Source organism: Amycolatopsis decaplanina DSM 44594 (assembly GCF_000342005.1).
In the GTDB taxonomy this organism is placed as follows: domain Bacteria; phylum Actinomycetota; class Actinomycetes; order Mycobacteriales; family Pseudonocardiaceae; genus Amycolatopsis; species Amycolatopsis decaplanina.
In genome coordinates this window covers 57,672-115,342 of the sequence record NZ_AOHO01000068.1, presented here as the reverse complement: position 1 = coordinate 115,342, position 57,671 = coordinate 57,672, and the positions used below count along the sequence as shown (strand labels likewise).

General features: G+C 65.8%; 52 protein-coding genes (2 of these 52 cut by a window edge). 35 read left to right on the top strand and 17 right to left on the bottom strand.

The features are described 5' to 3' along the window. From H074_RS25865 to folE, 20 genes are all read left to right on the top strand, one after another. Nucleotides 1-34 carry the 3' portion of a MerR family transcriptional regulator gene (locus tag H074_RS25865; RefSeq protein WP_007033022.1) on the top strand. The gene continues 857 nt to the left of window position 1, outside the view, so the window shows 34 of its 891 coding nt (coding positions 858-891); its start codon lies off the left edge, out of view; it ends in the stop codon at nt 32-34. A 96-nt stretch (nt 35-130) separates the two neighbouring features. Beyond that, nucleotides 131-1,144, top strand: a complete 1,014-nt coding sequence (locus H074_RS25860) for a Rieske (2Fe-2S) protein (protein ID WP_007033021.1) — start codon at nt 131-133, stop codon at nt 1,142-1,144. Nucleotides 1,145-1,246: 102 nt separating this feature from the next. Continuing rightward, nucleotides 1,247-2,476 carry an NAD(P)/FAD-dependent oxidoreductase gene (locus H074_RS25855; protein WP_007033020.1) on the top strand — a complete coding sequence of 410 codons (1,230 nt, stop codon included), beginning with the start codon at nt 1,247-1,249 and terminating at the stop codon, nt 2,474-2,476. A gap of 163 nt (nt 2,477-2,639) precedes the next feature. Further along, nucleotides 2,640-3,695, top strand: a complete 1,056-nt coding sequence (locus tag H074_RS25850; protein WP_007033019.1) for an AraC family transcriptional regulator — start codon at nt 2,640-2,642, stop codon at nt 3,693-3,695. 797 nt (nt 3,696-4,492) lie between these two features. Then, on the top strand, nt 4,493-4,771 hold the full coding sequence (locus H074_RS25845) for a hypothetical protein (protein WP_007033018.1): 279 nt from the start codon (nt 4,493-4,495) through the stop codon (nt 4,769-4,771). Nucleotides 4,772-4,792: 21 nt separating this feature from the next. Further along, nucleotides 4,793-5,116 carry a hypothetical protein gene (locus H074_RS41135; protein ID WP_152521503.1) on the top strand — a complete coding sequence of 108 codons (324 nt, stop codon included), beginning with the start codon at nt 4,793-4,795 and terminating at the stop codon, nt 5,114-5,116. A gap of 295 nt (nt 5,117-5,411) precedes the next feature. Further along, entirely contained in the window at nt 5,412-5,639 is a 228-nt protein-coding gene (locus H074_RS25830; RefSeq protein ID WP_007033016.1) for a hypothetical protein, read from the top strand. Nucleotides 5,640-6,517: 878 nt separating this feature from the next. After that, nucleotides 6,518-8,959 (top strand): DEAD/DEAH box helicase, encoded by a 2,442-nt coding sequence (locus H074_RS25825; RefSeq protein ID WP_235096883.1) that lies wholly within the window; start codon nt 6,518-6,520, stop codon nt 8,957-8,959. Between the two features lie 286 nt (nt 8,960-9,245). Further along, a complete protein-coding gene (locus tag H074_RS25820) occupies nt 9,246-9,683 on the top strand; it encodes a tryptophan 2,3-dioxygenase family protein (RefSeq protein WP_007033014.1) in 438 nt (145 codons plus the stop codon). Nucleotides 9,684-9,712: 29 nt separating this feature from the next. Further along, nucleotides 9,713-10,243 (top strand): aromatic-L-amino-acid decarboxylase, encoded by a 531-nt coding sequence (locus tag H074_RS25815; RefSeq protein ID WP_007033013.1) that lies wholly within the window; start codon nt 9,713-9,715, stop codon nt 10,241-10,243. After that, on the top strand, nt 10,176-10,691 hold the full coding sequence (locus tag H074_RS42380; protein WP_152521501.1) for a pyridoxal-dependent decarboxylase: 516 nt from the start codon (nt 10,176-10,178) through the stop codon (nt 10,689-10,691). The genes H074_RS25815 and H074_RS42380 overlap by 68 nt, the downstream gene beginning before the upstream one ends. Continuing rightward, entirely contained in the window at nt 10,579-11,139 is a 561-nt protein-coding gene (locus H074_RS42120; protein WP_007033011.1) for a pyridoxal-dependent decarboxylase, read from the top strand. Before H074_RS42380 ends, H074_RS42120 begins: the two co-directional genes overlap by 113 nt. A 541-nt stretch (nt 11,140-11,680) precedes the next feature. Next, nucleotides 11,681-12,486, top strand: a protein-coding gene (locus H074_RS40010; protein ID WP_420805397.1) for an IS5 family transposase whose coding sequence is annotated in 2 segments (ribosomal slippage) — nt 11,681-12,026 and nt 12,026-12,486 — 807 coding nt in all. Because the reading frame shifts where the segments join, the coding sequence is not laid out codon by codon here. Between the two features lie 841 nt (nt 12,487-13,327). Then, nucleotides 13,328-14,584 carry a class I SAM-dependent methyltransferase gene (locus H074_RS39505; RefSeq protein WP_152521500.1) on the top strand — a complete coding sequence of 419 codons (1,257 nt, stop codon included), beginning with the start codon at nt 13,328-13,330 and terminating at the stop codon, nt 14,582-14,584. A gap of 8 nt (nt 14,585-14,592) precedes the next feature. Then, nucleotides 14,593-14,907, top strand: coding sequence for a hypothetical protein (locus H074_RS25785; RefSeq protein ID WP_152521499.1), 315 nt, complete (start codon nt 14,593-14,595; stop codon nt 14,905-14,907). Between the two features lie 777 nt (nt 14,908-15,684). Beyond that, nucleotides 15,685-16,089 (top strand): preQ(1) synthase, encoded by a 405-nt coding sequence (gene queF, locus H074_RS25780; protein ID WP_039923411.1) that lies wholly within the window; start codon nt 15,685-15,687, stop codon nt 16,087-16,089. Beyond that, nucleotides 16,086-16,793: a 7-cyano-7-deazaguanine synthase QueC gene (gene queC, locus H074_RS25775; RefSeq protein WP_007033005.1), complete on the top strand. Its 708-nt coding sequence runs from the start codon at nt 16,086-16,088 to the stop codon at nt 16,791-16,793. The genes queF and queC overlap by 4 nt, the downstream gene beginning before the upstream one ends. Nucleotides 16,794-16,804: 11 nt before the next feature. Beyond that, a complete protein-coding gene (locus H074_RS25770; protein WP_200865819.1) occupies nt 16,805-17,254 on the top strand; it encodes a 6-pyruvoyl trahydropterin synthase family protein in 450 nt (149 codons plus the stop codon). Continuing rightward, nucleotides 17,251-17,976 (top strand): 7-carboxy-7-deazaguanine synthase QueE, encoded by a 726-nt coding sequence (locus H074_RS25765; protein WP_039923408.1) that lies wholly within the window; start codon nt 17,251-17,253, stop codon nt 17,974-17,976. Before H074_RS25770 ends, H074_RS25765 begins: the two co-directional genes overlap by 4 nt. A gap of 86 nt (nt 17,977-18,062) precedes the next feature. Continuing rightward, on the top strand, nt 18,063-18,653 hold the full coding sequence (gene folE / locus H074_RS25760; protein ID WP_200865818.1) for a GTP cyclohydrolase I: 591 nt from the start codon (nt 18,063-18,065) through the stop codon (nt 18,651-18,653). A 38-nt stretch (nt 18,654-18,691) separates the two neighbouring features. On the opposite strand, the gene H074_RS25755 is transcribed toward folE, so the two are convergent. Beyond that, nucleotides 18,692-19,576 (bottom strand): helix-turn-helix transcriptional regulator, encoded by an 885-nt coding sequence (locus H074_RS25755; RefSeq protein ID WP_235096882.1) that lies wholly within the window; start codon nt 19,574-19,576, stop codon nt 18,692-18,694. Nucleotides 19,577-19,678: 102 nt separating this feature from the next. Here H074_RS25755 and H074_RS25750 point away from each other — a divergent pair, with 102 nt between their 5' ends. Both H074_RS25750 and H074_RS25745 read left to right on the top strand, forming a co-directional pair. Beyond that, nucleotides 19,679-20,377, top strand: a complete 699-nt coding sequence (locus H074_RS25750; protein WP_007033000.1) for an SDR family NAD(P)-dependent oxidoreductase — start codon at nt 19,679-19,681, stop codon at nt 20,375-20,377. A 165-nt stretch (nt 20,378-20,542) separates the two neighbouring features. Further along, the gene (locus H074_RS25745) at nt 20,543-21,973 is read left to right on the top strand and encodes a DHA2 family efflux MFS transporter permease subunit (RefSeq protein WP_007032999.1); all 1,431 of its coding nucleotides are present in this window, start codon (nt 20,543-20,545) and stop codon (nt 21,971-21,973) included. Here H074_RS25745 and H074_RS25740 read toward each other — a convergent pair. The 8 genes from H074_RS25740 to H074_RS25705 form a co-directional block, all read right to left on the bottom strand. Next, nucleotides 21,957-23,075, bottom strand: coding sequence for a cytochrome P450 (locus tag H074_RS25740; protein WP_007032998.1), 1,119 nt, complete (start codon nt 23,073-23,075; stop codon nt 21,957-21,959). The two genes, H074_RS25745 and H074_RS25740, sit on opposite strands and share 17 nt — an antisense overlap. Further along, entirely contained in the window at nt 23,075-23,383 is a 309-nt protein-coding gene (locus tag H074_RS25735; protein WP_007032997.1) for a MoaF-related domain-containing protein, read from the bottom strand. Before H074_RS25735 ends, H074_RS25740 begins: the two co-directional genes overlap by 1 nt. Before the next feature lie 173 nt (nt 23,384-23,556). After that, a complete protein-coding gene (locus H074_RS25730) occupies nt 23,557-25,092 on the bottom strand; it encodes an FAD-binding oxidoreductase (protein ID WP_007032996.1) in 1,536 nt (511 codons plus the stop codon). Next, nucleotides 25,089-25,424: a MoaF-related domain-containing protein gene (locus H074_RS25725; protein ID WP_007032995.1), complete on the bottom strand. Its 336-nt coding sequence runs from the start codon at nt 25,422-25,424 to the stop codon at nt 25,089-25,091. The genes H074_RS25730 and H074_RS25725 overlap by 4 nt, the downstream gene beginning before the upstream one ends. Further along, nucleotides 25,424-27,085 (bottom strand): aromatic amino acid ammonia-lyase, encoded by a 1,662-nt coding sequence (locus tag H074_RS25720; RefSeq protein WP_051072011.1) that lies wholly within the window; start codon nt 27,083-27,085, stop codon nt 25,424-25,426. The genes H074_RS25725 and H074_RS25720 overlap by 1 nt, the downstream gene beginning before the upstream one ends. Before the next feature lie 59 nt (nt 27,086-27,144). Beyond that, nucleotides 27,145-28,323: a cytochrome P450 gene (locus H074_RS25715; protein WP_007032993.1), complete on the bottom strand. Its 1,179-nt coding sequence runs from the start codon at nt 28,321-28,323 to the stop codon at nt 27,145-27,147. Next, a complete protein-coding gene (locus H074_RS25710) occupies nt 28,320-29,024 on the bottom strand; it encodes an O-methyltransferase (RefSeq protein WP_007032992.1) in 705 nt (234 codons plus the stop codon). The genes H074_RS25715 and H074_RS25710 overlap by 4 nt, the downstream gene beginning before the upstream one ends. A 15-nt stretch (nt 29,025-29,039) precedes the next feature. After that, nucleotides 29,040-30,008, bottom strand: coding sequence for an aldo/keto reductase (locus H074_RS25705; protein WP_039923406.1), 969 nt, complete (start codon nt 30,006-30,008; stop codon nt 29,040-29,042). Nucleotides 30,009-30,151: 143 nt separating this feature from the next. Between H074_RS25705 and H074_RS25700 the strand changes: the two genes are divergently transcribed. Further along, complete coding sequence (locus H074_RS25700) at nt 30,152-31,294, top strand: cytochrome P450 family protein (protein ID WP_063705448.1); 1,143 nt, start codon at nt 30,152-30,154, stop codon at nt 31,292-31,294. 22 nt (nt 31,295-31,316) lie between these two features. On the opposite strand, the gene H074_RS25695 is transcribed toward H074_RS25700, so the two are convergent. Then, on the bottom strand, nt 31,317-32,018 hold the full coding sequence (locus H074_RS25695) for a response regulator transcription factor (RefSeq protein WP_007032989.1): 702 nt from the start codon (nt 32,016-32,018) through the stop codon (nt 31,317-31,319). Between the two features lie 81 nt (nt 32,019-32,099). Next, a complete protein-coding gene (locus tag H074_RS25690; RefSeq protein ID WP_007032988.1) occupies nt 32,100-33,311 on the bottom strand; it encodes a cytochrome P450 family protein in 1,212 nt (403 codons plus the stop codon). A 513-nt stretch (nt 33,312-33,824) separates the two neighbouring features. Between H074_RS25690 and H074_RS25685 the strand changes: the two genes are divergently transcribed. Continuing rightward, entirely contained in the window at nt 33,825-34,598 is a 774-nt protein-coding gene (locus H074_RS25685; RefSeq protein ID WP_152521498.1) for a helix-turn-helix domain-containing protein, read from the top strand. A 77-nt stretch (nt 34,599-34,675) separates the two neighbouring features. On the opposite strand, the gene H074_RS25680 is transcribed toward H074_RS25685, so the two are convergent. Continuing rightward, complete coding sequence (locus H074_RS25680) at nt 34,676-37,555, bottom strand: AfsR/SARP family transcriptional regulator (RefSeq protein WP_152521497.1); 2,880 nt, start codon at nt 37,553-37,555, stop codon at nt 34,676-34,678. Nucleotides 37,556-37,764: 209 nt separating this feature from the next. On the opposite strand from H074_RS25680, the gene H074_RS25675 reads away from it, so the two are divergent. Next, nucleotides 37,765-38,028, top strand: coding sequence for a hypothetical protein (locus H074_RS25675; RefSeq protein ID WP_039923473.1), 264 nt, complete (start codon nt 37,765-37,767; stop codon nt 38,026-38,028). Nucleotides 38,029-38,260: 232 nt separating this feature from the next. Further along, nucleotides 38,261-39,133, top strand: a complete 873-nt coding sequence (locus tag H074_RS25670; protein WP_007032984.1) for a lipoprotein — start codon at nt 38,261-38,263, stop codon at nt 39,131-39,133. A 281-nt stretch (nt 39,134-39,414) separates the two neighbouring features. Here the strand turns inward: H074_RS25670 and H074_RS25665 are convergent, their stop codons facing one another. Beyond that, a complete protein-coding gene (locus tag H074_RS25665; protein WP_007032983.1) occupies nt 39,415-40,107 on the bottom strand; it encodes a hypothetical protein in 693 nt (230 codons plus the stop codon). Between the two features lie 608 nt (nt 40,108-40,715). Here H074_RS25665 and H074_RS25660 point away from each other — a divergent pair. Continuing rightward, nucleotides 40,716-41,744 carry an arabinose dehydrogenase gene (locus tag H074_RS25660; RefSeq protein WP_007032982.1) on the top strand — a complete coding sequence of 343 codons (1,029 nt, stop codon included), beginning with the start codon at nt 40,716-40,718 and terminating at the stop codon, nt 41,742-41,744. A gap of 59 nt (nt 41,745-41,803) precedes the next feature. Here H074_RS25660 and H074_RS25655 read toward each other — a convergent pair whose 3' ends face one another. Then, nucleotides 41,804-41,995, bottom strand: a complete 192-nt coding sequence (locus tag H074_RS25655) for a hypothetical protein (RefSeq protein ID WP_235096880.1) — start codon at nt 41,993-41,995, stop codon at nt 41,804-41,806. A 517-nt stretch (nt 41,996-42,512) separates the two neighbouring features. Between H074_RS25655 and H074_RS25650 the strand changes: the two genes are divergently transcribed. The 6 genes from H074_RS25650 to H074_RS25625 all read left to right on the top strand — a co-directional run bounded on the left by H074_RS25650 (nt 42,513) and on the right by H074_RS25625 (nt 48,598). After that, nucleotides 42,513-43,289 carry a GntR family transcriptional regulator gene (locus tag H074_RS25650; RefSeq protein WP_007032980.1) on the top strand — a complete coding sequence of 259 codons (777 nt, stop codon included), beginning with the start codon at nt 42,513-42,515 and terminating at the stop codon, nt 43,287-43,289. A 223-nt stretch (nt 43,290-43,512) separates the two neighbouring features. Continuing rightward, a complete protein-coding gene (locus tag H074_RS25645) occupies nt 43,513-44,139 on the top strand; it encodes a helix-turn-helix transcriptional regulator (RefSeq protein WP_007032979.1) in 627 nt (208 codons plus the stop codon). 48 nt (nt 44,140-44,187) lie between these two features. After that, a complete protein-coding gene (locus tag H074_RS25640; RefSeq protein WP_007032978.1) occupies nt 44,188-45,453 on the top strand; it encodes an ABC transporter substrate-binding protein in 1,266 nt (421 codons plus the stop codon). Nucleotides 45,454-45,499: 46 nt separating this feature from the next. Then, nucleotides 45,500-46,357 carry a carbohydrate ABC transporter permease gene (locus tag H074_RS25635; protein WP_051072014.1) on the top strand — a complete coding sequence of 286 codons (858 nt, stop codon included), beginning with the start codon at nt 45,500-45,502 and terminating at the stop codon, nt 46,355-46,357. Next, nucleotides 46,357-47,199, top strand: a complete 843-nt coding sequence (locus H074_RS25630) for a carbohydrate ABC transporter permease (RefSeq protein ID WP_007032976.1) — start codon at nt 46,357-46,359, stop codon at nt 47,197-47,199. The genes H074_RS25635 and H074_RS25630 overlap by 1 nt, the downstream gene beginning before the upstream one ends. 10 nt (nt 47,200-47,209) lie before the next feature. After that, nucleotides 47,210-48,598, top strand: coding sequence for a GH1 family beta-glucosidase (locus H074_RS25625; RefSeq protein ID WP_007032975.1), 1,389 nt, complete (start codon nt 47,210-47,212; stop codon nt 48,596-48,598). Here H074_RS25625 and H074_RS25620 read toward each other — a convergent pair. The 3 genes from H074_RS25620 to H074_RS25610 all read right to left on the bottom strand — a co-directional run bounded on the left by H074_RS25620 (nt 48,570) and on the right by H074_RS25610 (nt 56,129). Continuing rightward, nucleotides 48,570-52,241 carry an ATP-binding protein gene (locus tag H074_RS25620; protein ID WP_039923471.1) on the bottom strand — a complete coding sequence of 1,224 codons (3,672 nt, stop codon included), beginning with the start codon at nt 52,239-52,241 and terminating at the stop codon, nt 48,570-48,572. The genes H074_RS25625 and H074_RS25620 overlap by 29 nt on opposite strands. Continuing rightward, the gene (locus tag H074_RS25615; protein WP_007032973.1) at nt 52,238-55,348 is read right to left on the bottom strand and encodes an ATP-binding protein; all 3,111 of its coding nucleotides are present in this window, start codon (nt 55,346-55,348) and stop codon (nt 52,238-52,240) included. The genes H074_RS25620 and H074_RS25615 overlap by 4 nt, the downstream gene beginning before the upstream one ends. 304 nt (nt 55,349-55,652) lie before the next feature. Then, entirely contained in the window at nt 55,653-56,129 is a 477-nt protein-coding gene (locus H074_RS25610; RefSeq protein WP_235096879.1) for a hypothetical protein, read from the bottom strand. An 898-nt stretch (nt 56,130-57,027) separates the two neighbouring features. Here H074_RS25610 and H074_RS25605 point away from each other — a divergent pair. Both H074_RS25605 and H074_RS25600 read left to right on the top strand, forming a co-directional pair. Continuing rightward, nucleotides 57,028-57,366 (top strand): hypothetical protein, encoded by a 339-nt coding sequence (locus tag H074_RS25605; RefSeq protein WP_235096878.1) that lies wholly within the window; start codon nt 57,028-57,030, stop codon nt 57,364-57,366. Nucleotides 57,367-57,548: 182 nt separating this feature from the next. Beyond that, a protein-coding gene (locus H074_RS25600) for a helix-turn-helix domain-containing protein (protein WP_007032970.1) crosses the window boundary here: on the top strand, nt 57,549-57,671 show its 5' portion. The gene runs 1,158 nt beyond the window's last position; the window shows 123 of its 1,281 coding nt (coding positions 1-123); the start codon lies at nt 57,549-57,551; the stop codon falls past the right edge of the window.

The window sequence follows — 57,671 nt, the reverse complement described above, 5'->3', positions numbered from 1 at the left end:
GCTGGACCTCGCCGCCGAACGGCTGAAGACCTGACTCGACCGGCGGAACGTTGCGTAACCGCTCCAGGTGCCACAGGATGAAGGAGGTACATCGCATCCCGTCCCGACTACGTGGAGCAGGAGCGTCCTGGTGGATCTCAGGCGGCAGATGATCGAGCGGTGGCCTGCCAAGTGGCCGGTCCGGCCGTTCCGCGAACCGGCCTGGGCCCGGCAGGAACCGACGTATCGCGAATGCGGCCCCGCTCTCATCGACGCCGCGGTGAAGCGTGCGGACGCCCGGTCGGCGGGCAACTGGTTCGTCGTCGGAGCCGCCCGGGACATCGGCGGCGACAAGCCCATCGGGTTTCGAGTGGGCGGCCAGGAACTCGTTGCCTGGCGCGGCGCGGACCGCGAGCCGGTCATCGGCCCTGGCGCCTGTCCCCACCTCGGTGCCCCGCTCGGCCAGGCGCGTGTCCACTGTGGAGAGCTGGTTTGCCGTTGGCACGGACTGAGAGTCGGGCCGGATCGACCGGGATGGTCGCCGCTGCCCTCCTACGACGACGGCGTGCTCGTCTGGGTCCGCCTCGACCGCTTCGGCGGGGAGCGCCCCACGGACCGGCCTGTCGTGCCGCCCCGCCCCGCCGGTGACGTCGCCATCGACGCGGTCGCGACCTTGACCGGTACCTGCGAGCCGGAGGACATCGTCGCCAACCGGCTCGACCCGTGGCACGGCGCTTGGTTCCATCCGTACTCGTTCACCCGTCTGCGGGTGTTGTCCGCCCCGCAAGGAAACGACGTCGCCGACGTCGACGACCGGTTCGTCGTCGAAGTGACCTTCCGGCTCGCGGGGAAGCTGGGCGTCCCGGTGATCGCCGAGTTCACCTGCCCCGAGCCGCGCACCGTGCTGATGACCATCGTCGAGGGCGAAGGGGTCGGCAGCGTGGTGGAAACTCACGCCACCCCGCTCGGCGACGGCCCCGACGGGCGTCCCCGTACCAGCGTCATCGAGGCGACGATCGCCACTTCCGATCGCCCGGGTTTCGGCAAGGCCGCCCGGATCGCCCCGGTGCTGCGGCCCTTGATGCGTCGCGCTTCCGCCCGCCTCTGGCGGGACGACCTTGCCTACGCCGAGCGGCGGTACGCGCTGCGGAGCGGCCTCTGCTGAGTCGCGGCGCCGATCGGTTTCATCGCGGTCGCTCGCGTGGACAACCTCTTCGCGGTATGCAACGGTTGTGAGTCGAAGTTGAGGTCGGTGGGAGCGTGGTCGATGGGTGTGCACGAGACCGATGTCGTGATCGTCGGCGCCGGGCTCGCCGGTCTTTCCGCCGGGCTCCATCTGCACCGCGCCGGGTTCTCTTGCGTGGTCCTGGAAGCGGGGGACGAGGTCGGCGGGCGGGTCCGCACGGACGTGGTCGACGGGTTCCGCCTGGATCGCGGGTTTCAGATCCTGAACCCGGCTTATCCCGCGATCCGACGTCTCGTCGACGTCGAAAGCCTGCGGCTGGGGAAGTTCTGGCGCGCGGTGAGGGTGGCCGACGGTGATCGCCGCAGCCTGCTCGGAAATCCCGTGGACACGCCGAAAGCCCTCCGCGATGTCGTCGCGCGACGCTATCTCTCCGTCAAAGACCTCGCCGCCCTCGGCGCCTTCACCGTCCGTGTCGCGGGCGGTCCGGCGGACACGATCGTCAACGGTGACGACCGCACGACAGCCGAAGAACTACGGCGGGCCGGCATGTCGGCCCGTGCGGTGGACACCGTGCTGCGGCCTTTCCTGTCCGGAGTCTTCCTCGAGGCGGACCTGGTCACGTCATCGCGTTTCTTCCAGCTCGTGTGGCGTAGTTTCCTGCGCTCCGCACCGTCCCTGCCCGCGCTCGGCATGGGCGAGCTGCCTCGGCGGCTCGCCCGCTCGCTTCCGTCGGCCTGGGTCCGCACCGGGACACCGGTCGGCGAAGTCGGAACCGGGCGAGTGCGTACCGCGGACGGAGATGTCTGGAACGCGCGCGCGGTCGTCGTCGCCACCGATGGCTCCACCGCCGCGCGGCTTGTGGACGGTGTGCCGGAACCGCGCTGGAACAGCGTGACGACCTGGTACTTCGCGCCGCCCGAATCGCCATTGCGTGAGCCGGTCATCATGATCGATGCCCGAGGAGGGCCGATCCTGAACACGGCGGTGCTCAGCGAGGTTTGCCCCACGTACGCGCCACCGGGCTCCGCGCTCGTCAGCGCCTCCATGTTCGCCTCACTCGACGAAACCGAAGTGAGACAGGCGCTGACGCGGATGTACGGGACTGACGCCTCCCAGTGGGAACCGGTCGGCCGTTACGAAATCCCTCACGCGCTTCCGGCGATGCCGGCTCCCCACGGTATTCGCCGCGAAATCACGTTCGGCGACAAGATCCACGTCTGCGGAGACCACCGGGACACCAGCTCGTTGCAAGGTGCGCTGGCTTCCGGTGGCCGGGCCGCCCGGGCCGTGATCGCCGATCTCAGGTCCTGAAGGAAGGCCGCGTTCGACACGGTGAGCACGATCTTCGAGCATCGGTCAGGTCAAACCGCCTCCTCGTCGCCGAGTCTCACGGGGCGGCGCTTCCTCGTAGCTGTAAATTCGGCGGAAAACCGGGGCGCGACCTGCGGCCCCCGGCGGAAACCGGGGGGACGAGATGCAGGGCGGATACCGGGGACGCACGTGCGGGGCGGCGGTACGGGAACAGAGAGCCGGACAGGCCGGCCGGGGCGGACCAGGGGCCGGCACGCCGCACACACTGTTCGAGGGTGACGATGTCGAGGCGCTGGACGAGGTAGTGACCGGTGAGTTCTCGCCACACTGTCTGCGCGTCGGCCGAGGGGACCAGGCGCCCGGCCGCTTCCGCCGCCTGCACCGGCAGGGTCTGGCGCTGTACGAGCTGAGGTGGGGCGTCCCGGTGGAAATCGCGGCAGGCGAACTGCCCGACTTCTACAACATCCATCTCCCGCTCGCCGGTGGGGGTACGGTCTGGGTGGCGGGCCGCGAGGTCACCGCGTCGTGCTCGGTCGCCGGGCCCGGGATGACCCTGGGCATGTCCCTGTCGGCCGGCGCGGACACCCTCATCCTGTGTCTGCCGCGGGCGGTGGTGGACAGCGCTGTCATCGCGCAGACCGGCGAACCGCCCGCCGCCGCCCTGCGTTTCGCTCCCGCTCTCGCGGACGGCGACCCGGCGGTGGCCGCGTGGCTGGGGACCGCGCGAGCCTTCGCGCGGTTCACCGCGTCCCCCCTCGCTGCCCGGTCACCGCTGGCCGCCGCGCACTTCGAACAGGCCCTCGTGCACGGCCTGGTGGACCTCCAGCCGCACGACCATTTCGCCACCTTGCCCGCATACGCCCATCCGGCGCTGCCGCGTGCCGTGCGACGGGCCATGGCGTACTGCGAGGAACACGCGGGGGAGCCGGTGTCGGTCGCGGACATGGCCGCGGCGGCGCGGGTCAGCCTCCGCACTCTCCAGGCCCGCTTCCGGATCGACTTCGGGGCGACCCCGGCGGCCTACCTGCGGCGCGTACGGCTGGACCGGGTGCACCAAGACCTGCTGCGCATCGCGGACGGTTCCGCGTCCGGGACGGTCGCCGAGGTCGCGACGCGTTGGGGCTTCACCCACCTGAGCCGGTTCGCCGCGTATTACCGCGAGGCGTACGGACAGGTGCCGTCCCGCACCGCCGAAAGACGCTGCAGTCCGCCGGCTTGAGGCGTGCTCACGACCGTTTCAGGAACGGATCCCGGGATTCCCGGGATCCGTTTCCTTTCCGGCGCGTATCCACCGGGGCGTGACGGTTCCGGAGCCGTACCGGCAATCCGATACACGCGGATCACTCGGCGGATAACGGATAGTGGGTGGTCGTCCGCCATCCGTACCCTGAGCCGAGGTTGCCGTTGAATTCAAGGGGGTTCAATACGGTTTGAAGGCAATGCCACGTAGCTTGACTTGAATATGAAACCAGCTCCATGTCGCCGTTGTCCTGGCTGGTGCAGAACGGCAGGGGCCTGGGTTTGCCTGAGTGCTGCTCGGCGGTACCGGTGTGGCGTCGGCTGTCGTGAGTGATTTGGGTCGTTAGAACGACCCTGATCACTCACGACCCCCTCGGTCAATGCCCCACGTATCCCTGTCGCCACACCAGCCACTGTCCACCATGGACAAGCCTGCCCGAGGTCGCACCGACTACCGTCGCCGACAAGAAACCGCAGTTCGAAAGGTTGATCAACTTAAGCTACGTGGCATTGGGTTTGAAGGGCGTTAACGACACAGTTTTGATCCGCTACGGTTTGTGAAGCGATTCCAATCGTTACTCGCACTCCTGTCGGACTGGATCCGCAAACAGGAGATCATGCGCAGTCGTGCTCGAACGGCGTCAGCCGAAGTCGATCACCGAGTTCTGTTGCACGCCGATGCCGTCGAGGTCGGAAAACCTTTCCTGCCACTCTCGACGCGATCGTTGTTTCCTGCGAAATAAAGGAGAAAGAAATGTTTCTCACGCGAAGGGAATTGTGGCGTTCGCCGCCGCGGTCACCTACGCCGAGTTCTTCGACAACGCCAACTACTGCTGCTCTTCGTTCTACGACCCGGGTGACGGCGGCCGGTGCTTCATCCTCCCGAATTACTTCATCAACACGATTTCTTCGGTCCTGTCCGACACCCGGTGGATCCTGTACTCGCGCCCCAACTGCTGGACGGATTCCGGCGTGCCGACTCTCGAGCACACCGGCGACCTTTCCTGCGTCGGCGACCAGATGAACGACAAAACGGTTTCGGTCAAGGTGTTCTGACCTGATGGCCGGCGGTGCCGGGTGACGGCACCGCCGGCCGCTCCTGCGTCGACCACGCCGCGCACCGGCATGTCCGGTCGACCCAGGAACTCGATCTCGTACGTCGCGCTCTTTCTCTCCACGGGGCTGACCGATCAGCGCCGGTGGCTTCCGGCCCGCACCAACGTGACGGCTACCAAGGCGCGTGGCGTATTCGTGGACGGCAGGTCCTCGTCCTCGATCGGCGTCCTCATGGCGGGTGCGCGGACGAAGCCGGGGGAGTACGGGCAGTTGGAGACTGCCCCGAAGGCCATCGCCCTTGAACGACTGAAGCCCCGCCCCACCGAGGAGGAGCAGGGCTTCTGACCTGCAAAAACAAATGGTGCGCGATACTGGGATTGAACCAGTGACCTCTTCCGTGTCAGGGAAGATCGAGCCAGCTCCTGACCAGGCGTTTTCTCTGTTTTCGCAGGTCCGCGGTCTCTCGTTCCTCCTCGTTGGGGCGGCTTCGAACGCGTTTCGGCGCGTTCCGGTCGCCCAAATATCGCCAGTTGATCATGGATCGCTGGTTACGAGGAGTTACTTCGTGTCTGCAAAGCTGTGGGTTTCCGGTTGAGCGTGACGCTGTTCTGCAGCTGGTCACGGTGATCGTCGGCTGTCGGTGTACGACATCTTCGACCCGCTGTCGGTCGAAGCTGACCAGGTCGCGATGAGGTGGACCGCGATCGTTGCCGCCACCACTCAGGCGCGCCAGGGGCGGCTAGCCGACGATGCCCGTGCCGACGTGGTCGGGCGCCGGCTCGACGAGCTCTACCGCAAGGTCCGTAAATCAGCTCGGCTCAACGGTCGACGGCCGCATCGTTCCCCGAGCTCCGCCCAGTACGGCTGACCCGGCCCCTTGTCGAACCCAACGTCCTTCCGCTCTATCGACGGTGCGCTCACCCTCAGAAGAATCTACGTGTTCTTCGGGTTGGAGGTCGGCAGCCGCTACGCGCACATCTGGGCACGAGAACGAATCCGGATTGCGGGTGGACTACGCGATAGATCCGCAACCTCGTGATGGATCTCGGTGATCGAGGCGCCGACTTCAGGTTTCTCGACCAGGACCGGGCTGGCCAGTTCACGGCCTCGTTCGACGCCGTCCTGGCCGTCGTAGGTATCGAGACGGTAGAAGGTCCCTCCGCGCTGCCTGCGGGCTGTGGCTGTACGAGCAACGGCCCGCTCCGGCTTCTGGGGCGCGGTGGAGCGGGCCGTCGCTCCCTTCCCTTCCGACCATGGCCCCGAGGTATTGCTGAATATCCGGAAGCAAGGTTACTGGGGAGTTCCGAGCCTCGGAGATTCGATCGGGGGCCATGTACCTCAAAGTGTAGGCCTTCGTGTGGTGTGCAAGGGGGCAGACAATTCTCGCGGAAAAACGCTTGGCCTCCCCGTGGGATGTCTGCTATGGGTTCGAACCCCGGTAGCCATTCGTACCAACAGTTTGATCTCGATCAGCAGTGTCCGAACCGACGTTCGTGCCCAGGCATCGACGGTCGGCGGTGATCGGCTAACGTGCCACGTGTGCCAGGAAACAGCGGATCGGGTGATACGGACTCCTCGCCTTCGCCGGAGCGGTACTGGCTCAAGATCGCTGACCCGCGAGCCGAGCCGCCGACCTTTCCCGACGGCGCCGATGTTCGCGTACTCCTCCCCACGTCCGATGAATTCGCTGATCTCAGGGCCAAGCTGACAGCGAACGGCGTCGACTGGCGTGCGGTGCGTTATCTGATGGACGACGAGATCATCACCCACCGAAGCTCGCAGGTTTCGGAGTGTTACCTGGCGCGATCCGCGCGCCGGCAACCGTTCACCACCACGGGCCCGGAAGCAGCTGTCGCCCAGGACGCCTTCAAAGCCCTCTGGGACAGCAACGCCGGAACATCCGAGACCGCGTCTTCGGTACCGACGGAGAAGCTTGTTGCCCGCGACTGGCTTCGTTTTTTGCCATACCCCTCCTTCAATCCCGCTCAATCAGAGGCGGTTCCGCCGATCTTGGGGGATTCGTCGCACGTCGTCGTGGTCGCCCCCACCGGCGCCGGCAAGACCACGGTCGGAATGGTCGCAGCGCTTCGCGCCGTGGTCGATGAAGGCCGCAAGGCCGCGTGGTTGGTGCCGCAACGGTCACTGACGGACGAACTCGATCGCGAGCTCGACCATTGGCGTCGAGAGGGCCTTCGGGTCGAGCGCCTTTCCGGCGAGTACAGCGTCGATGTCGAACGTGTCCGGGAAGCGGACGTCTGGGTGGCGACAACGGAGAAGTTCGAGGCGATGTGCCGGGCGTCGTCCTTGCGCGAGGCTCTCGCCGAAGTCGCGTGCCTGATCGTCGACGAGATCCATTTGCTGGGCGATCCCGAACGCGGTCCGATCCTGGAAGCGCTCCTTGCCAGGATGCGTGGCAACGATCAGGTTCGCATCGTGGGGCTGTCCGCTACGGTCGCCAACGCCGACGAGATCGCGGCTTGGTTGGGAGCGCGGCTTGTGCGGGTGGCCTGGCGGCCGAGTACGTTGACCTGGCAGCTGCCGGTCATCGCCACTCATCGAGACTGGTCTTTGGTCGAGAGCGCACGGATCCGGATGGCGAACGCGCTCACCGGGATGATCACCCAGGACGGTGGCAGTGCACTGGTGTTCTGCGGCAGCAAACGCGGCGTCCGGCGCACGGCTCTCGTGATCGCCGGCTCTCGGGGGGTGCGTACCGACGGCGTGCACCCTGACGATCTCGACCGGCTGTACGAAGTGTGTCGCGAGGCTCGGATCGGTCTTCACTACAAGGGCTGGGATCACAAACGGGAGGCGGAGAAGGCGTTCCGCGCCCGTGAGATCGATGTTCTCGTCGCGACGTCGACGGTCGCCGCCGGAGTGAACCTTCCGGCTCGGGCGGTCATCGTGCAGGACACCGAGGTCGGGATGAATCCGATCGACGTGGCGACCGTCCAGCAGATGTTCGGCCGCGCCGGCCGGGTGGGGCACGGAGAACGCGACGGCTGGGCTTTCTTGATCGTCACCGAACAAGAGCGGCAGCGCTGGCAGGCCAAACTCGTCGCCGGGAACACCGTGCGCTCCCGGATCGAAGCCAGCCTGCCGGATCATGTTCTCGCCGAGGTGGTCCAGCGGCGGATCGGGTCATTACGGGAGGCCGAGGACTGGTGGCTAGGCACATTGGCGTGCCATCAAGGGAGCCGTAGCCTGCAACCGCTGCGTGAGGCCATCCGATTCCTCGTCGAAGGCCAGTTCATCAGCGGATCCGAGGCGGCCGACGGCGAGTTCGTATTCGCGCCGACGGAACTGGGAAAGGTCACGGCACGGCTCATGGTGCCCGCGGCGGTGGGACATGAGATCCGGGTGGCTCTCGCTGAGAGCGCCTTGCCGGATTCGCCGGATGAAGCGGAACGCACGGTCATCGACCTGATCGCGGGCCTGGTGCCCAAGCTCGCCCAAAGCGCGATCAGTGAAGAGCTGAAGGTCGTGGTCAACCGATTGCTCCATCCGGATGGCTCTGGTGTCTATCAACGGGGCGACCTGGCCAGGGTCGCACTCGGTCTCGTCGCGAGTACCCCGGAAGCGTTCCGCCGCGGTGCCAAGACAATCGGCGGGATCCCCTATCTGGCCCTGTATCCCGTGCTGGAGGATGCTCCTAGGTATCTCCATTGGATCGGATGCCAAGGGCAGCTCGGCACTGTCCACCCTTGGAGCGCGGTCGTCGCGGCGGATCTGAGCCGCCGCGTGAAATGGCGACGATGCCAGCCGCCCCGCGGGGCCGGGCGGCTGCTGTGGATTTGCGAGCAGATGGCCACTCCCGCGCACGCCGAAGATCTCGTTCCCACGCTCTGGAACGCCGCGAGAGCACGAGGCATCAATGACCCGGACTGGTCGGCCAGGGGCGTTCCGAGTCAATGCTGTCTCGATGAAGAGGCTTATCGATCCTTGTTGAAGGAACGGGTGACCGGCGTCATCCTTGAGATAAATGCGGATCTGATCGCCGTCTCGGCACCGGATGCGAGTGTCGTCGTAACTTGGTCGGGCAGGCAATTCTCTCGGGTTTCGCTGTCGCAAGGAAATGCGTCGGTTCCGGTGTTCGACGACGACACACAGGTGGCCGTCTTCACCTGGCGAGGTGACTATCGTGCGACAGGCTGGCTCGACCGGTACTCACAGATGGAACCGTCCTGACCGAGACGGACTCGGGACAGCCGTAGTTCCCAAGCAGCCGCCGCGAGCTTGTCGATAAGACGGGGCCCGTGCGCGGTTCGGACCTTGAGGAGATTGGTGGGCTGGCTACTGTGGGTCAGCCCTCCGTAGCGGTCACGCTGTTGTGATGACATATCGGCGGCCACCTGGTTCTCGTCCAGCAGCGGCAGGAGTTGCGGGTTGTCCCCGGGCTTGGCCAGGGGGATCACCGCCAACGGCAGACCGGCTGGCCGCGTCGACGGCCAGTGGGTCTTGGCCGTCATGCACCGTGGCGGGGACGTCCGAGGCATTCCCCGTCGATGGCAAGGTCTTCGAGACAGTCCGCACAGCCTCCTTTTCCGTGCGCCGGCCGCGTGCTGATGCGCCCGGACACCCGTGGAATCGACGTGATCACGAACTCCACGTTGTCCTCGAGCTCCTGTCTCGGTGCGGAGCCGGGCTACGTGAGATCTACGTCCACCACATTCGTTTCGAAGACCTTTACCAGCTCGCCGAAGGACTCATCAACCTCGATGCCGACTGCATGCTGTGGCGTACGCGACATCTCAAGGTCATCGAGCGCACCATCGGCGCCGGGGCGATCGGGTCGGTCGGCACCTCGATCGACGTAATGGCGAAGCTGACCAAGCAACAGTTCTTCCCGGCACTCTGGGAGATCCGTTCCCAGCTCACCGACGAAGCGGACAAAGGACCGCTTGCTTATTAAGGCATCGTCCCGCGCCAGCAGGCATGACGATGGACGAAACCGCCGCTTTCCCGACGGTCTGGGACGACCTCATCCAGGCTGTGCGCCCGTACTTCGAAGCACTGATCGACACGCAACGTACACCGTCGACCTGGCCGATCCTTACCGATGACCAGACCTTCTACGAGAGTTCGAGGACCCCCGGGGCCCCGCCGGATGTGAGCACCTCGTTGCCGGAACTGTTGGACGAAATCGTCGGAACCGTGCTGGAACGCGGCTATCTCAACGGCGCGCATCCACAGTACTTCGGATACTTACATCCACGTCCGCTGCCCGTAGCCGTGCTCGGGGACAGCATCGCCTCCCTGCTCAACCAGAGTCCGGCGGCGTGGCAGATAGGCCCAGCCTCGGCCGCGATGGAAGTGCAGACCCTTGCCTGGGTCGCCGACTTCATCGGTTACCGAGGCGCGGCCGGCTCGGCCCTCCCGCGGGATCTTCACTTCGGGCGGGACCATGGCCAACGTTTCCGCGTTGAAGATGGCTCGGAGAAACGTCCAGGCCACCGTGTACGCCTCGGTTGAGGAGCACTATTCCCTCTCGAGGGCGATGGACATGCTAGGGATGGGCCGGCGCTCGCTCCGGCTCGTCCCGGCCGATCGGACCGGACGCATCCGCCTCGACGCCCTGACCGATCGGATAGACGACGATCGACGCGCCGGGCACCGGCCGGTCGCGATCGTCGGCATGGCAGGCGCGACCGCCACCGGCGCGATCGATCCGCTGGGTGAATTGGCCGCGATCGCAGCTGAGCACAGCATGTGGTTCCACATCGAGGGCGCGGCGGCAGCCGTCTTCGCCGACCTTTCCCGGACCCGCCCGGAGTTCGCCGGTCTCGCGTTGGCGGGACTCGGTCACCTTGGATCTGCACAAATGGCTGTTCCTGCCCTACGGGCTCGGATGTCTGCTGGTCCGCGAGCCGAATCAGCTCTCGACCAGCTTCTCCGAACAGGCGCATTACTGGAGTCATGACAGCCGTGTGGACTTCATGTACCTCGGTCCGGAAGGCGCTCCTTCATGGAAGTCACTGGGATTATGGTTGGCGCTGCGACACCTGGGCCGCGAGGGTTACGAGCGCCTGCTCATGGGCAACCTTGAGGTCGCCCGGTATCTCGCCGGGCGGGTGCGCGAGACGGACGGTCTCGAGCTTTTCGCCGACCCGGTGCTCCCTGTCTGCTGGTTCCGGGCGACACCCCCGCACGGTGACGACATCGACGACTACAACGCGGCATTGCAGAGCGAGTTGATCCGGCGTGGCGAAGTCCATCTCACCGTCTGCCATCCGAACGGCGAGGCCTACCTCCGGGTCGCTGTCAACAATCACACCACACGCCCCGAACATGCCGACGTGCTCATCGACGCTGTACTCGAGGCGCGCGCCACGCTCGACCAGACCGGCGGACCGAGATCCTGGTCGTGAGTGGTAAGGACGGTTAGCACCACTGGCTGAGTTCAGCATATGTCGGACAGTTGATATTTCAGGACTCGCCTCGCCGGCCAGCGACTGCGCCAGAATCTCGTGAAGGGCCAGCCTGGGCCGGAGGGCGCGGCGATGAAGATCGTCTTGTCCGGTTGAACCAGCAGTTGTCTGGGCTCGAGCTGGAGTTCCTCGGCGAGGACAGCCTGCACTACGGCGACTAGGTGTACTGACCATGGTGCGGACGGACGTATTCGACTTCTCCGGCCGCGACGCCGGCACTGCTGGCCGAACGATCCGCGTTCGAGGGCGTCACCCTCGTCCCGCCGGGGCCCCAGTTGATCGTCGACGGCGACGACACCCCGGGCCAACCGTGTGTGGTGGCCCGCGGGCAAGATGTTCTGCTGAAGAGCCTGGACAATCCACACACGCAGTGTTTCCGGGTACACATCCACCATCGGGCCGATGGCGTCGGCGGACCTGTACTCATTAAGAGTGTGTCTCACTTGGGCTTCGGCTGAGATGCGGGCAAGATCATGGTGTGATGGACGAGTTGTCACGGCGGCTGGTGCCCGACGAGCTATGGGCGCTGGTCGAGCCGCTCATTCCACCGGGAAAGACGCGCCCGCAAGGTGGCGGAATGTCACGTGTGGACGATCGGGCCGTGTTCACCGCGATCGTGTTCGTGCTGACCAGCGGGTGCGCCTGGCGGCATCTGCCGCCCAGCTTCGGGGTCACCGTGCCGACAGCCCACCGTCGGTTCACCGAATGGATCGAAGCCGGGCTGTGGCGACAGCTGCACCACGTGGTGCTGGACGAACTGGGCAGCCGCGGCATGATCGATTGGTCGCGTGCGGTCCTGGACGGAGCATCCGTGAGGGCCAAAAAAGGGGCGGACTGACCGGCCCGAGCCCGGTCGACCGCGGCAAACCCGGCTCGAAGATCCACGCTCTGTCCGACCGGGCGGGCCTGCCCCTGACCGTCGGCATCTCCGCAGCCAACACCCACGACAGTCACGCGCTCAAACCCCTGGTCAACGCGCTGCCGGCGATCCGGTCCCACCGCGGCCCCCGGCGCCGGAAGCCGGCCAAGCTGCACGCGGACAAGGCCTACGACATTCCCGCTCTGCGCGCTTGGCTCCGCCGGCGCGGGATCATCCCGCGCATCGCCCGGAAAGGTATCGAATCCCGCGACAAACTCGGCAAACACCGGTGGGTCATCGAACGGACCATCGCCTGGCTGACCGGCTACCGGCGCCTGACCATCCGCTACGAACGCAAACCCAGCCACTTCCTGGCCTTCCTCACCTTCGGCGCTGCCATCACCTGCTACAAGAAACTCACCAAATGAGACACGCTCTAAGGCGATCAAGGGCCAGACGGACCGCCTTCTCGCGGAACCTCGGGCAGGTAACGCTTGGGCATCGTCCTCACGAAGGAAGCGGCCCCAACCCGCGACGGTTCAAAGCTCCATAGATGTCCAACTTGCGGGTGAAGTCATCCAGCTTGCGCAACACCTTACACCCGATTGGGCAGTCTTGTTGGGCATGAACGGGCATGATCAAGGGAGTAGCGGGCAGTGACGAAGCGCAGGTTGGACGCTGATCCGCCCTGTCCGATAGAAATAGAAGTTCGCAGAGGGAAAACAACTGAAGGGATCTCCCGATGTTTCGTGTGGTAGCTCGTGTGCATGACTTGCTGCTCGGCGCATCCATTGGCGAATCCATTGGCGAATCGTAGTAGCATTTCAATTCAATGAGCCTATGCGCGTCACTCGATCGTTTGGCGCGGGCCGAGTAGCGCTATTTGATTCGTCGGAGACCTGCCCGGTCTCGTCAGGCGGTGCCCGCCCATAGGGCGCCGAGCCCGCAAGCTTCGTTAGGAAGGGTTCATAAGCCGTCCTGCGGCTTAGACTTGCAGGTGGCCTCCATCGACGCCGCGGCGATATCGCTGGAACCGGTCTGGTGAGTTGAACTGGCACTTTCAGGGATCCGCACGCTTTGACAGTCGAGACGTCGAAGAGATTGACTCTGCTTTCTCGCGAGGACAAATACCTCATAAAGGAACAGGTCATGATGGCCAAAGCTGCCGGTGAGTATCCAGTCGCTGCCCCTTTCGAACTCGGATGTTTCAGTGGCTCTGCACTGAGACTCGATCCCGCGTAAAGGAGATTTGTGTTAGAGGATGCCATCATGTCAGCCGTTGTCGGTCACGCGTGGGTCGGCTCGGTTCGTCGTGCGCCGTCCGGCGCGCTCATCGTTCGACCGTCTTTCGATACAATGCTCCTCAACGGTCGACCTTGGGCACTGCTCAGCGAGTATGTCGAGAACTGGACAAATCTGTACGATTGGGAGTTCAGAGCAGCTGATCTGGACGAAGTCGCCGACGCGGATATTGCCGGACTTACATCCACCATCCGGAAATTGTCAGAGAATTGCGTGCGCGAATGGGTCGACAATATAGTGACTCTGATTCTAGAGTCTCGGCCCAGTAGGCTGCTGGAACTCGGATGTGGAACGGGGCTCTTGCTGCGACACTTGTACGACCGCATCGGATGTTATGTCGGGGCTGATGTGTCCAGATATGCGGTGGATCGAATTCGGTCAGCGCGTCTGCCTCGTGCTCACGCGGTCATTGCGGGGGCGCACGATATCGATTCAGGTCAGATCAAAAGAGCCATGAGCGACGTCATGGGCGCTGGGCAGCGGCCGGACTGCGTGCTGATCAACAATGTTGCCCAGTGCTTTCCAAGTACCGAGTACCTAGCTTCGGTACTCTCTCGCGCGATTGACCTGGTCGAGGACGACGGCAGGGTGATCCTAGGCGATCTTCGACATCTGGGCCTGTGCGATGAGTATCTCGATTGGCTAGTACTAGACGAGGAGCTGGGAAGCGGCCGCTTCCGCAATGAGGAAGAACTATTCGTAGACCCTCGGCTGATCGCATATTTTGCCGAAATTGCCGATAGGGAGGTCAAGGTCTCGGTTCGCGCGAAATGCATGAGCGGGGACAACGAGATCACTCGGTATCGGTACGATATGGTGCTGTATGTCGACGCGAAGAACGAAAAACTGACAACTCGCGAGATGCGATGGGAAGATCTCTCAGGAGATCGACTCGCTGCGCTGTCGCTCTTGGCTAAGGTCGGGCCTGTCGTGGTAACCGAGATCCCGAACGCGTTACTGGACTCACGTCCGGACAGTGTCACGGCCAACGCATTGAGCGCCGTACTCGAGGGCACAGGCTTGGTGGTGGCGATGTCACACGAGACCCCCACGCGGCTTGAGGTCCGACCAGCGGGCGGCGACATTCCGAAAACTCGCTCCATGCCGCCACGGGACGAGCCGCTCAAACGGTTCGCTGCTCGCCGGCTCCCAGAACTGCTCCGCGGTCATTTGGCCGAAACCTTCCCTGGGGCTCGACTGCCGGAGATCATCGTCGAACCGTAACCTGCCGGGTGAACTTCAAGCTCTTGCTCTCGCTTCGCTATATAGTTACCGGTGCCCTGCTTCGGAATAATCACTCGTCATTTGGAACCGTGACCGGGTTCTTGTTGCTGGTATTGGAGGCTAATAGGCAGCCGAATGAGGCTGGTGTTCGCGCGAGCACGACAAACCGCGATGGGGACACCTCGCCCATGCCGGTCGCTCCGAAGGGGGACGTGCTCGATACCCGGCCCCTGGTACTCCAGCCCGACATCGTGACGTCGCTGGTGGTCTGCATGAAGACAGACGCCACCACCTTGTTGATCATGGTCGGTGGTGTGGCCTAGAACGTGTCCTGCAAGTGGTTGAGCTGGGGCTTCTGGCAGTCGTGTGCGGTGGTTGGTTTGGTGAGCAGACGGATCCGGCATGGGCGTCGGCCTTGGCTTACGGCTGGTCACGGCCTTCGACAGCGTCATTGTGGGCTGACGTTCCTGTTCGAGTTGGGCAACGTCCTGGTGTTCGGGCTTGGGCTCGGTGTATCCGGTTGGGTGGCTCCGTTGGTCACGCCCGCCTTAGAGCAGTCGGTCCTGGCGTTGCTGATCGCGATTCGGCAGTTGTCGCTGTGTGGAGCCTCGGCGGATGTGAACCGGCATGCGCGGAGTCTGCTGTTGGTCTCGAGCGTCGTCAGGCTGGCTTTGAACGTGGCTGAGCCACTCGTCGCGGGGGAGTGGGGCACTTGTCGATGCGGTCGGCCTACTGCTGCTGATCGGATGGGCCGGCCTCGTAGCGAATCCAGCGAGATAGACCGGTCTGAGGGCTCCTCAAGAAGGCCTTCGCGGCGAGGTGGCAGCCCACCAGCCCGCATCCAGCCACTCGTCAGCGCCGCACCACAATATACGCCAGGCCCGCGTAGTGGCCAGGGCCTTTTCATCCCATGGAACAACAAGATGCGCACGGCTGGGTAGTCGGGTGGATCGGTGTAACCGAACTGGCGGTTAGTGCTGTTCTCGTTGACCTAAGTGGACACTCCTGGCTTAACTGAGCATGCGGCCGAGTGGTGCGGAGCACACACCAGCCCGCAGTTGACTGCGTATGAGGCCCGGGCAGGGCGGACAGGGGTTTCCATGAGTGCCGATCCCACAGATTCGCTGACGTTGCTGGGAAATACGGTCCGAGGTGCCGTGGACGCCGGCGGGTTGGAGACCTTCCCCGCTCCTGCCGGGATCGGTGTCGTCCGGTTCCGTACGGCGGAGCTGACCGCGTTCTGCCCGGTGACCGCGCAGCCGGACCTTTATGCGATGGACTTCGGATACCTGCCGGATGACCGATGCCTGGAATCCAAGTCGTTCAAACTTTATCTGCACAGCTTCCGCGACCGGGGAATCTTCTGTGAAACCCTGGCGGTCACCTTGTTGCAGGACCTGGTCGCGGTCCTGCGGCCCCGGGCGGCCACGGTCCGGCTCGAACAGCAAGTGCGTGGCGGCTTGGTGCTGCACGCGCAGGCGGATCACGAAGGAGGGGTGCGATGAGCGCCCGAGAACTGGTCGCGGTGGTCCTGTCCGGTGGGATGGACTCCACCACTGTCGCGGCGCACTATCACCACGACGGTCATCCTCTGCTGATGATCACCGTGGACTACGGTCAGCGGCACCGTAAGGAGATCGACTCGGCAGCCGCTGTCGCACGTCACTACTCCGCCGAGCACGTCGTGGTCGATCTGCGTTCTGTGGGGTCCGCGCTCACCGGTTCGGCGTTGACTGACGATACCGTGGCGGTGCCCGACGGTCACTACGCGGAGGCGACGATGAAGGCGACGATCGTCCCCAACCGCAACGCCATTCTGGCTAATGTGGCGGTCGGTATCGCGCTCTCGCACCGGGCCGCCGTGCTCGCGCTCGGCACCCACGCCGGCGATCACTTCATCTACCCGGACTGCCGCCCGGCCTTCATCGACGCACTGTCCACCCTGGTCGAAGTCGCGAACGAGGGGATGAACCCGCCACGAGTGGAAGCACCCTTCCTGCGCTGGAGTAAGAGTGATATCGCGCGTCATGGCACGATGCTCGGCGCTCCGATGGAGCTCACCTGGTCCTGCTACAAGGGCGGAGACCGGCACTGTGGCGTCTGCGGTACCTGCTATGAACGCCGTGAGGCGTTCCGCGACGCGGATGTTCCCGACCCCACCGCTTACCTCGATAACACGACGGAGTTCCCCGCGCCGGCGGCGCTATGAGTACTCATGCCGTGACGGTGCGGCACAATTTCGAGACCGCGCACAGGCTGCCCCATCTAGGGGGAAAATGTGCGAGCCTGCACGGCCACTCCTGGTGGGTGGAAGTCACCGCGGCCTGCCAGGAACTGGCAAGTACCGCCACGGTCGTGGAGTTCGGGGAGTTCAAGAAACAACTCCGTGAGTGGATCGATCTACGCCTCGACCACGGAACGATGCTGGGATATCAGGATCCACTCCGCGACGCGCTTACCGCGGATGGCTCGAAGCTGTTCGTATTCGGGGAAGCGGAGGCAGGACCGGCTGTCGCGGACCTGGAATGGCCGACCGTCGAGAATGTCGCCGTTCTGCTCGGCAGGATCGCCGAGAAAGTCATCGAAGGCACTGAAAGCGCGCAAGGGGCCCGGATCACTCGGGTCGTCGTGAAGGAAACGCACGTGAACGCAGCGGAGTGGTGCCCATGATCCCGAAACAGGCAACCGGAGTGGAGTCGCTGGTCGTCTCCGAGATCTTCGGCCCGACGTTCCAAGGGGAAGGAGTGTCCACTGGGCGACACGCGTCCTTCGTGCGGTTGGGCGGATGCGACCTGCACTGTTCATGGTGCGACAGTCCCTACACGTGGGACTCGTCGCGTTTCGATCTTCGTGCCGAACTGGCCCGACGGCCTGTCGCCGACATTCTTCAGGACGTCGACGAACGTGGAGCGGCCCTGACGGTATTGACCGGGGGTGAACCGCTGTTGCATCAGCGGCAACGTGGCTGGGGAACGCTCTTGCGCGGGCTCACCACCCGTGGCCGTGAATTGGAGATCGAAACGAACGGTACCAAGGCGCCGGACCCGGAAACCGTGGAAAACACTCACCGGTTCACGGTTTCGCCGAAACTGGCGCATTCGGGCGACCCGCAGGAAATGCGAGTACGGCCGAACGCGCTCAAAGCCTTCGTTGACAGCGGCAAGGCTTCGTTCAAGTTCGTGGTGGCGAGCGTGCACGACCTTCCGGAGGTCGACCTGCTCGTCACGACTGTGGGCATTCCGCCGGAGCGCGTGTGGATCATGCCTGAGGGTACTGGATCCGACGTGATTCTCGCGCGATCGCAGGAACTCGCCGACTCGATACTCCAGCGTGGGTACAACTTCTCCAGCCGCCTGCATGTTCTTCTGTGGGCCGACGAACGAAAGCGCTGACGATCATGACCAATGATTCTTCGCCCTCGAGGCTTGCCGGGGTTCCGTTGCCGCCCTTCGACGGTGTGGTGCCGGACAGTCCTGAAGTGGACATCGACCTCGCCGCCAAACATGCCGAGGCTATGCTCACCGCATTGGGTCTTCCCTATGACAGCGAGCACAATGACCGCACTCCGCGGCGCTTCGTCCGCGCGCTGGCGGAGATGACAGCGGGCAGGCTCGTTGACCCGGGCCGGCACTTGGAAGTCACGTTTCCCTCCGTCTCGGACAATCCCACCATGATCCTGGTGGTCAACGTCCGCTTCGTTTCACTGTGCGAGCACCATTTGCTTCCCTGGGTCGGTCGTGCGTCCGTCGCGTATCTGCCCGCTACTGGGGCCAGGATCGTCGGGCTTTCCAAACTGGCCCGCCTGGTCAAGGAGTTCGCGGCACGGCCGCAGGTCCAGGAAAGGCTTGGCGAGCAGGTCGTCACCACGATCGAACGCATGCTCGACACCACAGGGGTGGCGTGCTTGATCCGCGGCGCCCATTCCTGCATGAACCTGCGAGGGGTCGAGGCCGAAGACGCCAGTATGGTCAGCTCGCACCTGCTCGGCCGGTTCCGGGACGACCCGGCGGTCCGCGCCGAGTTCATCGCGGCGGTCGGTTCGGCCAACTCACTCGGCGGCGGTGGCTGACTTCGCGGAATCCCATGGCCGCGCACCATTCCTGGAGCCTAATCGCCCACCTGCGTAGGTGAGTTCGTGGGGTTCGGGTGGCCGACGACCCCGGTGAGCCGCAGCTTGGTCTCGTCCTCACTGCCGGGCACGGCGGTCATGACCACTATCTTGAGTTCGGAGTCGCCGTCGGTCAGCACGTCACAGTCCACCGTGACCGGTCCGACCGACGGATGCTCGATCGTTTTGTGGTCCTCGCGGTGAGTCGCCACCGTACCTGTCGCCCACAGTTCGGCGAACCGTTGGTTCCCCGCGCTCAGTTCACGGATCAGGCCCGCCAGGCGTGTGTCGGCGTGGAAGCGGCCGGTGGCGCGCCGCAAGTCGGATACGACGGCGGCGTCGGTGGCGTCGCTGTCCTGTTCGGCCACGGGCCACAGCGCGAGCCGAGCGGGACCCACGCTCACGGGGAACCTGTCGCGAGCGAAGTTGCGCAGCTCCGGGGGAGAGGTCGAAGGATCGCCCAGCAGTGCCGCCCAGCTGCGGTTCCACCAGATCAGCCGCCAATCCGCGGCGAACACCGCGACCGCGACGTCACCGAGCCGGGTGAGTACCCGGTGCACGCCGGGCGGGATCTGGTCGGGGATCGTGCCCTCCGCGGGCGAGATGAGGTTGGCCAGCCGGTACAGGTGATCCCGCTCGGCAGAGGTCAGCTGAAGGGCACGTGCCAGGGAGGCCACCACCGGCGCCGAGGGGGTGGTGGCCCGTCCCTGCTCCAGTCGTACGAGGTAGTCGACCGATATCCCGGCGAGTTCGGCAAGTTCCTCTCGGCGCAGCCCGGCCGCGCGGCGAGCAGGACCCACCGGCAGCGCTGCGGCCGACGGCGGCAACCGGTCCCGCCACGTACGGATCATCTCACCCAGTCCGGCACCAGACTTCGTGGTCACGACCTCATCCTTCCACATGCCCGGCCGTCGAGGGTGGTATTGCCATTCCTACCGTCGAGGCGGCCCTGGCAAAGGCTCCGGCGAAAGACGGATGCTGATCGCATGACGATCACATTCATCACAGGAGCGAACAAGGGGCTTGGTCGCGAGACCGCCCGACGCCTCGTCGAGCTCGGTCACACGGTTATTGTCGGCGCCCGCGATCCCGAACAGGGCGTGGCGGCCGCCACCGCGCTCGGTGCACGGTTCGTCCGCATCGACGTGACCGACGACGCGGCGGTCGCCGCCGCGGTCGCGGACGTCGCCGGGCACGAGGGCGTGATCGATGTCCTGATCAACAACGCCGGTATTCACGGGCCCAGCGGTGATCCCAGCACCCTGACGGGGATCGAGTCCCTGAGGGTCTTCGACGTCAACGTCGCGGGTGTGGTCCGCACGACCACCGCGTTCCTGCCGCTGCTGCGCCGATCAACGGACCCCGTCATCATCAACGTCAGCAGTGGCATGGGTTCACTCGCCCACACCCATGACCCGGCACGCCCCGAGTCCAAGGTCATCGCGCCGCTTTACACCGCGTCGAAGGCGGCGCTGACCATGCTGACCACCCAATACGCCAAAGCACTGCCGAGTATGCGCGTCAACGCCGCTGACCCGGGTTACACGGCGACCGATCTCAATGGACACAGCGGTCCCCAGACCGTCACGGAAGGTACGGACGCGATCGTCCGTCTCGCCACCGAGAAACCCGGTGCCCGGTCCGGACGTTTCGTCGACCGGACCGGCGAGATCTCTTGGTCCTGATGGGCCTTCACGACTGTGCCGTCCGGTAAGCGGCGTCCACCAAGGCCTCCGGAGCTGCCGAGGCTTCAGCGGGAGAAATCGTTTCAGCCGGTGATACGACGCCTGTGGACCGTACCTCCCCGCGGCTACGGTCAGGGGCCGATCGGCCTGCGTGTGGGAGGCGATGTGACCGGATCAGAGGGCAAGCCGTGGGGAGCGTTGGCCGCGCTGTGTTCGGGCGTGTTCCTTTTCATGCTCGACACGGCGATCGTGCCGGTCACGGTGCCGGTCATAGTCCACGAGTTGTCGACGAGTCTGAACTCCGTGGTGTGGGTGACCAGCGTGTACCTGCTCGCTTCCGCGGTGCCGATGTTGTTCACCAGCAAGCTCGGCATGCGCTACGGGCCCAAGCGAGTGTTCGTCACCGGCCTTGCGTTGTTCACTGCGGCCTCGGTCGCCTGCGGTGCCGCCACTGATGTCGGCACCCTCATCGCGGCCCGAGGCGTGCAGGGCCTCGGCGCGGCGCTGATGACACCGCAGACTCTGACATTGCTCACGCACCTGTTCCCGCCGTCGAGCCGTGGTGTGGCGATGGGTGTCTGGGGAGCCGTGTCGGGCCTCGCGACGGTGATGGGTCCCCTACTGGGCGGCGTGGTGGTGGACGCGTTCGGTTGGTCGTGGATCTTCTACCTCAACGTGCCGGTCGGTGGTCTCGCGCTGGTCCTCGCGGTGGTGTTGATACCGGACTGGCGGCCAGGCGACGCCGGCCGCTTCGACGCACCGGGCATCGTGCTTTCGGCCGCGGGGCTCCTGCTGTTCGTGTTCGGCGTGCACAACGGGCAGCTGTTCGGCTGGGGCGAGATCCGGGCCGGCGTCACCGTGCCACAGGTCATCGTGGGCGGGCTGATCCTGCTGGTCGCGTTCGTGTGGTGGCAGCGGATCACCGGGAGTCCGCTGGTGCCACTGAGGATGTTCGCGAACCGGGACTTCGCCGCCGGTGTAGTGACCCTGGTGTTCTTCAGTTTCGCCGTGACCGGCATGTTCTTTCCGTTGATGATCTATTTTCAGACCGTGCTCGGTCTCTCGCCTTCGGCCGCGGGGATGCTGACGGCACCCATGTCCTTGTTGTCCGGCGCGGTCGCGCCGTTCGGTGGTTGGCTGGCAGGCCGGTTTGACGCGAAGATCATGCTGGTACTCGGTCTCGTGCTGGTCGCCGGTGGGCTGGCGGTCATCGCGACGATGGCGGAGGCGGGCACGAACCCGTGGTCGCTTCTGCCGGGGCTCCTGCTGTGCGGAATCGGCATGGGACTGGTGTTTTCGCCGATGAGCACCTTGACGATGGGTTCGGTGCGGCCCGAGCTTCTCGGACCCGCGTCCGGCACGTTCAACACGGCCTTCCAGCTCGGTGGCGTGCTCGGCAGCGCCACCGTCGGGATGGTGCTGCAAGCCAGGATCGCGGTGGCGGGGGAGAACGCCGGCGCCAGCGGTCTGACGGAGGCCGTGCGGGAGAGCTTGTGGCTGCCGGTCGGAGTGCTGCTGACGGGCGCGCTCGTCGCGACAAGACTGCGTTCCGCCTGGCGGCGGGCGGAACGCAGTCTCGTCAGACCGGAGAGGTGAACCGTACCGGCAACGAGGTGAGCAGATGCATGATGCCACCCGGCTGCCATCGCACCCCTTCCTCTCGCACCGTGATACCCGAATCAGAGTGAAGACGAAGGAGCGCGGCGACGGCGGCTTCCGCTTCGACTCGTGCCAGGTTGGCACCCAGGCAACGGTGGATGCCGAAACCGAACGACAGGTGCGCGTTGTCCACGCGCCGGATGTCGAAGGTGTCCGGATCGGGGAATCGGTCCGGATCCCGGTTGATGGCGGGCATCGAGCAGATGACGATCTCGCCGGTGGGGATCGTGACGCCGTCGATTTCGAACGGTTCGGTGGTCATGCGGAACGCGGTCACGTCCAGCGGCGATTCGAACCGCAGTGCCTCGTCGACCATGCCGGGCAACAGCGAATCGTCCGCCCGTAACGTTGCGAGCTGGTCCGGGTGCGTCAGCAGCAGGTGTACCGCTTTGGCGATCAACTGGCTCGCCGCGGTCTGTCCCGCGATCAACAGGACGAACACCATCGAACTCAGCTCGTCGTCCTCCAGATCGGCGGCGATCAGCCGCGAGAGGAGGTCGTCACCACGGGCGAGTCGCTTGCGCCGCACCAGGTCCGCCGCGTACTGACTCAGCCACTCCGCCGAAGCCTGCAGCTTGTCGCTGATCAGCAGCAGTTCGGAGACGAAGGTGTCCGACCAGTACTGGACGTCCGGGCAATCCTCCTCCGGGATCCCGATCAGCGCGCCCAGTACCAGGGTCGGCAACGGTTGCGCGTACTCCGGGACGAGGTCCACCTCCACCGATATGTCCACTTTGGACAGCAGGCGATCGGCGATCCCGTCCGCGAGCGGCCGCATCTCCTGCACGCTTCGAATGGTGAAGTTCTGGGCGACCAGGCGCCGCAACCGAGTGTGCTTCGGCGGGTCGGTGTTGAGCATGTCCTGCGCCATCACCTCCCGCACGGAGGCGGGAAGGGCGGCGAGCGGCGCCTTCCCGCCCATCCGCGAGGTGTCGTTGGACAACGTGGTGTCGCCAAGCACTTTTTTCGCGAGTGCGTACTTGGTGACCATCCAGACGCTTCTCCCGTCGGGCAGTTCGATCCGATCGACCGCGGGCATCAGGCGTCGACCCTGCTGATCTTCCCGGTGAAGTTCATCATCGAGCTGTCGTGGTGTACGAACATGGTCGTGTTGACGGTGTTCGCCGCGAGATCCTCGATGGCGACCATGGACGCGTATCCGCCGTCTTCGAACCGGAGCAGATAGAGGTTGTCGCGCAGCTTGGTGACGGCAAGGTCGACCGTCATGGTCGAACCGTCGGTCGGCAGCACGAAACTGAGTTTGCCCGGGACCCGGTAGTCGTGCTCGAACGCGATCTCGCCGTAGTCGATACGCCAGATCTGTCCGGTCAGCGGGAAGTCGTTCATGATTTTCTCCCTAAGGGTGGTCGATCTTCAGGACCGTGGTTTTCAACCTGCGGGGGAATCTCGTTTCCACAACAGCGCGAACGAACCGAAGGGAAGGGTCCACACCCACGCTTCGATCGCGCCCGAGTGCCGCCTGGCCGACGTTGCGCGCCGATCGCGGCGCCAAGGCACGATCATCGAGACTCCCCTGTGGTGGTGGGGCAGGTGACGGACAACTCGTGCCGGAACACGTCACCGGGGTCCCAGCGGGCCTTGACCTGTTGCAACCGTGCGTAGTTTTCCTTGTGGTAGAGCTCGTGCCAGCGCACGCCCGAGGTGTTCCAGGCCGGGTCGGCCAGATCGGCGTCTGCATAGTTGATGTAGGCACCGTCGCTCACTTCGCCCGGTACCGGCACCCCGCCTGTCTCGCGGTAGACATCCCGGTAGAACTCCCGGACCCAGCTCAGGTGCGTGGCGTCTTCATCGGGCTGGGTCCAGTTGACTCCGAAAAGGACCTTGAGCACGGAGTCGCGCTGGGCGAGGGAGGTGGCCGCCGGGGCCACCGCGTTCGCCGTTCCGCCGTAGGAAACCAGGCAGAGGTAAGCCTCCGGATGGGCGTAGTCCGCTGTGGTGAGATGAGCGTGGACGGTGGCGAGCTGCTCGTCAGTGAAACGCTTGCGCAGGTAGCCGGACTTCACCTTGGCCCGACTCTGGGCGTCCTGCGGGATCGGATCCTTCGAGACGGTGGTGGCGAGCATGCCCTGCCACCACGTCCGGACGGACCGTAGCCGCAAGCTGGGTTCGGCCACCCCCTCCGCGAGTGCGGCGACGAAGTCGTCCGCCAGTTTTTCCGCTCCCGGCTCGTTGGTGCCGGTCTGCACGTCGAGCACGATCTTGCCCGCGGACCGGTGCGGGATCATCAGGACACTGTGCAGCGCGGTGGCGGAGGAACCGGGGTCGCTGTTGCGTTCCGACCAGTTTCCGTGGTTCGCCATGAAGCGTACGAACGTGTCCTGGGAAGCGAGGTCCGGCCAATCCCACATCACCAGGTCACATTGGATCGCCGGGGGTGGGGCGGGCAGTGACCGCGCCGGGTCGTCTCCGGTTGCGGCCGCCGAGCGCAGCCAATATCGGGTAACCACACCGAAGCTGCCGCTCCCGGCCCCGGTGTGCGCCCACCACAGATCGTGCTGGGGGTCCCGAGGATCACGGGTGGCGACCACGGCGCGAACCTCGCCGTCCGCTCCGGCCACGACTACTTCCACCGCCTCGATGTATTCGGCCACCGTGCCCAGGCTGCGGGACAGTGCGCCGAAGCCCCCGCCCGCGAAGTGTCCACCGGCGCCCACCGAAAGGCAGACACCACCGGGTACCGTTACCCCCCAACCGAAGTACAGCGTCCGGTAGACCTGCTCCATCGTCGCGCCCGCCTCCACGACGAAGGCGTTGCGCCGGTGGTCGAAGTCCACAAGCGACATCCGCGACATGTCGATGAGCACACGGACGGCCGGGTTGTCGACGAAGTCCTCTCCACAGTGGCCTCCGCTGCGCACGGCGATCCTTCGGCCGGTCCGTACCGCGTCGGCGACCACCCGGACCACCTCCTCGGTGGACCGCACCGGGTGTATCTCGTCGGGACGGTTCGCGAACCGGGGGTTGTGGCCACGTCGGATCAGGTCTTCGTAGCGCGGGTCACCGGGAACGACCGCGGGAGGCGTGGGGCCGGTCACGGTTCCACCCGGCTCAATACGCCGGTCATGTGCAGCAACGTGTGGTCGCGCAGGATCATCGTCGAAGTGACCTGGTGCGTGGCCAGGTCCTCGACCGCGACCACCGAGGCGTCCGTGTCCTGGAAGGCGAGCACGAACACGTCGTCCCTGATCCGTGTGACCGTGAGATCCACCGTGAGTCTCGTGCCGTGCTTCGACACGAAACTGATCTTGCCCGGCTCCCGGTAATCGTGCTCGATCACCATATCGCCATAGTCGGCCTGCCAGATTTCCCCGACGAGCGGGAACTCCGCCTGCCTTGCCGGCTTCTGTGTCGCGTCGGTCTCGGTCATCACTCACCTCCGTGTCCGTTGGCTGCCGGGGCGGCCGGTGACGTGACGCTGATCAGCGCACCGGATCTGATCAGCTCGACGACCGCGTGGATGTCGCTCTCCATCGCCCGGTCGTCTTCGACGAAGGGCACCCGCTCGCGGATCAGGGCGTGTGCCGCTCTGGTCCGGCTGGACGCCTGCGCCGTCCCGCGCAGGTCCAGGGCCTGGCACAGCGCCAGCAGGTGGATCGCGGCCACCTCTTCGGCCATCGAGACGACCTGGAAGGCGTCCCGCGCGGCGATCGCGGACATGCTGACCTTGTCCTGGTTGTGCGCCTCGCTGGACCGGGAGAACACGCTCGCGGGTGTGCTGGTCTTCAACGCCTCCGCGGTGATCGAGGAGCACGCGATCTGCATCCCTTTGAACCCGTGGTGCAGACCGGCGCGCCAGTCCGTCGGGGCATGGCGGGGGATCAGGTTCGGAGTCAGCCCGTTGTTGAACTTCTCGTCCACGACGAGTTCGAGCTGGCGGTCCAGCAGGTCCGCGATGTTCGCCACGGCCACCTTGAGCGAGTCCATCGCCTGCGCGACGTGTCCGCCGTAGAAGTTGCCGCCGCTGTGCACCTCGCGTGCGGCCACGTCGAACAACGGATTGTCGTTGGAGGAGTTGATCTCGATCTCCACCCAGCGTCGGGCCCAGTCGAGCGTGTCCCGCAGGACGCCGACCACATGCGGAGCGCACCGCACCGAATACCGGTCCTGAATGGACCGCTTCAGCTCCGCGTATTCCTCACCGCCCAGACCGCCGGTCAGTTCGATGACCTGGCTGTGGTCCAGTGCCAGCTTCGAATCGGTCAGCAAACGGGCGACCTCTCGAGCTGACGTGACCTGGCCGGGATGCGGTTTGGCCAGGTGGATGAACTCCGCGAAGTGCCCGCGGTTGCCCAGCAGCGCCTCGGAGGCCATCGCCGTGCTCAGCTCGGCGATCCGGGCCAGCCGGGTTGCCCCCAGACAGGCCAGTGCGGCGAACGCCGACGAGAACGACGTGCCGTTGATCAGCGCCAGGCCCTCCTTGGCCTCCAGCGTCAACGGCGCGAGACCGACCTCCGCGAGTACCTCCCCGGCCGGCCGCAGCCGCCCGTCATAGGTGACGTCGCCTTCGGCCAGCAGGCTCGCTGCGAGGTGACACAACGGCACCAGATCACCGCTGGCCCCGAGCGAGCCCCGCTGGGGCAGCCGGGGCAGGATCCCCAGGTTGAGCTGGTCCACCAGCCGGGCGACCACCTCCGGCCGGACTCCGGAGTTGCCTTTGGCCAGACAGTTCGCCCGGATGAGCAAGGTCGCGCGCACCACGTCTGGCGGTGTCGACGGTCCCGTTCCGTTCATGTGGTAGCGGATCAGGTTGTGCTGCAGTTCGGCCGACTTCACCGGCGCGATCTGCCGGATCACGCTGTCCCCGAAGCCGGTGGTCACGCCGTAGATCGCGTGGCCTTCGGCGACGAGGTCGACCTTCAGCTCACGGGACCCGGCCATCAGCCGCAGGGACTCGTCCCGCAGTGCGACCCCACTGCCTTCCACCGCGACCGCGTGCAGGTCTTCGAGGGTCAGCGTGTTGCCGTCGATGACGATCGGTGCGCCGGTCTCCAGCGTTCCATCGGGGGCCGTCTTCACATCCACAGACATCGAAGCTCCGTTCACAGATCTTGCAGCGGGGTGATCACGGTCGCGGCGGTTCCGGACGGTCACCATCCGACCGGCATGGTCCGTAACCCGCGTATGCCCATCTCGGTGTTCCACACCGCCTCTCCCGCCGGACGGAGAGTGGGTATCCGCCTCAGCAAGGCGCCCAGCTCCTCGTACAACGCCATGCGGGCCAGCTGGGCGCCGAGGCAGAAATGGATGCCGTGCCCGAAACCCAGGTGGCGGTTGTCCTCTCGATCGAGGACGAGCTCGTCCGCGTCGACGAACACCGACGAGTCGCGGTTGGCCGCCGCCATCGACACGAGAACCGGTTCTCCGGCTCGCACCGCTACGCCGCCGATCGCGATGTCTTCGGTGGCGTAGCGGGGGAATGGCGCTCCTTCGACGAGGGGCACGAACCGGACCAGCTCCTCGACGGCACTCGGGAGCAGTCGTGGTTCGGCGACCAGCCGGTCCCACGTGCCCGGCTGCCGCATCAGCGCGTGGACGAAGTTCGGCACCTGGCTCTGGTAGGCAGGCAGCAGGATGTCGATGCACACGTTGACCAGTTCGTCCTCGCTGAGCCGGTCCCGCACATCTCGGGCCGCGATCAGCGCGGTCATGAGGTCTTCACCCGGCTCGCGCCGCCGGCGCTGCACCAATTCGGCCATGTAGCCGTTCAGCTTCACGTGGTTCGCCCCGAACTCCTCCGCGGACATCGCGCCGGTGGAGAGCACGCCTTCACAGAGTCCGCGGAAACCGTCCCGGTCCTCCGGCGGGATACCGAGGAGTTCGAAGATGACAGTGGACCGTGCCGGTTTGGCGTAACCCTCGACGAGATCGACAGGCGGCGTGCCGGAGGCGATCCGCCCGGCCAAGGTGTCGGTGAGCTCGTGGACCTTCGGTCGCAGGGCCGCGACCTGCCGCATCGTGAACGCCTTCGCCACCAGCCCGCGGATGCGGGAATGGTCCTGACGATCCATGAAGAGCAGGCCTCCCCGCTGCACTCCCTCGGTCGTGCGCGGACAGTTCTCGGTCATCGACATCGCCCTGGAGAACCGGGGATCCGCGAGCACGAACCGGACGTCTTCGTACCGGGTGGCCAGCCAGGCGGCCTCGCCGTAGGCCTGTTGCACCCGGACGAGACCCGGGGTGGTGCGAGCCCGGCGATACGACTCGTTGAGTTCCAGGCCTTCCTCGTCGAACGGGAAGTCCCACACGTCCGCGTGCACCGAGCTCACTCCTGTTCCCGGCTCTTCTTGCGGGCGATGGTGAGTCCGTCGGACATCGGCAGCATGACGGTTTCGAAGCGATCGTCCGCCGCCAGTCGCGCGTTGAGATCGCGCAGGGCGGCCGACGCGCCGCGGATCAACTCCGAGGGCGCCAGTTCCGGAGCGAGGACGTACCCGTTGAACAACGCGTTGTCGACCAGAAGCAGGCCGCCGGGGCGCAACATGGGCTCGATCAGGTCGAAGTAGACACCGTAGTTCTCCTTGTCCGCGTCGAGGAACGCGATATCGATCCGGGTCTCCTCCGCGGCGAGTGCTTCGAGCGTCGCCCCGGCCGGGCCGAGCCGGAAGTCGATACGGTCGTCGACACCGGCCCACTTCCAATGGTGACGTGCCACGTCGAGATGCTTGTCGCTGATGTCACAGGTGATCACCCGGCCAGTGGTGGAGAGGCCTCGGGCGAACGCGAGCGCCGAGCAACCGGTGAACGTGCCGAGATCGAGCACGATCGCGGCCGACTGGACCTTGGTGAGCAGGGTCATCAGGTTCGCCTGCTCCTCGGGCACGAGCATGATCGAAAGTTCGCTCACCCGCTGGGTTTCGTCCACCAGACTCGTCATCACCGGGTCCAGTGGTGTGCCGCTGCGCAGGACGTACTCGCGCAACACTGGACTGATGGGTAGGTGCTTGAATTCGCCGAATCGCCGGCCCATTGCCACTCCTCGTTGTCAGACAAGTCGTTCGGGATAGCCGACGTACGGTGCGGAGACCTCGTCCAGCCGGGTCCTGATCTCCTTCGGCAGCTCGAGTGATTCGGCGGCCAAGGAATCCCTGAGTTGTTCCGCGGTGCGTGCTCCCACCACAGGGGCGGTCACCGACGGCCGGTCCCGGACCCAAACCAGCGCGATCGCGACGGGAGCGGCGCCGAGTTCGGCGGCCGCCGACGCCACCGCGTCGACGATCTCGTCGGTGCGGGGTGCGTCCAGGTGATGGCCGACGTACCACCGGAAGAAGGGACTCTTCGCCCGTTCGAGCGGCACACCTGACCGGTACTTCGCGGTGAGCACTCCTCGGCCCAGCGGTGCCCACGGCAGCACCGACAGCCCCAGTGCGGCGGCGGCAGGGAGCACCTCGCGCTCGATACCGCGTTCCAGCAGTGAGTACTCGACCTGTGTGCTCATGAGCGAAGGTCCACCGCCGAGCCGCCTCCTGGCCGCGAGCGCGGTCTGCCAACCCGAGTAATTGCAGATCCCCGCGTTCCGGACACGTCCACTTTGTACAGCGGTTTCGATCGCGGACAACGTCTCCTCGATCGGCGTCCTGTCGTCCCAGACGTGCATCTGCCATAGGTCGACGTAGTCCGTCCCGAGTCTGGTGAGCGACGCGTCGAGCGCGGCGAGCAGAGACTCCCGCCGGGTGTCCGCGTCGCCTGGCTTACCTCCGGGAACACCGCCGGCTTTGGTGGCGAGTACCACCGACGAGCGGGGCACGACCGTTCCGAGCAGCTCGCCGATGACCTTTTCGCTCGCGCCCGCGCCGTACACGTCGGAGGTGTCGAGGAGATTGCCGCCCGCTCCGACGAACTCTACGAGCTGTTCAGCGGCCTCGTCGCGGTGCGTGGTGAGTCCCCAGGTGGCGGTGCCCAATGCCATCCGGGAGACCTTGATACCACTACGTCCGAGCTCTCGTTGTTTCATGACGGCTCCGGATCACTGGTGAAGGAATCCTTGTGGTCGAACGGTATCCGTAACGCCACCGGAGCCGTCGATAGGAAAACGTCCAGGGAAACGTGGACGATCGGCGAATGGACACCGAGGGTGATCTCGTCGAATCTGGGCCGATGAACGCTGCGACCGTGAGTTCGCCCGGTGTCACCCGTGTGGACCTACCGGACGGCCGTACGGTGTGGATGGTCACCAAGTACGGCCTCGCCCGCCGAATGCTGAGCGACACCAGACTCACCAGCGATTCGTCCACAATGGGCGAGATGGCTCCGCTCGCGTCACTGCCCACCGACGTCAAACGGATCATGGAACGCGACATGCTGAGCCAGGATCCCCCGGTGCACACGCGGATGCGCAAACTGGCGGCGCCGGGTTTCACCACGCGAGCCGTCATCGCCGTACGGCCCGCCATCGAACGCATCGCAGGCGACCTGGTGCGAAAGCTGTCCCCACGGTCCGAAGTGGACCTGGTCGCCGACTTCGCCGTCCCGCTGCCGACGTTGGTGTTAGGCGAGATCTTCGGAATTCCCGCGGACGAGTGCGCGCAGGTGCGCAGCTGGTCGGACGTCTTCGCCGCGGGCCTCCTGCCGATCAAGGACACCCTGCGGCCATCGATCATGTGGCTGAACGACTACGCGAAAGATCTCGCCGGACGACGGCGTTCCGACCCCGACGATGGCCTCATTTCGCGCTTGACCGCCGACCTCGATGACGACGAGGTCAGTTCGATGGTGTTCCTGTTGCTGGTTGCGGGCCAGACGGCGACCACGCAGCTGATCGCCAAAGGCTTGAACCTGCTGCTGACCCACCCCGAGCAGCTCGACCGCGTGCGTGGGGACCGGTCCCTCCTGTCCGGTGCGGTCGACGAATTGTTGCGCTACGACCCCCCGCTGCGCGTGACGGCGTTCCGGATGGCCGTCGAACCCATCGAGGTCGAGAACGTCACCATCGCCGCCGGCGACGTCGTGATGTGTTCCGTGACCGAGGCGAACCGCGACGGAGAGCGGTTCACCGACCCCGATCGGCTGGACGTCGGCCGCCAGGACAACCAGCATCTCGCGTTCGGCCACGGTATCCATCGTTGCCTGGGCGCGAATCTCGCCAAGGCCGAGGCCGAAATCGCGTTCACCACCTTGCTGGACCGCTTCGAGCGGATCGAACTCGCGGTGCCCGCCGTCGATCTGAGGTGGGAAGACGTCGGAATCATGAACCAGTTGACCGCGCTGCCTGTGCGGTTGACCCCGGCGAAGGCCGGGTGAGCGCCCTGAGCGCGGCACTGAGTCAAGTGACGATGGGGCTGGGGGAGGGGAGCCGGGACTGCCCCTGCTCGAGCTCGAACAATCCCGAATCGCAGGCGATGATCGCCGCTTGAACGCGGTTGGCGCAGCCCAGCTTGGTCAGCAGATGACTCACATGCGCCTTGACCGCCCCTTCGCTGACGTACAGTCGGTGCGCGATCTCCGCGTTGCCGTATCCCTTGGCGACTTGAGCCAGCACCTCCCGTTCGCGGGGGGTGAGCGCGTTGATCCGGTCCTGGGCGTGACAGGCCTGATTACGGGTGTAGCGAAGGAATCGGTCGGTCATCCGCTGGGCGATCGACGGTGAGATGATCATCGAATCCCCCGACGCGACGGCAGTGATGACGTTGATCAGTTCCTGCGGGGGCACGGGCCCTTCGAGCAGGCCTGCCACACTCCCGGTCAGGGAGAAGTACGCGACTTCGTTCGTCGTCACCGGGGCGATCACGACGACGCGCGTGGCGGGCAGTTCACAGCGGAAGCTCCGGATGGTCCGGGTCAGCGACTGGTCCTTTGTGGTCAGATCAATCACCACCACGTCCGGTTGGTTGGCGAGAACCAGTTCCGCGATCCGTTCCACGGTTCCGGTCTGCGCCGCCACCTCGATGGTGCCGGATGCCTTGAGAACACTGCATATGCCGACGCGGAAGATTTCATCACCGCCGGCGACAACGACCTTGATCATCGGACTCCCAGTGCGAATTCCGTACTCGGTAATGGTGGAATCGGCAAAACCTTCCCAAGGGCCCGCCCTGCCGATCCGTCGTCAACCCACCACGACGGGCAGGGAGTCGAGCCTCCGCATGAACATTCCCGGTCGCCAGCGGATTTCGTCGTCGGTCGCGGCCAGGCGGATCTCGGGGAAGCGGGCGAAGAGCGTCGACAGCCCGACCGCCGTTTCCAGTCTGCCCAGCTCCGCTCCCAGGCACCGATGGCGACCATGGCTGAACCCGAGGTGTTTGGATGTGTCACGGGTGATGTCGAAACGGTCCGGGTGGTCGAACTGGACCGGATCGCGATTCGCCGCTCCGGTGGAGATCAGCAGCAGCTCACCCGCCGGGATGGTGGCACCGTTGAGTTCCAGCGGATGGTCGAGATAGCGCGGGGTGAGCATCCGGAACGGCGTCTCGAAACGAAGGACCTCCTCGACGCAGGCGGAGATCAGCTTCGGGTCGGCGCGCAACCGCTCCAGTTCGCCGGGATGGCCCAGCAACACACGAATCCCACTGCCGATCGCACTGGCGGGCTCCAACCCGGCGATCAACAGGAGGGTGACCATGGAGATCAGTTCGGCGTCGTTCAGCGCACCGTCGGATGCCGCCTCGACCACCGTCGTGAAAAGGTCGTCGGCCGGTTCGGCTCGCTTGAGCGCGATCATCTCCTCCGCGAAACTCCGCATCCCGCGTCCGGCGTCCTCCACCTCCGCTTTGGTCGGCGCCGTGAGGATCGCGGTCTCCCAAACCGGAAACTCGCTGCGTGAGCCCTCGGGAACACCGAGCATCTCGGACAGGCAGATGGCTGAGAGTGGCCTCGCGTACGCGTCGATGATGTCGACAGGTTCCCGCACCGGCAACCGATCGAGCAGTTCTCCGGCGACCTGCTCGATCCTCGGCCGGTGCTTGGCCAGACGGGACGGAGTGAAGTGCCGGGCGACCACGGCCCGCATCCGCCGGTGATCGGCGCCGTCCTGGTCGAGCATGCTGCGACGCAATTCGCGTGGCAGCTTCGGTTTACGTCCGGCGTCGATCAGGTTCTGCCCGACGACCTCGTGACGATGTTTGATCAGATCGCGGTGGAGGGTGGAGTCCGCCAGGAGGGTTCGCGCGTCCTCGTAACGAGTGATCACCCACATCCGGAAGCCGCCGTTCTCGACCGGCACCGCCGCGTGGGTGCTCCGTAGTGCCGCGAGCGTGGGATAGGGATCGCGCATGAACGAACGACTGAGCAGTGGTACGAGGTCCTGGTCCAAGACGGTCACTCTCCCTCTCGACGCCCGTGTCATCAACAGGCTGTCGGATGTCATCCGAGACATGAGGCTTGCCGAACTCTAGCGAGATGGTCTGCTCGTACTCACCGAAGTTTCGCCCCTCGGAACTCCTGCTCGAGCAGTTGCGGAAGCGAAGCATCGCGGTCGCGGCACAGGATGGATGCCGGTGGCGTCGGCTTGTGCAGGGCAGGCGGCCACTGCTCATGGGCAGCGATACACCACGAATATCCAATGAGGACAAAGGGCTGCCGTTGTGGCCGGGGACTGACGTGTTCGCTACTCTACGTGCCGAAAGGGGTGCTGTCCGCGAAAGTTCGGGCATTGTGGACGGTGTGGACCCAGCCATGAGATGTCAATCGCGAACGGTCCGCCAGGGCGGTCAAGGCAGATTCGCTAGACGAAAGGCTCGGTCGAAGTCGACCGTGGTCTCGATGGGCTGACATCGACTTAGGATCGTCATCGGTAGGCAAGCAGATGCCGACAGTCGACCCCCTTGGATTCCCCATGAACGCGTCTTTGGCAAGCAAGTCGGAAGAGGACGGCTTCGCCGGCGGCACAGGTCATACTGCCGTGGACAAGGCGATGGTCGTCCTGGCGTCGTTGATCACGAGCGAAGTTCCACTCAGCCTTACCCAGCTCAGCCAGCATACCCGACTCGCGAAAGCGACAGTGCACAGGGTGCTCGCCGCGCTGCAGGCCCACGGCATGATCGTCAGGGCAGGCGACAAATATTCTCCCGGCGGTATGGTGCAGCCCGATCGCAGTCCCGAAGACGGTTTTGTCGCGTCGCTACGCCAGCACGCCACGCCTTATCTTGTCGATCTCCATCAGATGACCGGTCATACCGCCAGCATCAGTGTGCTGGCCGGTGAGTCGGCTCAGCTCGTCAATCAGATTTTCGGGCACCGGACGCCAAGGTTGCCGAATGTGGTCTCGGTCACTTCGCGCTTTCCGCGAACCGCGATAGGCCAGATTCTTCACGCGTATCAGGTCGGGCGGGACATCGGGCTTTGCGCAGCTCCGGATACCGACCGGTTATCGGAGATCCGCCGTACCGGCCTCGCGCAGGTAGACGATGTCGTACAGAAGGTCACGACCATCGCGGTGCCGCTCACCGGCGTACAGCGGCCGGCCGCTCTGGCAGTGACCGGTCATTTCAAGCAGGTCAACCCCCTTATCGCGGCCAGGGCCCTCAGGCGGGCGGCCTTCGAGTTCGGCAGGACGTTGATGGCATATCGGGTGATCGCGAACCCGCTTGAGCGGACCGCGTCTCATTGATCGGCGGCCGGCGTTCCCGTCGCGCGAAATAGGCACCGGTGAGGAGTCGCCGGCGTCGTCGGTCTCGCCGATCGGTGTCAAGATGTCGCGCCCGTGTCGAGCGAAGCGAGGAAGGCGAGCGTCACATCGGACTCCTCGCCGCCGAGTTCGAGGAAGATGTCCAGCGCGCGGTGTGCGTGTTTCCTTGCGTCTTCGTACTGGTCCATCCGGCGGCGCAGTTCGGCGATTCCCAGCAAAGCAAGGGCTTCGTGGTAGCGGTCGCCTTGTCTCACGCACAGTTCGAGTGCTGCTTCGTATTCTCGCATCGCCGTCGTCATATCGGCCATGTCCCGGTACGCGTGTGCGACGTTCACCATCATGTTGGCCTCGAGCAGTGCCGCGTCGCAGGCACGGGCGGCTTCCAAGCCGAGTTCGGCGTAGCGCAGCGCTTGTTCCGGTTGACCGGATTCGACGTACAGTTCGCAGAGGGCGTCGATGCTGCCTGCCTTCTGGTAATACGGCGATTCGGGCTTCACCAGCTCGACTGCTTCGCGGGCGTAAGTGATGCCCTCTTCGTACCGCTTCATCTCGCGAAGCGTGGATGCCAGATTGGCCAGCATGCTTGAGCGCAGGTGGTCGTTGTCAATGCCGCGGGCCACGGATAGTCCGCGTTCCAGGTACTCGACAGCGATTTCGTTCCGTCCGATCCGGGAGTTTCCGATGCCGAGGAACATCAGAATACGCGCCTTGGGGCCTGGATCGGCCAGTTGCTCCGTGGAAGCCAGTGCGATGGTGAGGATCTGGATCCATTCCGACATCAGTCCGGTCGAATAGAAACTGTTGTAGGTGCACCAGGTCAATTGCCAGGCTATCTCGTGTTCGCCGATCTCTCCCGCATGTTCGATCAGGGCAGCTACGTTTTTCGTTTCTTCTTCGTACCATTTCCACGTCGACTCGCGGGTAGTGAAGTCCGGCAGCGGATGCGTCGTTCCCGGAATCGCGAGAGGCGGTAGCGGGTAATCCTTGATCAGGCGTACGAGCGCCGCGCGCATGCCGGTCAGATACCAGACCATGAGCTCGCGGATCGCTTCCCGGCGGACCTCCGGGGGTTCTTCGCTGTATGCCATTTCGCCGGCATAGACCTTGATGAGGTCATGGAAGCCGTATCGATCCGATTCGGGTTCGAGTAAATGCTGTTCACTCAGGGTGCGGAGGAGCCCTTCGGTTTCGGCTACGGGCCTGTCGATCAGCGAGGCCGCGGCGAAAGCGCCGATGTTCGGAGCCCGGACGAGGCCCAGCAGACGGAATGTCCTGGCCAGTTCATGGTCGAGGGAGGTGTAGGACCAGGAGATGACACTTCGCACGGAAGTCATCTCGTCATCGTCGACATGGAGGTTGTCCAGCCGGTCCTGTGCGGCGTGCAGGTTCTCGACGAGTTCACGCAGGCTCGTATCCGGTCTTCCCGAGATCTTCTCAGCCGCGACCCGCAAGGCCAGCGGCAGATAGCCGCACAATCGGACGAGTTCGGCGGCCGCGGCCGGGTCGTCGTCGATTCGTTGCGTGCCGACCGTGTTGCGCAGCAGGTCCAGCGCTTCGGATTCGGTCAGCAGCCCCAGGGTCAACCGGCGTGCCCCGTCCCTGGCGACCAGGCCACTGAGCCGGTTGCGGCTGGTGACGAGCACCAGACTGTTCGACGTGCCCGGCAGCAGATCACGTACCTGCTCCGTCGACACGGCGTTGTCCAGCAGAATCAGCACTCGTTTGTCGGAGAGCACGGTCCGGTACATCGAGACCAGCTCGTCGGGTTCCGATCGTTGCCGCGTGCTGCCCAGTGCCCAGAGCAGCTGGCCGAGCGCGTCGTTCGCACTGAGCGGCGCGCGGTTGGGGTCGAAACCGCGGAGGTCCAGGTACAGCTGACCGTCCGGGTAGCTCCCGGCGACCATCCTGGCGAACCGCACCGCGAGCGTGGTCTTGCCGATCCCGCCCGCGCCGTCGATCGCCGAGATGACCAGAGCCTTGCCGCTCGCTCGCGTCGCCGCGCACCACGCCGCCAGCTGTTCCAGTTCGGTCGCCCGGCCGACGAAGTCGGGCGCCTCGTGCGGCAGCTGCGCCGGAACCTGGGGGCGTGCCTGTGGCGGTGTCTCGGCAGGGGATTCCAGTCCCGATTCGGAGCGCAACATCCGCAGATGCAGCTCGGTGAGCGCGGCGCCGGGATCAAGGCCGAGTTCGTCGGCGAACAATCGGCGCACCGCCTCGAACTCGGCCAACGCGTCCGCACGGCGCCCGCTCCGGTAGAGGGCCAGCATGAGCTGCGCGCGCAGGCCTTCACGAAAGGGCTCCGCTTCCACGGCCTCGCCGAGTTCCGTCACCAGTTCCCGATGTCTGCCCGCCGCGAGCATGAGTTCGGCCCGCTCTTCGACGAGCTGGTAGCGCAGTTCCGTAAGACGGACGCGCTCCGATTCCGCGAACGGTCCCGGCAGGCCGGAGAGCGGAATCCCGCGCCACTGGGCCAGGCATTCGCTGATCAGGTCGGCCGAGGCGGATCCCTTGCCAGCACGCGCCAGGCTCCGTGCTTCCGCGAGCCGGGTCTCGACCACGTTCAGGTCGAGTTCCCGCTGGCCCAGGACGAGCTGGTAGCCCGCTCCAGTGCGCGTGAGCACGGCCTGGTCCGAGACGGACAGTGCGCGGCGAAGGCCGTGGATGTAGGTGTGCACACTGCCTTCGACGGACGCCGGTGGGGCATCACCCCAGACACCATCGATGAGTTCGGCGCGCGAAACCGTCTGGTTGGCGCGCAACGCGAGAATGGCGAGGACGGCCCGTTGCCGGGGAGGACCGAGAGTGATCTCCTGTTCTCCCGCGCGGGCCTTCACCTCACCCAGTACCTCTACCCACATGGTCTGTTCAACACCGGCCACGACTCTCCAACCTCCAGCCGAGAACCAGAATCGCGTACTAGGCGTGATCGGGCAGGCCAAGTGTGGCCTGATATGCCCTTTATTACCCACAGCTCTGGACTTTCGATCACGGCACGGGATGTCCGTCAGCGGAAATGAACCGTGCCGTCGAGTGGGCGCGCCGTCGACGCTCTCGGGATCCGCTCGTCTCCACAGCCAGTGAAGAAAGAATGAAGTGTACCGCCGCAAGCTGAAAGCGGCAGAATAGCCGAGCTGGGACGGTGATCGTGATGACCGGTATCAGAATCGAATTGAGCCGGCGAGAGCGGGCCATACTGCGGGCGGTCGCGGCCGGGCGCGGTGTCCTCATCTCCAGTTGCGAACCCGCCCTCACGATCGACGGCTGCTGGTGCGATCACATCGCGGTGCACAACCTCATCGAAGTAGGGCTCATCAGGGAAGAGCGCCACGTGGCGTACGGCCAGCCGACGCCCGCGGTGATCACGAGAGCGGGAGTGGCCGCGCTCGCCGAAGACGCGGGTATCGCCGCCTGAACCGCAGGGTTCGCGACGTGCGTGCCCGAACTTCTATCAATGCTTCCCTGAAGTCTCTTTTTGCTTGACAATGCCTTCAGCTGGCGAGTTTCCCCGCGAAAATTTCGAAAATCCTTTTGAACCGTCCCGGCGATTGAGTCGTGTGGGCGGCATAGGGCCTCCGAAAAGTTTGGAGGCAGGGTGTAGGGAGATCAACTTGTTCAGTAAACGACTTGTATCCGTTGCCGCCCTCATGACCGCGGGAGCACTGGCTCTGGCGGCCTGTGGCTCACCGGCTTCCGCGCCCAGTCCGGCGGCGCCGGCGCAGACGGAAGCGGGGGATGGCGCTCCGGCCCTCCTCGTCGGTACCGCCAAGGCGAACGATACACAACCGAAGACAGGAGACTGGGCAACCGGCTCGGACGGCACGCCGAACACCGCCGAGCAGACCACCGCCCGCAAGTGGGTCCAGCTCATGGCCTCCGAGGCGGGCGAACTGAATCCGGTCGTCGTGAACGGAGCGGGCCTGACGCTCTATCGGTTCGACAAGGACACCGCCAAGCCGTCGAAGTCAACGTGCGACGGGGAATGCGCGAAGACCTGGCCGCCGGTTCTGGTGACCGGCGGAAGCAAGATCTTCCTTGCCGGTGTGAAGAAGTCCGCGGTGGGCACGGTCGAGCGGAGCGACGGCACCCGGCAGGTCACGATCGCAGGCTGGCCGGTATACCGGTTCGCGAAGGACACCGAACCGGGTGACACGAAAGGCCAGGGGGTCGGCGGTACCTGGTTCGGCGTCACACCGAACGGTCAGAAGGCGGGTCAGGACGGCTCTGTCACTGTTCCGACGACGACGACGCCCTCGTCGGAGGAACAGCGGCCCGCGACAAGTGCGGTTCTGTTCGATGGCAGGAACTTCAGCGACAACGAGTCTTCGCAGGGAGTGGCCGGGAACGGCTGCAAGAACGTCACCCGCCCGGGTGTTGCCTCGTCGATCGCGGCTTCCGGTTCGGTGAAGATCTGGAGTGAGAAAGACTGCAAGGGCAAGTCGCTGAGCATCGACGGCGATGTCGCGGATCTCGCGAAGGTCGGCTTCGACAACGCTGTGGCTTCGGTGTTCTTCGGCTGAGCGTGACAAGGACTCCTTGAGAGATCCGCATTTGCTTACCTGATGGCCCCCTTCCTTGCGCCAGGCGCAAGGAAGGGGGCCATCACGTACTTCCCCCGAGCAAGGGCCGCGGGTCACGAGTAGGTACCTACGAGAGGGGTAAGCCAAAGGTGGCGTGTCCGTGGGGAGGCCGTGCCGCGAAAGCCACAGTGCAACGCTGAACGTTGCCACTGTGGCTTTCGCAACCTCGCACCTTTGCCTGACCCCTCAATAAGAGAGGTCCACCGGCCCACAGCACCCGTTCAGGAACGCTCCGGCCGACTCTGTCGCCTGGCCTTGCGCATGGCCTCGATCGCCGGCCCCAGCGCGGCAGAGGAAGACGAGCCCGCGAGGGCGAAGACGGGCGAGGTCCGCTCAGGTGAAACTCGCGGGCGAGGGCCGGACCGGGCGGGACGGGACATTTCCGGGACAGGCCGCCGCAGGTTCGCGAGCAGGGCTGGACTGGGTTTCGCGGGGGCCGAAAACGGAACCGCGGCATTCGGCTGCGACGCTTCCCGGACCTCCGCGACCACCGGTTCAATGCCGGGAGAGACGGTGTCCGGGGCTTCGAGGGGCGAAGTCACATCGGAGAGCGGCGAAGAGGTGTTCGACCCGGTTCGGTGCAGACGCAGGGACGCGGTCAGTTCGCGAACGGCCGCGAACGTGTCCGGATGGACGATATGACGCTTTCGCCGAACGGGTGCCGGAGGATTCTTCCGACGTTCTTCGACGGTCGTCACGGTGACTTTCGACTTGATCCGGTAGCTCTGGGCGTACTTGGCCGCCGAACGCTGATGTTTCCGCCCCGCGCCGAAGGGCCTGAGCCGCATCAGCCGGTTCAGTTCGGGGTCGAGTTCGTCCTCGACGTCGTGATCGGGGCACGTGCCACGCCACGCGCAGCCGTTGATGGCACAACGGCGTAAATGAACAGTTGATTCACTGGTTTCCGCGGCCATGCCTCACCGTACGGTGAGGCATGCATGACTTGACTGAATGTATGCCTCAACGGCCAGTGATCGTGCCCTTATTTCCCACCTCCGGGTATCCTCACCCATGGATCGGCGAGATTCCGGCCGGTCGCGCTCGGTCACCTTTGTCCAGTAATGTTGCCCCACAAGGCGGCTGATCCCGGGTAGGGTCATCGGTGCGGGACGTTCGGAGGAACTTCTTGACAGGGCACAAGTGCGGACCCGTATCGGCATGGCTTCCCTGAAACGGAATTCTCGGATCTTCCGAATGCCAGCCGGCGGCGGTCTGCTCCCAGGTACCCCGATCGACGGAGTAGGCCGCCGTTTGTCCGCTATTCACGGAAAATCACCGTGGAGAATGCGACCTCGGCCGGTACCGAAAGGGTCACTCCCGTGTTACGCTGCCAGCAGAATCGAGGGGGTCTGTATCTCCCTTCGGGCACGTATCGGCGTGTTCGCGCTGCCTGCGACGGCTCTGGAACCCGTCAGCTTCGCGCGATACTGAGGGGAGTACCGGTGAGCTTGGCGAGTTTTGTTTCGCATGGCGCGACCTGCCTATGAAGTCTCCGAGTGCCCCGGATGGCTTGCCCTCGACGATGCGGGCGGTCCGATTCGATTCCGTCGCCGGGAAACTGGAACTGGCGGAAGTGCCGATTCCGGCGCTTGAGCGGGACGAAGTCCTGGTCAAGGTGGCCGCCTGCGGCATCTGCGGGTCCGATGCGGCCCGGATGGACGGTTTCGTCCAGTCTCGGATGCCGATCTACACGCCGGGATATGAAGCCGCCGGGGTCGTCGCGGCGGTCGGGGACGACGTACGGTCGTGGACACCCGGTGACCGAGTGGTCGTCGCGGCAGGCCGGGAATGCCGCAACTGTCCCGAATGCAGGGAAGGGCGCGGTTCGGACATCTGCTCCGACCTTCGGCTGATGGCCGTGCACTACGACGGTGCGTGGGCCGAATACCTGGTCACTTCCGCGACGGCGTTGGTCTCGGTTCCCGACGCGATGCCGCTGGAGCATGCGGCGGTTCTCTCCGGCGCGGTGTCCACGCCCTACGGCGCCATCGACACCGCGCGGTTGCGACCGGCCGAGGCCGTCGGCGTCTGGGGTGTTGGAGGACTCGGTACTCATCTCGTCCAGTTGGCCCGGATCTGCGGGGCCACGCCGATCATCGCACTCGACAGGCGTCCCGAGGCCCGCGAACGGGCGCTTGACCGGGGTGCGGACGTCGCTCTGGATCCGGCGAACAAACGTGTCGCCTCCTATATCGCGGAGATCACGAGAGGCCGGGGGCTGGACGTGGCGTTCGATTTCGTCGGGCGTGAGTCGACGTTCGAGCAGGCTCGGGCGGTTCTGGGCGAACGAGGACGTCTGGTGCTGGTGAAGAGAGCGCCCGAGGGCTCGCTGGTCGAGCATTTCTCTGAAGGGGAGGATGGCCGGACCGTTATCGGCCACACCGGATACCGCGTCCGCCACCTGAAGGCTCTGGTGGAACTTACCGAGCGTGGGCGGCTGGATGTCTCTTCGTCGGTCAGCGCGATTCTTCCGCTGGCGCGGGTCGTGGAGGGACTCGCCAAAGTGCGTGAGTACGAGGGCAATCCACTCCGGGTTCTGCTCCGGCCATGAATACGCGGCACCGATCGGGTGGCCGCCAGGTCGGCGGTGGTGACCCCGTGGAACCGCGATCACAATTCCTCGGGTCCGAGCGACCAGGTGACCTGACGTCCCTTCTTCGTCGCCTTGACCCGACGGAGGCGCTCCAGGTCGTTGAGTAATTCCGAAGCGCGGGTCTGATGGATCCGCATGGCGCTCGCCACCTCGATCGTCCGCAACGGGGGCAGGTGGTTCTGTTCGGTCTGCCGGAGCAGCCAGATCACCTGACCGATTTGGGTCCACAGGGGATCTCGATCGAAAGCGTCCTGTTCCTCTTGGGGCATGTGCTGCCGACATGACGGCGCATACCGGCGCAGAGGCGCGGAATAACGGACCACGCCCTTGCAGGCGCCACCGGAACGTGACTTGCACCCGCAGCGTGGCCTGTCGACTTTGAAAGCGGTCACGGATAGGCCTGTCGGAATATTCGAGTTGATCGGCGAGTACGGGCTCCGTGCTGCCGAGAAGATGGACATCTTCCAGGCTTTCAGGGGTGGTGCTCGGTGTCGAGGCAGGAAACCGGTGACTTTTGGACCTTGACTCACCGCGAGAAGAGGAGGCTGCCGAAAAGGCCGCGTACTGCATCGGTCGCTGAGGCTTGTGCCCTTTTGTCTCTAGTTCCCGGAAACCACTTTGCCCCGACCATACAGAAACGCAGTGTGGTGCGTACTCGTTCGGGCCGTGGCGTAAGGGAGTGTTTTGTACCGACAGAAAGAACCGACGGCGAGAACACTGTCCGGTGTGATAGCCGCGGATATCCGGCACCGCATCGACAAGGGGTGGCTGAAGCCCGGCGACCGGGTGCCGTCGATCCGGAAGATCGCGGCGGAATGGCAGGTGGCGCATGCGACCGCCACCAAGGCGGTGGCCATCCTTCGCGCGGAAGGCGTGGTCGAAGCCATTCCCGGCGCGTACACCGTGGTCGCCGGCGGGCCCGGCGGCGGGAGGAGCGGGCGTGACAACTCCCGCGAACGGATCGTTCTCGCCGCGATCGAGATCGCGGACGCGGAGGGGCTGGACGCGGTGTCCATGCGAGCCGTCGCGGCCAGGTTGGACGGCGGCACCATGTCGTTGTACCACCACGTGAAGGGCAGGTCCGAACTCGTCGGCTTGATGGCGGACACCGCTCTGGCGGGGAACGCACCCGTGGACGACGCCCTGCGTGGACAGGCCCGGCTCGAGTCGGCGGCACGGTCGCTCTGGGCGACGTACCGACGGCATCCGTGGTTGACGCGGTTCGATCTCGGCGGGTTGCGAGCGCTGCCGTGGCTGGCCGCACACGGAGCACCCGTCACACGGGGGCCTGCCGACCAGGGAGAGGGCTCGGTGACCGCCCTTCGCCACTGGGTTCTTCTGCACGGGCTCGTCCGCGGACTGGCGGCGGACCTCTTCGGCGAAAAAGCGATGTCCGGTGCGCTGGGGTGGTTCGAGGGTGAGGAGACTGATTTGGCGAACGAGGCCGAAGTGATTTTCGACCTGGGCCTGCGCCGTCTGCTTGATGGGGTGGCTCTCGGCTGAAGAGCGGATGCGACGACGGAGCGGCCGCTCAACGAAGGTGATCTACTTAGAGTAGTGACACGTGGACGTCAGGTGACATCCGGCTCCGTGCGGCTGTCGAGTTGGAGGGCGACCGACGGTTCGGCCGAGCCTGCGGCATGCTGCCTGGCCTGGGAGTTGAGAGATCGTGAAGTCCGGTTCCACATCCTCATGACTCACTGGGTACGGAGCTCGGGAAGGACACATGATGGAACCGGTACGTGTTGCGGTACATGCGACCGACATGATCATGCAAGTGGGTCTGACGAGCTATCTGCGAAGCCGCCCCGAGGTGGTGGTCGTCGACCGCGACGAGTTGACCGAGCGGGACGTCCTGGTGGTCCACAGGGACCGGATGACCCAGCAGGCGGTCGCCGACCTCTGGAGCGACCCCGTCACGGCACGGGTCTCAAAGGTGCTTGTCGCGAACGAGCTGCGGGAAAACGACATCCTTACCGCTGTCGAGTGCCGGGTGGTGGCCGTGCTCGCCCGTGCACAGACTTCCGGCGATCGCTTGGTCGAGACGATCCTGTCCGTCGTTCCCGATCGTGGTCTCCTGCCGGCGGACCTGCTCGGACAGTTGCTCGACGGCGTGCGACGGCTGCAGCGCGACGCGCTCGACCCGCGAGGTCCGGACACCGCCGGCCTGACGCCCCGTGAAGTCGACGTCCTGCGGTTGATGGCCGAAGGCCACGACACCTCCGATATCGCGGACAAGCTCTGCTATTCGGAGCGGACCGTGAAGAACGTGATTTACGGGCTGACGAACCGCCTGAATCTGCGAAACCGTCCGCACGCGGTCGCCTACGCGATGCGTGCCGGAGTGATCTGAGCTGTTCCGGGTGGCGTCGCGGGTGACGTCCTGACGGGAAGGACCGGAATGATTTCCGGCTTGCGCAAGCGTGTTCTCGCGGTCGTTGTCCTCGCGAGCGTGGTGGGTGCCGGGTGCGCCCCGGCCGCCGACGAGGGGATCGAGCTGAGCATCGCCACCTTCGGCGAGTTCGGTTACAGCTCGCTCCTCAAGGAGTACGAGGCGGCCCATCCCGGGATCCGGATCCAGAACCGGGTGGCCGATTTCGAAACGCATCACAAGGGCATCGCGACCCAGCTGGCCGCGGGCCGCGGCGCGGCCGACATCGTGGCGATCGAAGAGCAGTACATGCCGCAGTTCCGTCAGTCGGCGGACAAGTTCGTCGATCTCAACGGTTTCGGCGCCGCGAACCTGCGCGACAGGTGGCCGCAGTGGAAGTGGGAGCAGGGCCTGGCGAACAGTGGCGGCACCGTGATGGGGCTGGGCACGGACATGGGCGGGCTCGCCATGTGTTTCCGCAAGGACTACTTCGCCCAGGCCGGCCTGCCGACCGAGCGGGCCGCGGTAGCCGCGTTGTGGCCCACGTGGGAGGACTATGCGAAGACCGGGGATCTGTTCTCGGGCAAGGTTCCCTCGGCCAAGTTCGCCGACTCGGCCGGCGGCGTCTACACCGCGATCCTGAACCAGTCGCCGGAGAACTTCTTCTCCGCCAAGGACGACTCCTTCATCGCCGACCGGAACCCTGCCCTGCGTCGGGCATTCACGATCGCCGGGCAGATCGGTGCGAAGGGACAGACCGCGCGGGTGACCCCCTTCACCCAACCGTGGAACGTCGCCATCAAGCAGGGCTCCTTCGCGACTATCGCCTGCCCGGCGTGGATGCTCACCCAGATCCAGGAAGCGGGCGGCCCGGAGAACGCGGGCAAATGGGATGTCGCCGCGGTGCCCGGCGGCGGTGGCAACAACGGTGGGTCGTTCCTGACCGTGCCCACGCAGAGCAAGCATCAGCGTGCGGCCTACGACCTGGCGAAGTGGCTGACCGAGCCGGCGCAGGAGGTGCGGCTGTTCACCGAGTCCAACATCCTCCCCAGCGAGCCGGCCGCCTACGGTGCGCCGGAGGTGCTCGGGAAGACAGATCCGTACTTCAGCGGAGCGCCCATCGGCCGGATCTACGCCGCGTCGGCCGACAGCCTGAAACCCAACTACCGCGGCCTGAAGGACGCCAAGGTGCGCCCGACGTTCGGCACCGCGTTGGGCCGGGTCGAATCGGGTAAGCAGGCACTCGACGCGGCCTGGGATCAAGCGGTCACGGAAGCCCGTGCCGCGGCTTCGTGACCGGCGGTTCTCGACTCGATGGGACCGGCGGGTCACGCCGATCCTCATGGTCATGCCCTTCTTCGCGCTCTTCGCGTTGTTCGGGCTGTTTCCGATGCTCTACACGCTTTGGGTGTCGCTGCACGACTGGCAGTTGATCAACGGCGACGAAGGCTTCGTCGGACTGGACAACTACTTCGCACTGTTCGGCGACGCCAAGTTCTACAACGCCCTCGGCAACACGCTCACGTTGCTGCTGCTCGCCACGGTGCCGCAGATCGTGCTCGCGCTGGGTATCGCGGCCCTGCTCGATCGCCCGTTGCGCGCCAAGACCTTCTGGCGGTCGGCGGTGCTGCTCCCGAACGTGGTTTCGGTCGCCGCGGTGGCACTGGTCTTCGGCCAATTGTTCGGGCGTGACTTCGGCGTCATCAACTGGCTGCTCGGTCTCGTGGGCGTCCCACCGCTCGACTGGCACGCCCAGGGCTGGTCCGCGCAGGCGGCGATCGCGCTGATCGTCGTCTGGCGCTGGGCGGGTTACAACGCGCTGCTCTACCTGGCGGCGATGCAGAGTGTGCCCGCCGAACTGTACGAAGCCGCGGAACTCGACGGTGCCTCCCGGCTGCGTCAGTTCTGCTCCGTGACGCTGCCGTCGATCCGGCCGACGATCCTCTTCACCGTGGTGGTCTCGGCCATCGGTGGAATGCAACTGTTCGTCGAACCGCAGTTGTTCGACACCAACGGCGTGGCGGGTATCGGCGGGGACGACCGCCAGTTCCAGACCATCGTCATGTATCTGTACGAGAAAGGGTTCGGGCAGTTCGACGCCGGTTACGCGGCCGCGATCGCCTGGGTGGTGTTCCTCGTCTGCGCGGTGCTCGCGGCGGCCTGTGTCATCATCGCCCGCCGGATTCCCGGGAGGGTCTGATGGCGAAACGACGCCGCAGGCCCGGCTTCTTGGTCTATGGTGCGCTGCTGGCGGTCGTGACCGGATCGGTCTTCCCGCTCTACTGGTCGTTCGTGGTGTCCACGAGGGACGGATCCGCGATCGCCCAGCGGACTCCGCCGCTAACACCGGGCGGGCATCTTCTCGACAACGTGCGAGACGTCTTCGACAAGGTCGATTTCTGGCTCGCCATGCAGAACTCCCTGATCGTCTCGGGCACGGTGACGGTGTCCAACGTGCTGCTGGCCAGCCTCGCCGGGTTCGCCTTCGCCAGACTGCGGTTCCGGGGACGGGACACCTTGTTCCTGGTCTTGATCGGCACCGTGATGGTGCCTTCACAACTGGGGATCGTCCCGCTGTACATGGTGGTGAGCGACCTGGGCTGGTACGGCGAACTACCGGCGGTGATCGTCCCGGGCCTGGTGAGCGCGTTCAGCGTCTTCTGGATGCGTCAAGCCTGTGAGGAGGCCATTCCCGGTGAGCTGCTCGACGCGGCCACCATGGACGGTTGCTCCGTATTGCGGGCCTACTGGCACGTGGGGTTGCCCGCGATCCGGCCGCAAGCGGCCGTGCTGGCGATGCTCACGTTCATGGCGGCCTGGAACGACTTCTTCTTCCCGCTGGTCGTCCTGGACCCGCATGACAGCCCCACCGTCCAGGTGGCGCTGTCGACGCTCGCCAGCGGTTACTACACCGACTACGCGCTGATGCTCACCGGAGCGACGCTCGGGGTGGTCCCGGTGATCGTGCTGTTCGTCCTGGTGGCGCGGCACATGGTCCAGGGAGCGCTTCGCGGTGTTCCGAGCGCAGATTTCAAGAGATGAGAGGAACTTGATGAACGAAGCGCAGCTCTACCGTTTCCCGCCCGGTTTCCGCTGGGGGGTGGGCACTTCGGCCTTCCAGATCGAGGGAGGCGTCGCCGAGGACGGGCGTGGCCGGTCGGTCTGGGACACCTTCACAGGAGTCGAAGGCAAGATCCACTCCGGGCATACCGCGGACGTGGCCTGCGATCACTTCCACCGCTACGAGGAGGATTTCGCGCTGATCGCCCAGCTCGGCGTCCCCGGTTACCGGTTTTCGGTCTCGTGGCCACGCGTGATGCCGGACGGGCGCACGCTGGAAGTGCGCGGGCTCGCGTTCTACGACCGCATGGTGGACGCACTGCTGGACCGCGGGATCAGTCCTTCGGTGACGCTCTACCACTGGGATCTGCCGCAGGCGCTCGAGGACGAAGGTGGCTGGCCCGCCAGGGACACGGCTTACCGCTTCGCCGACTACGCGGCATTGGTCCAGGAGTTGCTCGGCGACCGGGTCGATCACTGGACGACGGTCAATGAACCCTTTTGCGCGGCGTTCCTGGGGTACGGCACTGGGGTGCACGCTCCCGGGCGCTCCGACGAGGTGCTCGCGATGCGGGCCGCTCACCACTTGATGCTCGGACACGGCCTCGCCATGCAAGTGCTGCGCGCGGGCGCCAGGCAGGGACAGGAGTTCGGCCTGGCGCTGAACTTCGCCCCGGCGCTCACCGACGTCGACGACGAGCGGAACCGCGAAGCCAGGCGCAAGTTCGGCGGCCTGCACAACCGCTTCTTCCTCGACCCCGCCCTGGGCCGGGGCTACCCGGAGGACGTCCTGGCCGACATCCGGCACCTCGGCGACTGGACGTCGGTCATCCACGACGGTGACCTCGAGACGATCGCCCAGCCGATGGACTGGCTCGGGGTCAACTATTACGCACCCGCGCGGGTGATCCCGTTGGAGGACGCCGAGGCTGTGAGCAACTGCGGACTGCCGGGCCTGCGCGGGATGGACGTGACCCCGCCACGAGGACCGCTGACGTCGTTCGGATGGGAGCAGGCGCCGGAGTCACTGACGGATCTCCTCGTCTGGCTGCACGAGCACACGGGCGGGCTGCCGACGGAGGTACTGGAGAACGGCGCGGCTTTCGAAGACCAGGTCGAGCAGGACGGCCGGATCCACGACAGCGAGCGCGAAAGGTACCTCCACGAGCATCTGCACGCGATACTCGCCGCGATCCACTCGGGGGCGGACGTGCGCGGCTACGTCGTCTGGTCGCTGCTGGACAACTTCGAATGGTCGCTCGGATACACCCAGCGGTTCGGCCTGGTCAGGGTCGACTTCGCCGACGGACTGCGCCGCACGGTCAAGGACAGTGCCCGTTACTACGCGCGCGTCATCGAGAAGAACGGGCTACCTGTCTGAGCGGTGTGTCCATGGGCAGGTCGGCGAGCCCGTTGCGTGAGGCGAGGCCGAGTTCGGCGAGCACCCGGGTGACGTGTGCCTGCACGGTACGGCGGGGGAGCGCCAGCGCGGTGGCGATCTCCGGATTGGAGCGGCCCTGGCCGGCCAAGGTCGCGATCGCGCGTTCCATCGCGGACAACGAGGCCCAGCCCGCGGCCGAGACGGCTCGGTTCGGCCGTCCTGGCGTGATGCCGTATTTCCGCAATCGTTGTTCGAGCGCCCCGGCGTCCCACTGCGCGCCAAACCGGTCCAGCCCGGCGACAGCGTCATCCGCCGCGGCCTGTGCCTCTTCCCGCCTCCCCCGCTCGGCGAGCAGGACGGCGGCATCGCCCAGCGCCGAGGCCAGCTCCATCCGACGGCCGACCTTGTCGTAGTGGTCGATCGTCCGGAGCAGGGGGTCCGGATCGCCGGAGACGAGGGCCGCGCACCACTGCGCGGCAGCGGTCGCTCTCGTGGGCGTGACCTCCTTCGTCGCCTCTTCCCGGCAGACCGCGAGGGCCTTGGCCGCGGTTTCCTCGTCGCCATGGGCTTGAGCCAGCCGGATAAGCCAGGGAAGCCATTGGTGACGCAGCATCATCGCGGCGTAGGTGGGATCCATGACCGGACTGAGGAGGGCAACGGCCTGGTCCAGGTCACCTCGTTGTTCGGCTTGCAGGGAGCGGGCGACCAGGAGGAAGTCGCAGCTCTCCCGTTCGGAGCCGGTGACCGGGATGTGCTCCTCGGCGGCGTAAAGATGGGCGGCGGCTTCGTCGGTCTCGCCGCGGCGGCCGTGGATCAACCCGGCGACGCCGTGCAGCAGCAGCGCGGCCGGACCTGGCTCGCGGTGACCGTGGAAGGTGATCGCCGGCCCGTCTTCGGTGACGGTGTCGAGCTCCGCCAGCGCGCCATCCCATTCGCCGGTCCAGTAGTCGTGCACGGCAGAAGAGACCTGGAGTCCATGGGGAAGCGAGTACTTGGCCGCCACTCGCCGGGCGGTGCGCAGTGTCGCGTGGGCCTCGTCCAGCCGGTCGAGGTTCTGCAGGGTGAAGAGGCGGTTGTCGAGCAGGTCGAAGTAGAACCCCGCGTGCTCTTGATGGCCTTCTACGGCTTCGATGGCGTGCTCGACATGGCGCAGCGCGGTGTCGTGGTCGCGTTCGATCGACTTGACGAGCCAGAGTGTCTGCAGTGCGTGCCCGATCGGATAAGGTTCGCCCACCGCGAGCGCCTGGCGGTAGGACCGCAAGGCCTTTCGGGCGGCTTCTTCGAGATCGTCGAGGGTGCCGCGGGCGAAGTTCGCCAACAGTGCCCGCCGCCGCTCCCGCCAGATCGGCGGGGTTTCCGGAGAATCGTTACGCTCCAACAGGGTCGTCGCGGTCTCCGTCTCACCACGACGGTGCGCCATCGCCGCCGCGAGATGCCGCATCTCCGCCGCCCGGGCCGCGTCACGGCTGATGAGCATGGCTTCTCGCGCCAGATCGAAAGGCTCTTGATCGAGCCTGAACAGAACGACGACGTACGCGGCGAGCAGCACTTCGCGCCGGGGGTCGTCCGCCGGGCACTCGTCCAGCACCCGGTGCAGGAGGACGGCGGCGATCGAGGGGGCGCGGTTGGCGAGGGACTCGTGATGATCGGCCAGCCAGCCGATCACCCAGCCGTCGACCGCCGCCGGTACGGCGACGAGTTGCTGGGCGACGTGTTCGACGCCCGAACCGATTTCCGCCAGCGCCTCGGCGGCGCGGCGGTGCCATTCGGCCCGGATGTCCTCGGGGATTTCGTTGTACAGAGCCCAGCGGAGCATCGGATGCCGGAACGCCAGCTGCGTCCCGGTGTCCACGATGATGCGCAGCTCCATCACTTCTTCGAAGACGCCGAGCAGTTCCGAGGGCATCTTGCCCATCGTGGCGGCCACCTGCGCCAGGCCGAACTCCATACCCAGCACCGCCGCGCGCCGGACCGTTTCCCGGGAAAGTTCGCCCAGCAGCTCCAGTGTCCGTGCGACCGCGTCGAGCAGCGATTCGGGCGCCTTCAGATCCGTGCCGCCCCGAACCTGGGCGGTGCCGTCCACGATCTCGAGGGCCTCTTCGCGCACCAAGGCACCCGTCACCTCGCGGAGGTAAAGCGGATTGCCCGCGGCCTTGACGATGAGCGAGCGGAGTTCCTCGCTGGGGCGGGCGCCGATCAGGTCGCCCAAGAGGTTCTCGGCGGCGGATACGGTGAGCGGGCCGAGCGTAATCGATTCGAGTCCGCGGGCCTCCGCCGCCTGACGTGCCTGAACCAGCTCTTCCCGTCGCGGCACCGGGCGCGACGCGGCGATCAGCAGCAGCGGAAGCTGCCGTGTGGCCGCGGAAAGCCGGTTCCACATGAGCACGCTTGCCTCGTCGGCCCACTGGAGGTCGTCGATGACCATCACCAGCGGCGCGGTGACGCACAGCCGGTCGACGTGGGCGAGGATCCGGTCCGCGGTCGCGGCCACCGGGTCCGTGTCGTTTCCCGACGCCTCCGCCCCGGTGTCTTTCGCGTCCAGTCCAAGGCATTCCAGGACCACCTGCAGCGGGAACAGCTGCTCCAGTTCGCTGGCGGCCGCCCAAGCGACATGGCAGCCGCGCTCGCCGATGTCCGCGAGTGCGCAGGTGAGGACTTCGGACTTGCCGATGCCGGGCTCACCCTCGATCCACACCGTCCGGCCGCGCCCGCCCAGCACGTCTTCGGCCAGCCGCCGGAGAAGGGCGACCTCTTCTTCGCGGCCGTGGCATACGGGCGACGTCTCGCGGCGGGCTTCGAGGGCGTGAGCGATCGGGCCGGGGAGGACCGACAGCGTCTCTACGACCGCGGCACGCGCGGCGGCCGGGGCCAGTCCCGGGTCGTTGACGAGGATCCGCTGGTGGGTTTCGGCGAGTTGCCGTCCAGGTTGGACTCCCAGCTCGTCACGCAGGATCTGGCGGGCGGTGCGGAAGGCGTCCAGTGCCTCGGTGGTCCGGCCGCCGCGGTGCAGGGCGATCATCAGCGACTGCCACAGCGCTTCCCGCAGCGGGTGCTCGCGCACGAGGACGGTCAGCTCGGGGATGAGATCGTCGTGAGCGCCCAAGGCCAGCAGCCCGGCCGCCCGCATTTCGAGCGCCGCGAGCCGGTGTTCGGCCAAGCTGGAACGCAACGACTCGGCGTGTGGGCCGGGGACACCTGTCAGGGCTTCGCCGCTCCACAGGGCCAGCGCGCTGTCCAGTGTTTCGACCGCGCGGGCGGCGTCGTTCTCGTGCCAGTGCGCGCGGGCCGTTTCGCGGAGCCTGTCGAACTCGGCGATGTCGAGTGCGGCGGGGGCGAGCCGGAGCCGGTACCCGGCGGAGTCCGACACCAGCAGGCCGTCGGTGGACCAGCGGGTCCGACTCGGTTCCAGTATCCGGCGCAGGCCGGAGATGTAGGTGTGCACGCTGCCGTTCGCGCTGGCCGGTGCGGCGTCGCCCCAGACCGCCTGGATCAGCTCGGCCCTGGTGATCGGCCGGGCGACCGCCCTGGTCGCCAGCGCGGCGAAAACGGCGCGCTGGCGGGCGGGCCCCAGCTCCAGTTCGGTGTCGCCGAGCCACGCGCGCAACGAGCCGAGAGCCTGGACTCGGAACAGCTTCTCGCTCATCGGCACGCCCGCTCACGTCCGCGAGCGAATCGCTGCTTGGCCCTCCGGATGTCGGCGAGCGCACCGAGTTCGTCGTAGCCGTTCAAAGCGACCCGCAAAGCCGCTTCGCCTTTGACCGTCTTGCCTTGCCGGACGAGGAGAGCGGCTGCGTCTTCCATGGCCTTCGCCTCGCCGAAGCGGTTCCCCGCCGTCCGCAGATACCCGGCCGCTTCGAACGCGGGCATTGGGTCCTCGACGAGGATGGCCCGGCATCGGAGCGCGTCCGCCTGGTACCCCGCCGTGCGTTCGCACAGCGACGTCGCGAGTTCAGCGTCCTCGTACTGGCCCAGCTCTACCGCGATCCGTACCAGACCAGGTAGCCAAGGACACACCGCCTCGTCGTCGAACTCAAGCAGGCCCGACAACAGGTTGAACGCGACCGCCTGCTGATTCTCCGCCTCGGCGAGCATCGCGTTGGCCCCCAGCATGAAGTCCGTACCGTCCTGACCGAACTCCCCGCCGGGAGCCAAGGCCCACACGGACATCAGGTGCGTGCGCGCGTCGTCCGGCCTGCCCCGGTGGGCGGCGATCACCGCGGCGACCCCGCTGAGCCGCCGCAGGACCGGGGACCGGTCGAGGGTGTGCCGTGCGAGTGTCATGCCGCTGCGAAGGCGACGTGTGAGGTCCTTCTGCGGTGCGTCCCAGCGGCCGAACCAGTAGGACTCCGCGGGGTCGAGGGCCGGCATCGTCCGCTGTGGCGGGATCAGGGGCGGACGCGACTCGACGGCGGGTTTCCCTTCCCCCGGACGGCCGCCGGTCCGGGCGCGGGTCAGCAAGGCCTCGTTCAGGGAACGCCAAGCCGAAGGCAGGTCCTCGTCCCCGAGCGCCTCCTGGACTCCCTCCACGGCCTGAGCGGGATTGCCACGGAGGACGCGCGAGAAGGCGAGCAGCCAGCGCATCTCCGCCAGCACTTCGGGGTCTTTCGTGCGGGCGGCGACCTGGCCCGCGTCGGCGGTGAGGTCCCGTTCGAGCCAGAGTTTGATCCGCGCCGTCGCAATCCCCAGCGTTTCACGGAGTGCCGAGGGAACGGCGCCGGAGGTGTTCACCCGCTGGAGCAGCCGCATCGTCGCCAGGGGAGCTCGCGGCGCCAGTTGGTAGACCTCGCGCGCCAACCAGGTACAGAACCACTTGTCGACCGGGATCGGGGCGGCGAGCAACTGGAACGCCACGCGTTCGACGGGGGCGCCGACATCGGCGAGTGCTTCCGCGAGTTGCCGGTGCAGGGCCAGCCGGATCGCGGTCGGGGTCCGGGCGTAGAGCGACTCGCGGACGACCGGATGCCGGAAGGTGAGCTTGCCCCGGGTGCGGGTCACGAGGCCAACGGCCTCCACCTCGGCGACGACGTGATCGAGCTCCGTCACCGGCCTTCCCAATGCCGCGGCGAGATCGGCGCGCGTGAAGAACCGGTCCAGCAGAGCCGCCCACCGGAGCAACTCCGAGGCGGCGGCGGAGAGGAAGCCGAGGCGGCGGCCGATGGTTTCCAGCGCGGGCTGCGGAAAGACCGGACGGCCCTCGGTGGTCGTGGTCTCCGGCGACTCGTTCCCGTCCAGGGCATTGACGAGGTCTCGCACGAAGAGCGGGTTCCCCGCCGCGCCGCGCGCGAGTTCGAGGAGCGCCGGGCTCGGGTCGGCGCCGGTGAGTTCGGCGAGGAGAGCGTGGATCTCCTGGGGGGAAAGCGGCGCCAGGCTGTGGACATGCGTGTTCGTCGAGGTGGTCCGGGCACGCAGCGCGGTGAGCCGGTGATCGGACGGCACACGCATGCTCACCCCGATCAGCAGCAACGGAAGCCGGTCGGCCTCGGCCGCCAGCCGTCGCCACGCTTCGAGGCTGGCCGGGTCCGCCCACTGGAGGTCGTCCATCACGAGGATCAGTGGGCGTTCACGGCACAGGTTTCCGACGAGTTCGACGACGAGGTCGATCACTGCGGCGGTCCCTGCTTCGTCGTCCGCGGCGATGGTGCGGGCCGCACGCGCCACCTCGCGGCGGCGGTGGTCCGCCGAGGTCAGTTTGATGTCGAGGCAGTCGAGCACGACCTGGAGCGGATCGTGCTGCTCCAGTTGATCGGCGCAGGCGATGGCGACCGTGCAGGCCTCGACCTGTGCGAGCCCCGCGTTGAGCAACGCGGACTTGCCGACGCCTGGTTCGCCTTCGAGCCATACGGAGCAGCCAACGCCCTCGCCGAGCCTGCGCACCGCCGTCCGGATCGTGGCCAGTTCGCATTGCCTGCCGACGAGGGGCTCGCGAAGCTCGGAGCGGGGCGTCCGGGCGGTGGCCGTCACTTGCGGCGCGGTCGCCTGTCCGTGCCACAGCGCCGGGTCGTCGGCGCGGATCTGCTCGTATCGCGCTGTCAGGTCGGTGCCCGGTTCGACGCCGAGTTCGTCGATCGTGGTGGAACGGAGTCGCTCGAACGCGCCCAGCGCCTCGTCGCGGCGCCCACACCGGTAGAGCGCGAGCAGGTGGAGGCTCTGCAGGCCTTCCCGGACCGGGTGTTCCGCGGCGACCGGCGTCAGTTCGGTGAGCACCTTCTGGTGCTCGCCGACGTCGAGCAGGATCTTGGCGCGGCGTTCGACGACCTCCAGCCGCAGTTCCTTCAGGCGTTCGCGCTGGGTCTCGGCATAGGGCCCGGACAGACCGGCCATCGGTTCGTCCTGGAAGAGCCCGAGCGCGTTGTCCAACGCGGCGAGCGCGCCGGTGACGTCCTGTCCACGCAGGCACAGCCGGGCCCGTTCGCGAAGATTCTCGAACCGGGCGACATCGATCGCCTCGGCTTCGACCCGGAGGCAGTAGCCCGGTCCGCTCGAAGCCAGCAAGGCGGTGGCGTCGCGCAGGGTACGGGTGGGGTCGAGGGCGGAACGCAGGGAGGAGACGTAGGTGTAGATGCTGCCGTTGGCACTGGCCGGCGCGTTTTCGCCCCAGATCGCGTCGATGAGGTCCGACCGCGTGACGACCTGGTTGGCCTGGAACGCCAGGATCGCCAGCAGCGTTCTGCGCTGGGCCGATCCCAGCACGATTTCGTCGTTGCCCCGCCAAGCGCGGACTGGACCGAAGAGGTCAAGCTGCAAGTGCATCTTCGCCTCCGCAGTGTGCTCGCAAGTACCGAATGGGAGTCAGTGGGTGCTGATCGACCGGGCTGTCGGACCAACCGAATCACCCGAACGGTCTCGCTGGCGTGGTTGAATAATCTGCTGATTACGTCCGGTAGGCGTAACGCTGGGGCGAGATACTGTGGTTGGACCCCAGGTCGGCCCCGGCGAATCCGCAGACTCTTCATGTTCTGGCAGTGGTGCTGGGTGGAAGCCGCCGCGTTGCAGGAGGTTGACCTGCGATGGCGCGACTGCCGCCGACTTCGGACAGGCCTGGACAGCTGAGTGGTCAGCGCGCGGTCCCAATCCCCGTGTGGGTGCTGTGGGACAGGACGGTCGTTGCGTCCAGTAGTCGGTCGCCGTCGAAGAGCGCCTCACCCGGGGTCGGCTCGCGAATCCATCCGACGTCGGTCACCAGGGCTGTGTCATGGGGGAGTGGGAGGTCCGAGCCTTCGCTGAACATCCACAGGTCGCGCGTCGGTGGCACTCGCCACCGCTCCGCCGGGGTGATGAGGAAGGCCCACCACTGCCGTCGGCTCCCGCGCAGGCTCACGACTCCGCCGCGGGCTCCCTCTGCTTCGAGTATTTCGAGCAGCGGTCCGCCGCGTCCGGCGGGCATGGCCACCGCGAGCAGATCTTGCTGGAGAGACAGCACGACTTCGGTGTGGTTGGTCCTGACCGGCCAGCCGAAGTCACTCCAGTAGCGTAAGGCGGCCTCGCGGACTTCCCTATCGGTTCCGGCCAAGGAGAGTGCGGGGCTCGTCATGATCGGCACACCTTTCGCTCGCGGGTCCGGCCATCGGAGGTGGACACGAAGAAGGTTGCGCGCGCCGTCTTCAGAGTTTCTTAACGCGGTGCCGTGGGCGGCGATGAGGAGATGACGCCCGGGTGCCGAAAGTCTGTCGCTTTCATCGGATGAGGTGATGTTCGGCGGATACTCGCGCGGCGCGTACGCCTGATCGGGGGTGTCTGAGGGTGGGCGAGGGAGAGCCTTCGGTGCCTACTCGTGGCCTGCGGCCTTTGCTCACGTACTGGGGGAAGGTGTGAAGGTCGAGTTTCCTCGACTGAGCCGAGGGAAGGGGTCCTTGACGCGCCGCCGTTGCGACCGGCGGTGCTGCTTTTCGCGACGGGTGAGGGGAACTTTGAGGGACTCTGAGTCCCTTAAGCAGTCCTTCACGGCCCGGCCGTTACCGGCGCCCATTTGGCTTACGACTCCATAAAATGTTCGGTACCGGCGGGTTTGTAGCGAAGCCGAGTCTGGAATTTCGAATGTCCAAACGGTCTTTTGGTCACTTCGATGACCCGTGGGGTGGACGTTGCCTGCCCGGATGGATGAACGGTTGATCATAACTTTCCTCCCTGCTCCACGGCGAGTGAGGATGCCGGTCTTGTTGGCCCACTGTCAGAGGCTGCTCGCCACATACTGCCTCGGTAAGTGAATTGAGATTCCCTGGCGACGCAACGATGGAGTTCGCGATCGGTGATTAATTCACCGTTACGTCCCGGCGGCGTGTTCGTCGTCTCATGATGTTCCGTTCTCTGCTAAGCTGAAATACGGTTAATGGCTGTGGGTAAAGCGTGGACGCCCGAAAAACGCGAAACAGGCTCCGAAACGAGGGTCGGGTCAGCTTGTGCGCGACGACGACAAATGAGGGTGAGGCATCGTGAGGTCAGAGGGGCTCGGCAAGCCGCGTGCGGGAATCAGGTGGACCCTGCCGGCGGCCGACGCCCCGCCAAGGCCTTTGGGGGTGCTGCTGCCGCATATGGAGCTGGCCAGCTGGCTGGACAGCTATATCGATCGGCTGGTGCGTCTCAACACCAAGACGTGTGACGTGCTGGCCGAGGAGCAACGGGCGGACCTCATGATCGGCTTGTCGAATGCCGCTGAAGCCCTTCGCGCATCAGAACGCTGCGATCACGAATCCGCCGAGCGGATGCTTCGATCGGCACTCGACCTCATTCAGGACATCGATCTGGATCGATTCGCGTTGTCCGCTCATTAGCCAGGTGGCGGGGAGGCTGTTCAGCGGCGCCATCGACCTGCTGATGATCGCGGAAATGGTGCGGGGCCGTCGAACAGGACGTTAGACCACTCGACCTACCTGCCTAGTCTGATCGGGTGATGCTCTGATCGTGCCCTTTTCGTGCCAGGGAACCACGCCGGTGGGCGGCTATCGTCCTGGTCATGGGAAACTCCTGGAAGACCGACGACACGCAGGAGGTCCCGCGGGGAACGGGACCGCGCTCGGTGCGGGATCTCGTGGGTCGTGTCGAAGTCGAGACGATCTGGGATCCCCTGCCGAAGTCG

Bases quoted from the DNA above. Each gene is read 5' to 3' on its own strand.
- H074_RS25635 (WP_051072014.1), top strand. From the start codon at position 45,500: ATGGTCATGCCCTTCTTCGCGCTCTTCGCGTTGTTCGGGCTGTTTCCG.
- H074_RS42380 (WP_152521501.1), top strand. From the start codon at position 10,176: ATGGCCAACGTTTCCGCGTTGAAGATGGCTCGGAGAAACGTCCAGGCC.
- H074_RS25735 (WP_007032997.1), bottom strand. From the start codon at position 23,383: ATGAACGACTTCCCGCTGACCGGACAGATCTGGCGTATCGACTACGGC.
- H074_RS25665 (WP_007032983.1), bottom strand. From the start codon at position 40,107: ATGGCCGCGGAAACCAGTGAATCAACTGTTCATTTACGCCGTTGTGCC.
- H074_RS25685 (WP_152521498.1), top strand. From the start codon at position 33,825: ATGAACGCGTCTTTGGCAAGCAAGTCGGAAGAGGACGGCTTCGCCGGC.
- H074_RS25615 (WP_007032973.1), bottom strand. From the start codon at position 55,348: ATGCACTTGCAGCTTGACCTCTTCGGTCCAGTCCGCGCTTGGCGGGGC.
- H074_RS25620 (WP_039923471.1), bottom strand. From the start codon at position 52,241: ATGAGCGAGAAGCTGTTCCGAGTCCAGGCTCTCGGCTCGTTGCGCGCG.
- queC (WP_007033005.1), top strand. From the start codon at position 16,086: ATGAGCGCCCGAGAACTGGTCGCGGTGGTCCTGTCCGGTGGGATGGAC.
- H074_RS25720 (WP_051072011.1), bottom strand. From the start codon at position 27,085: ATGTCTGTGGATGTGAAGACGGCCCCCGATGGAACGCTGGAGACCGGC.
- H074_RS25630 (WP_007032976.1), top strand. From the start codon at position 46,357: ATGGCGAAACGACGCCGCAGGCCCGGCTTCTTGGTCTATGGTGCGCTG.
- H074_RS25725 (WP_007032995.1), bottom strand. From the start codon at position 25,424: ATGACCGAGACCGACGCGACACAGAAGCCGGCAAGGCAGGCGGAGTTC.
- H074_RS25710 (WP_007032992.1), bottom strand. From the start codon at position 29,024: ATGGGCCGGCGATTCGGCGAATTCAAGCACCTACCCATCAGTCCAGTG.
- H074_RS25660 (WP_007032982.1), top strand. From the start codon at position 40,716: ATGCGGGCGGTCCGATTCGATTCCGTCGCCGGGAAACTGGAACTGGCG.
- queF (WP_039923411.1), top strand. From the start codon at position 15,685: ATGAGTGCCGATCCCACAGATTCGCTGACGTTGCTGGGAAATACGGTC.
- H074_RS25700 (WP_063705448.1), top strand. From the start codon at position 30,152: ATGAACGCTGCGACCGTGAGTTCGCCCGGTGTCACCCGTGTGGACCTA.
- H074_RS25640 (WP_007032978.1), top strand. From the start codon at position 44,188: ATGATTTCCGGCTTGCGCAAGCGTGTTCTCGCGGTCGTTGTCCTCGCG.
- H074_RS25675 (WP_039923473.1), top strand. From the start codon at position 37,765: ATGACCGGTATCAGAATCGAATTGAGCCGGCGAGAGCGGGCCATACTG.
- H074_RS25740 (WP_007032998.1), bottom strand. From the start codon at position 23,075: ATGCCCGCGGTCGATCGGATCGAACTGCCCGACGGGAGAAGCGTCTGG.
- H074_RS39505 (WP_152521500.1), top strand. From the start codon at position 13,328: ATGTCAGCCGTTGTCGGTCACGCGTGGGTCGGCTCGGTTCGTCGTGCG.
- H074_RS25625 (WP_007032975.1), top strand. From the start codon at position 47,210: ATGAACGAAGCGCAGCTCTACCGTTTCCCGCCCGGTTTCCGCTGGGGG.
- H074_RS25645 (WP_007032979.1), top strand. From the start codon at position 43,513: ATGATGGAACCGGTACGTGTTGCGGTACATGCGACCGACATGATCATG.
- H074_RS25850 (WP_007033019.1), top strand. From the start codon at position 2,640: ATGCAGGGCGGATACCGGGGACGCACGTGCGGGGCGGCGGTACGGGAA.
- H074_RS25610 (WP_235096879.1), bottom strand. From the start codon at position 56,129: ATGACGAGCCCCGCACTCTCCTTGGCCGGAACCGATAGGGAAGTCCGC.
- H074_RS25670 (WP_007032984.1), top strand. From the start codon at position 38,261: ATGACCGCGGGAGCACTGGCTCTGGCGGCCTGTGGCTCACCGGCTTCC.
- H074_RS25825 (WP_235096883.1), top strand. From the start codon at position 6,518: ATGGACGACGAGATCATCACCCACCGAAGCTCGCAGGTTTCGGAGTGT.
- H074_RS25750 (WP_007033000.1), top strand. From the start codon at position 19,679: ATGACGATCACATTCATCACAGGAGCGAACAAGGGGCTTGGTCGCGAG.
- H074_RS25815 (WP_007033013.1), top strand. From the start codon at position 9,713: ATGGACGAAACCGCCGCTTTCCCGACGGTCTGGGACGACCTCATCCAG.
- H074_RS25855 (WP_007033020.1), top strand. From the start codon at position 1,247: ATGGGTGTGCACGAGACCGATGTCGTGATCGTCGGCGCCGGGCTCGCC.
- H074_RS25695 (WP_007032989.1), bottom strand. From the start codon at position 32,018: ATGATCAAGGTCGTTGTCGCCGGCGGTGATGAAATCTTCCGCGTCGGC.
- H074_RS25705 (WP_039923406.1), bottom strand. From the start codon at position 30,008: ATGAAACAACGAGAGCTCGGACGTAGTGGTATCAAGGTCTCCCGGATG.
- H074_RS25765 (WP_039923408.1), top strand. From the start codon at position 17,251: ATGATCCCGAAACAGGCAACCGGAGTGGAGTCGCTGGTCGTCTCCGAG.